Annotated in this window: 82 protein-coding genes (2 of these 82 cut by a window edge); 74 read left to right on the forward strand and 8 right to left on the reverse strand. The window is 71.0% G+C overall.

The genetic code is table 11. From position 1 onward, the window contains the following. Positions 1-1,166, reverse strand: the 5' end (the start) of a protein-coding gene (locus ACGF0D_RS10375; RefSeq protein WP_392874074.1) for a penicillin acylase family protein. The gene continues 1,552 nt to the left of window position 1, outside the view; the window shows 1,166 of its 2,718 coding nt (coding positions 1-1,166); the start codon lies at positions 1,164-1,166; its stop codon lies off the left edge, out of view. 240 nt (positions 1,167-1,406) lie between these two features. On the opposite strand from ACGF0D_RS10375, the gene ACGF0D_RS10380 reads away from it, so the two are divergent. From ACGF0D_RS10380 to mscL, 5 genes are all read left to right on the forward strand, one after another. Further along, positions 1,407-2,891 (forward strand): potassium/proton antiporter, encoded by a 1,485-nt coding sequence (locus ACGF0D_RS10380; RefSeq protein WP_392874077.1) that lies wholly within the window; start codon positions 1,407-1,409, stop codon positions 2,889-2,891. 344 nt (positions 2,892-3,235) lie between these two features. Further along, positions 3,236-4,651, forward strand: coding sequence for an MFS transporter (locus ACGF0D_RS10385; protein WP_392914628.1), 1,416 nt, complete (start codon positions 3,236-3,238; stop codon positions 4,649-4,651). Positions 4,652-4,777: 126 nt separating this feature from the next. Beyond that, a complete protein-coding gene (locus ACGF0D_RS10390; protein WP_392874083.1) occupies positions 4,778-5,089 on the forward strand; it encodes an FmdB family zinc ribbon protein in 312 nt (103 codons plus the stop codon). A 276-nt stretch (positions 5,090-5,365) separates the two neighbouring features. After that, on the forward strand, positions 5,366-5,638 hold the full coding sequence (locus ACGF0D_RS10395; protein ID WP_392914629.1) for a hypothetical protein: 273 nt from the start codon (positions 5,366-5,368) through the stop codon (positions 5,636-5,638). Between the two features lie 30 nt (positions 5,639-5,668). Next, entirely contained in the window at positions 5,669-6,088 is a 420-nt protein-coding gene (mscL, locus tag ACGF0D_RS10400) for a large conductance mechanosensitive channel protein MscL (RefSeq protein ID WP_392914630.1), read from the forward strand. A gap of 60 nt (positions 6,089-6,148) precedes the next feature. Here the strand turns inward: mscL and ACGF0D_RS10405 are convergent, their stop codons facing one another. Together ACGF0D_RS10405 and ACGF0D_RS10410 are read right to left on the reverse strand one after the other, a co-directional pair. Next, positions 6,149-6,382: a hypothetical protein gene (locus ACGF0D_RS10405; RefSeq protein ID WP_392914631.1), complete on the reverse strand. Its 234-nt coding sequence runs from the start codon at positions 6,380-6,382 to the stop codon at positions 6,149-6,151. A 129-nt stretch (positions 6,383-6,511) separates the two neighbouring features. Further along, positions 6,512-7,483: a sigma-70 family RNA polymerase sigma factor gene (locus ACGF0D_RS10410; RefSeq protein WP_392874095.1), complete on the reverse strand. Its 972-nt coding sequence runs from the start codon at positions 7,481-7,483 to the stop codon at positions 6,512-6,514. 424 nt (positions 7,484-7,907) lie between these two features. On the opposite strand from ACGF0D_RS10410, the gene ACGF0D_RS10415 reads away from it, so the two are divergent. Continuing rightward, positions 7,908-8,711, forward strand: coding sequence for a phosphatase PAP2 family protein (locus ACGF0D_RS10415; RefSeq protein ID WP_392914632.1), 804 nt, complete (start codon positions 7,908-7,910; stop codon positions 8,709-8,711). A gap of 114 nt (positions 8,712-8,825) precedes the next feature. Further along, positions 8,826-9,707, forward strand: coding sequence for a carbon-nitrogen hydrolase family protein (locus tag ACGF0D_RS10420; protein ID WP_392914633.1), 882 nt, complete (start codon positions 8,826-8,828; stop codon positions 9,705-9,707). Positions 9,708-9,764: 57 nt separating this feature from the next. On the opposite strand, the gene ACGF0D_RS10425 is transcribed toward ACGF0D_RS10420, so the two are convergent. From ACGF0D_RS10425 to ACGF0D_RS10440, 4 genes are all read right to left on the reverse strand, one after another. Then, entirely contained in the window at positions 9,765-12,230 is a 2,466-nt protein-coding gene (locus ACGF0D_RS10425) for an ABC transporter permease (protein WP_392914634.1), read from the reverse strand. Between the two features lie 397 nt (positions 12,231-12,627). Then, entirely contained in the window at positions 12,628-13,914 is a 1,287-nt protein-coding gene (locus tag ACGF0D_RS10430) for a hypothetical protein (protein WP_392914635.1), read from the reverse strand. A 70-nt stretch (positions 13,915-13,984) separates the two neighbouring features. Continuing rightward, on the reverse strand, positions 13,985-14,155 hold the full coding sequence (locus ACGF0D_RS10435; protein WP_392914636.1) for a hypothetical protein: 171 nt from the start codon (positions 14,153-14,155) through the stop codon (positions 13,985-13,987). A gap of 135 nt (positions 14,156-14,290) precedes the next feature. Further along, positions 14,291-14,812, reverse strand: coding sequence for a helix-turn-helix transcriptional regulator (locus tag ACGF0D_RS10440; RefSeq protein ID WP_392914637.1), 522 nt, complete (start codon positions 14,810-14,812; stop codon positions 14,291-14,293). A 190-nt stretch (positions 14,813-15,002) separates the two neighbouring features. Between ACGF0D_RS10440 and ACGF0D_RS10445 the strand changes: the two genes are divergently transcribed. The 34 genes from ACGF0D_RS10445 (at position 15,003) to ACGF0D_RS10610 (ending at position 29,535) form a co-directional block, all read left to right on the forward strand. Then, positions 15,003-15,209: a helix-turn-helix domain-containing protein gene (locus ACGF0D_RS10445; RefSeq protein WP_392914638.1), complete on the forward strand. Its 207-nt coding sequence runs from the start codon at positions 15,003-15,005 to the stop codon at positions 15,207-15,209. Beyond that, positions 15,206-15,457 (forward strand): hypothetical protein, encoded by a 252-nt coding sequence (locus ACGF0D_RS10450; RefSeq protein ID WP_392914639.1) that lies wholly within the window; start codon positions 15,206-15,208, stop codon positions 15,455-15,457. The genes ACGF0D_RS10445 and ACGF0D_RS10450 overlap by 4 nt, the downstream gene beginning before the upstream one ends. 101 nt (positions 15,458-15,558) lie before the next feature. Then, positions 15,559-16,113: a hypothetical protein gene (locus ACGF0D_RS10455; protein ID WP_392914640.1), complete on the forward strand. Its 555-nt coding sequence runs from the start codon at positions 15,559-15,561 to the stop codon at positions 16,111-16,113. Next, positions 16,110-16,475 (forward strand): hypothetical protein, encoded by a 366-nt coding sequence (locus ACGF0D_RS10460; RefSeq protein WP_392914641.1) that lies wholly within the window; start codon positions 16,110-16,112, stop codon positions 16,473-16,475. Before ACGF0D_RS10455 ends, ACGF0D_RS10460 begins: the two co-directional genes overlap by 4 nt. An 11-nt stretch (positions 16,476-16,486) precedes the next feature. Beyond that, positions 16,487-16,732: a hypothetical protein gene (locus ACGF0D_RS10465; RefSeq protein WP_392914642.1), complete on the forward strand. Its 246-nt coding sequence runs from the start codon at positions 16,487-16,489 to the stop codon at positions 16,730-16,732. Beyond that, positions 16,732-16,905, forward strand: a complete 174-nt coding sequence (locus tag ACGF0D_RS10470; protein ID WP_392914643.1) for a hypothetical protein — start codon at positions 16,732-16,734, stop codon at positions 16,903-16,905. The genes ACGF0D_RS10465 and ACGF0D_RS10470 overlap by 1 nt, the downstream gene beginning before the upstream one ends. Then, positions 16,902-17,063, forward strand: a complete 162-nt coding sequence (locus tag ACGF0D_RS10475; RefSeq protein ID WP_392914644.1) for a hypothetical protein — start codon at positions 16,902-16,904, stop codon at positions 17,061-17,063. Before ACGF0D_RS10470 ends, ACGF0D_RS10475 begins: the two co-directional genes overlap by 4 nt. Further along, a complete protein-coding gene (locus ACGF0D_RS10480) occupies positions 17,060-17,191 on the forward strand; it encodes a hypothetical protein (RefSeq protein ID WP_392914645.1) in 132 nt (43 codons plus the stop codon). Before ACGF0D_RS10475 ends, ACGF0D_RS10480 begins: the two co-directional genes overlap by 4 nt. 52 nt (positions 17,192-17,243) lie before the next feature. Beyond that, positions 17,244-18,200 carry a recombinase RecT gene (locus ACGF0D_RS10485; RefSeq protein WP_392914646.1) on the forward strand — a complete coding sequence of 319 codons (957 nt, stop codon included), beginning with the start codon at positions 17,244-17,246 and terminating at the stop codon, positions 18,198-18,200. Then, a complete protein-coding gene (locus ACGF0D_RS10490) occupies positions 18,197-18,724 on the forward strand; it encodes a hypothetical protein (protein ID WP_392914647.1) in 528 nt (175 codons plus the stop codon). The genes ACGF0D_RS10485 and ACGF0D_RS10490 overlap by 4 nt, the downstream gene beginning before the upstream one ends. Further along, positions 18,721-19,479 carry an exonuclease domain-containing protein gene (locus ACGF0D_RS10495; protein WP_392914648.1) on the forward strand — a complete coding sequence of 253 codons (759 nt, stop codon included), beginning with the start codon at positions 18,721-18,723 and terminating at the stop codon, positions 19,477-19,479. Before ACGF0D_RS10490 ends, ACGF0D_RS10495 begins: the two co-directional genes overlap by 4 nt. Next, positions 19,476-20,012, forward strand: coding sequence for a WhiB family transcriptional regulator (locus tag ACGF0D_RS10500; protein WP_392914649.1), 537 nt, complete (start codon positions 19,476-19,478; stop codon positions 20,010-20,012). Before ACGF0D_RS10495 ends, ACGF0D_RS10500 begins: the two co-directional genes overlap by 4 nt. 222 nt (positions 20,013-20,234) lie before the next feature. Further along, positions 20,235-20,489: a hypothetical protein gene (locus ACGF0D_RS10505; protein WP_392914650.1), complete on the forward strand. Its 255-nt coding sequence runs from the start codon at positions 20,235-20,237 to the stop codon at positions 20,487-20,489. Positions 20,490-20,572: 83 nt separating this feature from the next. Continuing rightward, a complete protein-coding gene (locus ACGF0D_RS10510; RefSeq protein ID WP_392914651.1) occupies positions 20,573-21,448 on the forward strand; it encodes a hypothetical protein in 876 nt (291 codons plus the stop codon). Positions 21,449-21,452: 4 nt separating this feature from the next. Continuing rightward, complete coding sequence (locus ACGF0D_RS10515) at positions 21,453-22,202, forward strand: ATP-binding protein (protein ID WP_392914652.1); 750 nt, start codon at positions 21,453-21,455, stop codon at positions 22,200-22,202. An 11-nt stretch (positions 22,203-22,213) separates the two neighbouring features. Beyond that, positions 22,214-22,399 (forward strand): hypothetical protein, encoded by a 186-nt coding sequence (locus ACGF0D_RS10520; RefSeq protein WP_392914653.1) that lies wholly within the window; start codon positions 22,214-22,216, stop codon positions 22,397-22,399. Positions 22,400-22,409: 10 nt separating this feature from the next. Next, the gene (locus tag ACGF0D_RS10525; RefSeq protein ID WP_392914654.1) at positions 22,410-22,580 is read left to right on the forward strand and encodes a hypothetical protein; all 171 of its coding nucleotides are present in this window, start codon (positions 22,410-22,412) and stop codon (positions 22,578-22,580) included. A gap of 10 nt (positions 22,581-22,590) precedes the next feature. Next, entirely contained in the window at positions 22,591-22,773 is a 183-nt protein-coding gene (locus ACGF0D_RS10530) for a hypothetical protein (RefSeq protein WP_392914655.1), read from the forward strand. Positions 22,774-22,783: 10 nt separating this feature from the next. Then, entirely contained in the window at positions 22,784-22,951 is a 168-nt protein-coding gene (locus ACGF0D_RS10535) for a hypothetical protein (RefSeq protein ID WP_392914656.1), read from the forward strand. After that, on the forward strand, positions 22,948-23,127 hold the full coding sequence (locus tag ACGF0D_RS10540; protein WP_392914657.1) for a hypothetical protein: 180 nt from the start codon (positions 22,948-22,950) through the stop codon (positions 23,125-23,127). Before ACGF0D_RS10535 ends, ACGF0D_RS10540 begins: the two co-directional genes overlap by 4 nt. Beyond that, complete coding sequence (locus ACGF0D_RS10545) at positions 23,124-23,837, forward strand: hypothetical protein (RefSeq protein ID WP_392914658.1); 714 nt, start codon at positions 23,124-23,126, stop codon at positions 23,835-23,837. The genes ACGF0D_RS10540 and ACGF0D_RS10545 overlap by 4 nt, the downstream gene beginning before the upstream one ends. A 109-nt stretch (positions 23,838-23,946) precedes the next feature. After that, a complete protein-coding gene (locus ACGF0D_RS10550; protein WP_392914659.1) occupies positions 23,947-25,251 on the forward strand; it encodes a DNA cytosine methyltransferase in 1,305 nt (434 codons plus the stop codon). Between the two features lie 58 nt (positions 25,252-25,309). Continuing rightward, positions 25,310-25,552 (forward strand): hypothetical protein, encoded by a 243-nt coding sequence (locus ACGF0D_RS10555; protein WP_392914660.1) that lies wholly within the window; start codon positions 25,310-25,312, stop codon positions 25,550-25,552. Further along, entirely contained in the window at positions 25,549-25,881 is a 333-nt protein-coding gene (locus tag ACGF0D_RS10560; protein ID WP_392914661.1) for a hypothetical protein, read from the forward strand. The genes ACGF0D_RS10555 and ACGF0D_RS10560 overlap by 4 nt, the downstream gene beginning before the upstream one ends. A 10-nt stretch (positions 25,882-25,891) precedes the next feature. After that, positions 25,892-26,152 carry a hypothetical protein gene (locus ACGF0D_RS10565; RefSeq protein WP_392914662.1) on the forward strand — a complete coding sequence of 87 codons (261 nt, stop codon included), beginning with the start codon at positions 25,892-25,894 and terminating at the stop codon, positions 26,150-26,152. Positions 26,153-26,213: 61 nt separating this feature from the next. Further along, a complete protein-coding gene (locus ACGF0D_RS10570) occupies positions 26,214-26,546 on the forward strand; it encodes a hypothetical protein (protein WP_392914663.1) in 333 nt (110 codons plus the stop codon). 63 nt (positions 26,547-26,609) lie between these two features. Next, the gene (locus ACGF0D_RS10575) at positions 26,610-26,969 is read left to right on the forward strand and encodes a hypothetical protein (protein ID WP_392914664.1); all 360 of its coding nucleotides are present in this window, start codon (positions 26,610-26,612) and stop codon (positions 26,967-26,969) included. Further along, positions 26,966-27,169, forward strand: coding sequence for a hypothetical protein (locus ACGF0D_RS10580; RefSeq protein WP_392914665.1), 204 nt, complete (start codon positions 26,966-26,968; stop codon positions 27,167-27,169). The genes ACGF0D_RS10575 and ACGF0D_RS10580 overlap by 4 nt, the downstream gene beginning before the upstream one ends. Beyond that, positions 27,166-27,561, forward strand: coding sequence for a hypothetical protein (locus ACGF0D_RS10585; protein WP_392914667.1), 396 nt, complete (start codon positions 27,166-27,168; stop codon positions 27,559-27,561). The genes ACGF0D_RS10580 and ACGF0D_RS10585 overlap by 4 nt, the downstream gene beginning before the upstream one ends. Next, positions 27,558-27,728 (forward strand): hypothetical protein, encoded by a 171-nt coding sequence (locus ACGF0D_RS10590; RefSeq protein WP_392914669.1) that lies wholly within the window; start codon positions 27,558-27,560, stop codon positions 27,726-27,728. The genes ACGF0D_RS10585 and ACGF0D_RS10590 overlap by 4 nt, the downstream gene beginning before the upstream one ends. Next, positions 27,725-27,898 (forward strand): hypothetical protein, encoded by a 174-nt coding sequence (locus tag ACGF0D_RS10595; protein WP_392914671.1) that lies wholly within the window; start codon positions 27,725-27,727, stop codon positions 27,896-27,898. The genes ACGF0D_RS10590 and ACGF0D_RS10595 overlap by 4 nt, the downstream gene beginning before the upstream one ends. Further along, complete coding sequence (locus ACGF0D_RS10600; RefSeq protein WP_392914673.1) at positions 27,895-28,275, forward strand: response regulator transcription factor; 381 nt, start codon at positions 27,895-27,897, stop codon at positions 28,273-28,275. The genes ACGF0D_RS10595 and ACGF0D_RS10600 overlap by 4 nt, the downstream gene beginning before the upstream one ends. Then, positions 28,272-28,709 (forward strand): hypothetical protein, encoded by a 438-nt coding sequence (locus ACGF0D_RS10605; protein ID WP_392914675.1) that lies wholly within the window; start codon positions 28,272-28,274, stop codon positions 28,707-28,709. The genes ACGF0D_RS10600 and ACGF0D_RS10605 overlap by 4 nt, the downstream gene beginning before the upstream one ends. 49 nt (positions 28,710-28,758) lie before the next feature. Further along, the gene (locus ACGF0D_RS10610) at positions 28,759-29,535 is read left to right on the forward strand and encodes a hypothetical protein (RefSeq protein ID WP_392914677.1); all 777 of its coding nucleotides are present in this window, start codon (positions 28,759-28,761) and stop codon (positions 29,533-29,535) included. A 105-nt stretch (positions 29,536-29,640) separates the two neighbouring features. Here ACGF0D_RS10610 and ACGF0D_RS10615 read toward each other — a convergent pair whose 3' ends face one another. Continuing rightward, positions 29,641-29,886 carry a hypothetical protein gene (locus tag ACGF0D_RS10615; RefSeq protein WP_392914678.1) on the reverse strand — a complete coding sequence of 82 codons (246 nt, stop codon included), beginning with the start codon at positions 29,884-29,886 and terminating at the stop codon, positions 29,641-29,643. A 144-nt stretch (positions 29,887-30,030) separates the two neighbouring features. Between ACGF0D_RS10615 and ACGF0D_RS10620 the strand changes: the two genes are divergently transcribed. The 33 genes from ACGF0D_RS10620 to ACGF0D_RS10780 form a co-directional block, all read left to right on the forward strand. Then, complete coding sequence (locus tag ACGF0D_RS10620) at positions 30,031-30,411, forward strand: hypothetical protein (RefSeq protein WP_392914680.1); 381 nt, start codon at positions 30,031-30,033, stop codon at positions 30,409-30,411. A 177-nt stretch (positions 30,412-30,588) separates the two neighbouring features. Beyond that, positions 30,589-31,047 (forward strand): hypothetical protein, encoded by a 459-nt coding sequence (locus ACGF0D_RS10625; protein ID WP_392914682.1) that lies wholly within the window; start codon positions 30,589-30,591, stop codon positions 31,045-31,047. 67 nt (positions 31,048-31,114) lie between these two features. After that, a complete protein-coding gene (locus ACGF0D_RS10630) occupies positions 31,115-31,354 on the forward strand; it encodes a hypothetical protein (protein ID WP_392914684.1) in 240 nt (79 codons plus the stop codon). Positions 31,355-31,378: 24 nt separating this feature from the next. After that, positions 31,379-32,461: a hypothetical protein gene (locus ACGF0D_RS10635; protein WP_392914686.1), complete on the forward strand. Its 1,083-nt coding sequence runs from the start codon at positions 31,379-31,381 to the stop codon at positions 32,459-32,461. Then, positions 32,458-32,607, forward strand: a complete 150-nt coding sequence (locus tag ACGF0D_RS10640; protein WP_392914687.1) for a hypothetical protein — start codon at positions 32,458-32,460, stop codon at positions 32,605-32,607. Before ACGF0D_RS10635 ends, ACGF0D_RS10640 begins: the two co-directional genes overlap by 4 nt. 2 nt (positions 32,608-32,609) lie before the next feature. Continuing rightward, the gene (locus ACGF0D_RS10645; RefSeq protein ID WP_392914688.1) at positions 32,610-32,774 is read left to right on the forward strand and encodes a hypothetical protein; all 165 of its coding nucleotides are present in this window, start codon (positions 32,610-32,612) and stop codon (positions 32,772-32,774) included. Between the two features lie 2 nt (positions 32,775-32,776). Further along, positions 32,777-33,811, forward strand: a complete 1,035-nt coding sequence (locus ACGF0D_RS10650) for a hypothetical protein (RefSeq protein WP_392914690.1) — start codon at positions 32,777-32,779, stop codon at positions 33,809-33,811. A 12-nt stretch (positions 33,812-33,823) separates the two neighbouring features. Then, positions 33,824-34,231: a hypothetical protein gene (locus ACGF0D_RS10655; protein ID WP_392914692.1), complete on the forward strand. Its 408-nt coding sequence runs from the start codon at positions 33,824-33,826 to the stop codon at positions 34,229-34,231. Positions 34,232-34,239: 8 nt separating this feature from the next. Then, the gene (locus ACGF0D_RS10660) at positions 34,240-35,271 is read left to right on the forward strand and encodes a hypothetical protein (RefSeq protein WP_392914693.1); all 1,032 of its coding nucleotides are present in this window, start codon (positions 34,240-34,242) and stop codon (positions 35,269-35,271) included. Positions 35,272-35,304: 33 nt separating this feature from the next. Beyond that, complete coding sequence (locus ACGF0D_RS10665) at positions 35,305-35,547, forward strand: hypothetical protein (RefSeq protein ID WP_392914695.1); 243 nt, start codon at positions 35,305-35,307, stop codon at positions 35,545-35,547. Positions 35,548-35,574: 27 nt separating this feature from the next. Beyond that, the gene (locus ACGF0D_RS10670) at positions 35,575-35,865 is read left to right on the forward strand and encodes a hypothetical protein (RefSeq protein ID WP_392914696.1); all 291 of its coding nucleotides are present in this window, start codon (positions 35,575-35,577) and stop codon (positions 35,863-35,865) included. A 32-nt stretch (positions 35,866-35,897) separates the two neighbouring features. After that, complete coding sequence (locus ACGF0D_RS10675) at positions 35,898-36,065, forward strand: hypothetical protein (protein WP_392914698.1); 168 nt, start codon at positions 35,898-35,900, stop codon at positions 36,063-36,065. A 28-nt stretch (positions 36,066-36,093) separates the two neighbouring features. Further along, on the forward strand, positions 36,094-36,297 hold the full coding sequence (locus tag ACGF0D_RS10680; RefSeq protein WP_392914699.1) for a hypothetical protein: 204 nt from the start codon (positions 36,094-36,096) through the stop codon (positions 36,295-36,297). Positions 36,298-36,566: 269 nt separating this feature from the next. Continuing rightward, positions 36,567-36,851, forward strand: coding sequence for a hypothetical protein (locus ACGF0D_RS10685; protein WP_392914700.1), 285 nt, complete (start codon positions 36,567-36,569; stop codon positions 36,849-36,851). Continuing rightward, a complete protein-coding gene (locus ACGF0D_RS10690; RefSeq protein ID WP_392914701.1) occupies positions 36,848-37,285 on the forward strand; it encodes a DUF6221 family protein in 438 nt (145 codons plus the stop codon). Before ACGF0D_RS10685 ends, ACGF0D_RS10690 begins: the two co-directional genes overlap by 4 nt. A gap of 71 nt (positions 37,286-37,356) precedes the next feature. Next, entirely contained in the window at positions 37,357-37,590 is a 234-nt protein-coding gene (locus ACGF0D_RS10695) for a hypothetical protein (protein WP_392914703.1), read from the forward strand. Positions 37,591-37,941: 351 nt separating this feature from the next. After that, positions 37,942-38,475: a helix-turn-helix domain-containing protein gene (locus ACGF0D_RS10700; protein ID WP_392914705.1), complete on the forward strand. Its 534-nt coding sequence runs from the start codon at positions 37,942-37,944 to the stop codon at positions 38,473-38,475. Then, the gene (locus tag ACGF0D_RS10705; protein WP_392914707.1) at positions 38,472-39,860 is read left to right on the forward strand and encodes a phage terminase large subunit; all 1,389 of its coding nucleotides are present in this window, start codon (positions 38,472-38,474) and stop codon (positions 39,858-39,860) included. The genes ACGF0D_RS10700 and ACGF0D_RS10705 overlap by 4 nt, the downstream gene beginning before the upstream one ends. A 207-nt stretch (positions 39,861-40,067) precedes the next feature. After that, positions 40,068-41,291 (forward strand): phage portal protein, encoded by a 1,224-nt coding sequence (locus ACGF0D_RS10710; protein WP_392914708.1) that lies wholly within the window; start codon positions 40,068-40,070, stop codon positions 41,289-41,291. A 62-nt stretch (positions 41,292-41,353) separates the two neighbouring features. Beyond that, entirely contained in the window at positions 41,354-42,280 is a 927-nt protein-coding gene (locus ACGF0D_RS10715) for a head maturation protease, ClpP-related (protein WP_392914710.1), read from the forward strand. Next, positions 42,277-43,644, forward strand: a complete 1,368-nt coding sequence (locus ACGF0D_RS10720; RefSeq protein WP_392914712.1) for a phage major capsid protein — start codon at positions 42,277-42,279, stop codon at positions 43,642-43,644. The genes ACGF0D_RS10715 and ACGF0D_RS10720 overlap by 4 nt, the downstream gene beginning before the upstream one ends. Before the next feature lie 100 nt (positions 43,645-43,744). After that, positions 43,745-44,182, forward strand: coding sequence for a hypothetical protein (locus ACGF0D_RS10725; protein ID WP_392914713.1), 438 nt, complete (start codon positions 43,745-43,747; stop codon positions 44,180-44,182). A gap of 2 nt (positions 44,183-44,184) precedes the next feature. Continuing rightward, entirely contained in the window at positions 44,185-44,652 is a 468-nt protein-coding gene (locus ACGF0D_RS10730; RefSeq protein WP_392914715.1) for a hypothetical protein, read from the forward strand. Position 44,653: 1 nt separating this feature from the next. Further along, a complete protein-coding gene (locus ACGF0D_RS10735; RefSeq protein ID WP_392914717.1) occupies positions 44,654-44,959 on the forward strand; it encodes a hypothetical protein in 306 nt (101 codons plus the stop codon). Positions 44,960-45,072: 113 nt separating this feature from the next. Further along, positions 45,073-46,149 carry a hypothetical protein gene (locus ACGF0D_RS10740; protein ID WP_392914718.1) on the forward strand — a complete coding sequence of 359 codons (1,077 nt, stop codon included), beginning with the start codon at positions 45,073-45,075 and terminating at the stop codon, positions 46,147-46,149. Continuing rightward, the gene (locus tag ACGF0D_RS10745) at positions 46,146-46,586 is read left to right on the forward strand and encodes a hypothetical protein (RefSeq protein WP_392914720.1); all 441 of its coding nucleotides are present in this window, start codon (positions 46,146-46,148) and stop codon (positions 46,584-46,586) included. Before ACGF0D_RS10740 ends, ACGF0D_RS10745 begins: the two co-directional genes overlap by 4 nt. Further along, positions 46,586-46,963, forward strand: coding sequence for a hypothetical protein (locus ACGF0D_RS10750; RefSeq protein ID WP_392914722.1), 378 nt, complete (start codon positions 46,586-46,588; stop codon positions 46,961-46,963). The genes ACGF0D_RS10745 and ACGF0D_RS10750 overlap by 1 nt, the downstream gene beginning before the upstream one ends. After that, a complete protein-coding gene (locus tag ACGF0D_RS10755) occupies positions 46,963-47,418 on the forward strand; it encodes a hypothetical protein (RefSeq protein WP_392914723.1) in 456 nt (151 codons plus the stop codon). Before ACGF0D_RS10750 ends, ACGF0D_RS10755 begins: the two co-directional genes overlap by 1 nt. Continuing rightward, positions 47,419-48,165 (forward strand): hypothetical protein, encoded by a 747-nt coding sequence (locus ACGF0D_RS10760; RefSeq protein ID WP_392914725.1) that lies wholly within the window; start codon positions 47,419-47,421, stop codon positions 48,163-48,165. Positions 48,166-48,167: 2 nt separating this feature from the next. Then, the gene (locus ACGF0D_RS10765) at positions 48,168-48,605 is read left to right on the forward strand and encodes a hypothetical protein (protein ID WP_392914726.1); all 438 of its coding nucleotides are present in this window, start codon (positions 48,168-48,170) and stop codon (positions 48,603-48,605) included. Positions 48,606-48,607: 2 nt separating this feature from the next. Continuing rightward, positions 48,608-49,015 carry a hypothetical protein gene (locus tag ACGF0D_RS10770; protein ID WP_392914728.1) on the forward strand — a complete coding sequence of 136 codons (408 nt, stop codon included), beginning with the start codon at positions 48,608-48,610 and terminating at the stop codon, positions 49,013-49,015. Between the two features lie 28 nt (positions 49,016-49,043). Then, complete coding sequence (locus ACGF0D_RS10775) at positions 49,044-49,463, forward strand: hypothetical protein (protein ID WP_392914730.1); 420 nt, start codon at positions 49,044-49,046, stop codon at positions 49,461-49,463. A 130-nt stretch (positions 49,464-49,593) separates the two neighbouring features. Then, positions 49,594-52,295, forward strand: the 5' portion of a protein-coding gene (locus ACGF0D_RS10780; protein ID WP_392914732.1) for a phage tail tape measure protein. 106 nt of this gene lie beyond the right edge of the window; the window shows 2,702 of its 2,808 coding nt (coding positions 1-2,702); the start codon lies at positions 49,594-49,596; the stop codon falls past the right edge of the window.

Raw genomic sequence — 52,295 nt, forward strand, 5'->3', positions numbered from 1 at the left:
GTCTCCGGGCCGGTGACCTTCTCCAGGTAGAGGTCGGTGACGTCGGCGCCGAGGTTGGTGAAGCCCCAGGCGATGTCCTTGTTGTGGCCGATCACCACGCCGGGCATGCCCGCGAAGGTGAAGCCGGAGACGTCGAACTGGCAGGCCGGGGAGCTGGTCCGGCAGTGCAGGCCCATCTGGTACCAGACCGAGGGCAGGCCGGGGCCGAGGTGCGGGTCGTTGGCCAGCAGCGGCTTGCCGGTGGTGGTGTGCGAGCCGGCGACCACCCAGGAGTTGGAGCCGATGCCCTGGCCGGGGCGGCCGAGCAGCTGCGGCATCGCGTCGATCCGGTCGGTCAGGCCCTGCAGCAGCGCCTTGGTGGTGGCCGCGCCCTGGGCGGTGGCGGTGCCGGGGGCCGCGCCGGACTGCGGGGAGCCGTCGGCGGGGCGGTAGTTGTCGCCGTTCACCGTGCCGGTCTTCACGATCGTGCCGTTGCGGGCGTACGGGTAGTCCGGGTACAGCTCGGCGATCTTGTCCGGGCCGAAGTCCTGGGCCAGCAGCGAGCGGTCGATCTCCTCCTGGAGGTTCCCGGAGAGGTTCCAGGCCATCGCCTTGAGCCAGGCCACCGAGTCGACCGGGGACCACTGCTCGGGCTGGTAGCCGCTGTTGACGACGCCGAGCAGGCCGTACTCCAGCGAGGCCTTCGCGCCGCCGGGGTGCTCCGCGAGCCAGGCGTTCACGCCGTCCGAGTAGGCCTGGAGGTACTTCTTGGTCTCCGGCGACAGCTTGGTGTCGAACTCCTTCTGCGCCACCTGCCGCCAGCCCATGGTGCGGATGAAGGTGTCGGTCTCGACCTGGCCGTCCCCGAACATCTCGGAGAGCCGGCCGGCGGTGATGTGCCGGCGGACGTCCATCTCCCAGAAACGGTCCTGCGCCTGGACGTAGCCCTGGGCGCGGAACAGGTCCTCGTTGGTGTCGGCGTACAGCTGCGGGATGCCGTTGGCGTCCCGCTTGACGTCGACGGGCGCGCTCAGGCCGGCCACCTTGACGCTGCCGTCGACCTCCGGGAAGGAGGCGCGGACCGCGGAGACCCCGCGGTAGCCGCCGTAGCCGGCGCCGGCCACCAGCAGCACGACCAGCACGATCACGATCAGACGGGCGCGCCGGAACTTCTTCGAGCGGGGCATCTGGGTCCTTGCGGTCCTGACTTCGGGGCGGGCGGGCGTGTCCAGGGCCTGCGGCCGTGACAGGGCACCACATTAGGCCGAGAGGGCCAAGCACCGTGAACGGGGGACCAAGCTAAAGATATGGCAAAATGTTAGACTGCGTAACGATCCACAAGGGGAGTATTGACGACTTCTTAACGCGTCGACCCCACAGCACCGCCAGACACCCCGTCCGCCCCTGCCTGCCCGAGGTGCCCCTGCGTGAACGTCTCCCACCTGAACCAGCTCCTGCTTGAGTCCTCCGTGATCCTGCTGTTCGCGGTGGGCGCCGTACGCCTCTCGACCCGATCAGGGCTGCCCAGCCTGCTGATCTACCTGGGGATCGGTGTGGCGCTGGGCCAGAACGGGATCGGTGTCACCTTCAACAACGCCGAGCTCACCCAGGTGCTCGGCTACGCGGCACTCGTGGTGATCCTCGCCGAGGGCGGCCTCAAGACCAGCTGGCACGAGATCAAGCCGGTGATGCCGGCCGCGACCGTGCTCGCCACCGTCGGCGTCGGCGTCAGCGTCTTCGCCACCGCGGCGGGCGCCCACTGGCTGGTCGGCCTGGACTGGCGGACCTCGCTGCTGCTGGGCGCCATCGTCTCCTCGACCGACGCGGCCGCCGTCTTCTCGGTGCTGCGGATGGTCCCGCTGCCGCACCGGCTCACCGGCCTGCTGGAGGCCGAGTCCGGCTTCAACGACGCGCCCGTGGTCATCCTGGTCGTCGCCTTCGCCACCACCGGGGAGCTGGACTCCTGGTACGTCCTGATCGGCACGATCATCGCCGAGCTGGCGATCGGCGCCGCGATAGGCCTCGCCGTCGGCAAGATAGGCGCCTACGGGCTCAAGCACGTCGCGCTGCCCTCCTCGGGCCTCTACCCGATCGCCGTGATGGCGCTCACCGTGCTCGCGTACGCCGGCGGCGCGCTGCTGCACGGCTCCGGTTTCCTCGCCGTCTACGTCAGCGCGGTGATACTCGGGAACTCCAAGCTGCCGCACGGCCCGGCCGTCCGGGGCTTCGCCGACGGGCTGGCCTGGATCGGGCAGATCGGCATGTTCGTGCTGCTCGGCCTGCTCGTCACGCCCGAGTCCATGGGCGACGCGGTGGTGCCCGCGCTGGTGATCGGCGCCGTGCTGGTCTTCCTGGCCCGGCCGCTGTCGGTGATGCTCTCGCTGACCCCCTTCAAGGTGCCGGCCCGCGAGCAGGCGCTGCTGAGCTGGGCCGGACTGCGCGGGGCGGTGCCCATCGTGCTCGCCACCATCCCGGTGGTGTCCGGCGCGCACCGGGCCGAGGACGTCTTCAACATCGTCTTCATCCTGGTCGTCGTCTTCACCCTGCTCCAGGGGCCGACCCTGCCGTGGGTGGCCAAGCGGCTGCGGATCGGCGACGGCGCCATGGGCCAGGACCTGGGCATCGAGTCCGCGCCGCTGGAGAAGCTGCACGGGCACCTGCTGTCGGTCGCGCTCTCCCCCGCCTCGAAGATGTCGGGCGTGGAGATCAGCGAGCTGCGGCTGCCCAAGGGGGCGGCGGTCACCCTGGTCGTGCGGGAGGGGAACTCCTTCGTGCCGGACAAGGCGACGGTGCTGCGCGGCGGGGACGAGCTGCTGGTGGTCACCACGGACGAGGTCGGCGCGGCGGCGGAGCGGCGGCTGCGGGCCGTGGACAAGGGCGGCAAGCTCGCGGGGTGGTTGAACGGGCGGTGAGCCTGGGCCGCCCCGGCTCCCGGGCCCCGGCTCCCCGACCCCCCGGCTCCCGGGCCTTCCGCCCAGGAGCCGGGGGGCGGGAGTCGGGGGGCGGGGGCGGCTGGCGGTGTCTACGCGCGTAACTGTATGCTGGCCCCACCAGCCGTATAACCATCGTTAGACCACCCCCAGCATCTGCCTGACGCAGAGTTGGCGCGACCGCTCGGCGGCCGCGGTCCGGTCCCCGGCCACCAGGCCGGCCCGACCCGGTATCTACCCCGGTCGACGCGCGAGAGGACGACTCTCGGCGCCGTCGGGGCTCCACCATGCCCTGCCGCGCTACCAGGCAGCAGGAAGGACCGACCGTGACGGCGCGCCGAACGGTCGACACCGCCGCGGACCACGCGGCCACCACCCCCGCAGCTCCGGCCCCCGCCCGTGTCGGGTACGGCGAGCTGCTGCGCACCCCCGGGGCCTGGACGTTCCTGTTCCCCGCCCTCGTCGCGCGGCTGCCGTACGCGATGCTCAGCATGGGCATCCTGCTGCTCGTCACCCAGACCCACGGTTCGTACGGCACCGCCGGTACGGTCACCGCGGTCGCCGCCGTCGCCCAGGCCCTGATCGGGCCGCAGACCGGGCGGCTCGCGGACCGCTACGGCCAGGCCGCGGTGCTCGTGCCGACCGTCCTGGTGCACGCGGTCTCGGTCGGCGTGCTGATCGCGCTGGCGCTCGGCCACGCGCCCGCCTGGAGCCTGTTCCTGGCCGCCGTCCCGGCCGGTGCGAGCGTGCCGCAGGTCGGCGCGATGGTCCGGGCCCGCTGGGTCGCCAGGTTCACCGCGGACGGCGCCTCCGAGACCTCCGCGGCCCGGGTGAGCACCGCGTTCGCGTTCGAGTCCGTGACGGACGAGTTCACCTTCGTGGTCGGCCCGATCCTGGCCTCCGGCATCGCCGCCCTCGCCAACCCGGCCACCGCCCTGGTCGCCGAGGCCGGGCTGACCCTCGTCGGCGGCCTGGCCTTCGCCGCCCAGCGGCGCACCGCCCCGGCCCGGATCGTGCCCCAGCCCGGCACCAAGCGCGCCTCGGCGCTCGCCTCCCCCGGCGTCCGGCTGCTGGCCGGGTCCATCCTCGGGGTCGGCGCGGTGTTCGGCGGCATGCAGGTGTCGGTGAACGCCTTCGCCGACTCGGTCGGACAGCACGACGCCGGCGGCACCGTGTACGGGATCTTCGCCGGCGGCTCGATGCTGGCCGGTGTGCTGTACGGCGTCGTCGCCTGGCGGCGACCGGTGCAGCAGCGGATGCTGATCAGCTACGCGCTGCTGGTGCTGGGCTGCTCGGTGCTGTGGGCGATGCCGAACCTGGTCGCACTGACCGTCGCCGGGCTGGTCTGCGGGCTGGCCATCGCACCGACCCTGATCAGCGGCTACACCCTGGTCGAGACGCTGGTCGCGGACGGGGCCAAGACGGAGGCCTTCACCTGGCTGACCGGCGCCATCGGGCTCGGCCTGGCCGTCGGCTCGATGGCGGCGGGCCGGCTGATCGACGGGCACGGGCCCTCGACCGGGTTCCTGGTGCCGGTGATCGGGGCGGGGCTGGGGCTGGTCGCGCTGTTCTCGCTGCGGCACCTGCTGGTGGCGCCGGGGGACGTTCCGGCCGACGGCTCGGGTGCCGGATCGGACTCCGGCTCGACCGGCGGTTCGGGCGCGGGCTCGGGCTCCGACTCGGGCTCCGGCTCGACGGAGCGCGGTGGTGTCGGGCGGTTGGTGGGCGCGGCCAAGGGCTGAGCGGGCGGCGGTCCGGCGGCCGGGCCCGGCCCATCTCACACCGGAGTCGCTGGACTGATCCCGCGGAATACCGCATCATTGACCATCGTTAGCACTCATCAGGCGAGAGTGCCAGGAGGAAGACAAGTGCCCACGTACCAGTACCAGTGCACCGAGTGCGGCAGCGGCCTGGAGGCGGTGCAGAAGTTCACCGACGAGGCGCTGACCACGTGCCCCGACTGCCAGGGACGGCTCCGCAAGGTCTTCTCGGCCGTGGGCGTCGTGTTCAAGGGCTCCGGCTTCTACCGGACCGACAGCCGCTCCTCCTCCAGCAGCTCGGTGGGCGCCGGGTCGTCGTCGACCTCTTCGACGTCGTCCAGCACGTCCACGACCTCGTCTTCGTCGTCGTCGGGCTCCGGTTCCTCGACCTCGTCCAGCCCGGCTCCGGCCGCGAGCTGACCTCGGCGCCGGCATCGGCCCGGACGGCCCGCAGTCCTCGGAAAGGCCCGTCGACCCCGCTTCCGCGCGGGGCGGCGGGCCTTTCCGCATGCCTCCGCACGGGCATCCGGTCAAGCCGGACCGGCCCGCATCACTCTCGTGGGTGGACGAACTCGTCCACAGGGCCGAGTTGTCCACAGGCCTGGGGAAAGGACTTCCGGAGTTCGACGGAAACGCCCATCGTGTGGCTCGTCCGGTCCGCGAGGGGCCGGCCCGCCGACACCCGGAGGTGCGTCGATGACGACCGTGAGCTTCTCCCTTCCGCTGCCCGCCCCCGCCGTGCCGCCCCGGCAGGAGCTGCCGAGCTTCCCACCGATCCGGCGCGGGTGCGGCGGGTGGCACCGCTGGCGCAGCGCGGTGCGACGGCGGGCCGGGGTGCCCGCGCTGGCGCTGCTCGCAACGGCGGCGGCGCTGGCGCTGGGGCCCGCGCGGGCGGGTCTGCCGCCGCCGCACGGGGGCTCGCTGGTCCGGACGGGTTGTCAATCCGAGACTCTGGAAGATCACCCGTAACCGGAATGCGGCTTCGTCGTTCGAGGCGGCATGAAGGGCTTCAAGGAATTCCTGCTGCGTGGAAATGTCGTCGAACTCGCCGTGGCCGTGGTCATCGGCGCGGCTTTCACCGCCATCATCAACGCCTTCGTCAAAGGCGTGATCAATCCGATCGTCGGCGTCTTCGGAGCGAAGGACCTCGCGTCCTACAGTTCCTGCCTCAAGGGGCCCTGCGAGGTGAGCCCGACCGGCGAGGTCACGTCCGGGGTCCTCATCCTGTGGGGATCCGTGCTCAGCGCCGCGCTCCAGTTCCTGATCACCGCGGCGGTCGTCTACTTCGTTCTGATCCTGCCCATGAACAAGCTGGCGGCCCACCGCAAGTCCGCCGCCGAGAAGGCGGCGGAGGCCGAGCTCAAGGAGGTCCAGCTACTGACCGAGATCCGCGACGCGCTGGTCACGCCACTGCGCTGACCGGTGGGCGCGCGTCGCCCACGGCCCCGCTCCCCCGTCCCCGATCCTCAGTCCCGCTCCTCAGCCCCCGTGGTGCGGCGGGCGCTGGCTCAGGTACCAGTCCAGCCCCCGCCCACCACTCTCCCCGGCCCCGGGGCGGTCGCCCCAGCCCGTGTCGGTGTCGTCCCTGGACTGCTGGTCGAACGGGTCCCGGAAGACCAGCCGGGCCTTGGCGGCCGAGGCCTTCCGAGGCTCCCGCGCCTGGTCCTGGCCCTGGTCCTGGCCCGTTTCCTGTCCCTGTCCCTGCTCGCTCACGCCGTCCACTCCGTCCACTCGTCCCTCCCCTCCAGACTAAGAGCCCCGTGGCACGCCTCGGGCCCCGGTGCGGAGCGCTCCGCGCCAGGGCCCGGGTGAGGGGCTCGGCCCGTGGGGCCGGCTGGACCGTCAGGCGGCTTCGAAGCCCGCGTGGTCCGCGATCTTCTTCAGCTCGGCCAGGGCGTGCTTCTCGATCTGGCGGATCCGCTCACGGGTGAGGCCGTGCTGCTTGCCCACCTCGGTCAGGGTGCGCTCGCGGCCGTCCTCCATCCCGTAACGGGAGCGGATGATCGAGGCGGTGCGGTCGTCCAACCGCCCGATCAGGTCGTCCAGTTCCTCGCGGCGGAGCATGACCATCACGGCGTCCTCGGGGGACGTCGCCCCGGTGTCCTCGACGAGGTCGCCGAACTGGGTCTCACCCTCGTCGTCGACGGACATGTTGAGGCTGACCGGGTCGCGCGCCCAGTCCAGCACGTCCTTGATCCGGGCCTCGGTGGTGTCCAGCTCGGCCGCGATCTCGGCCGGCTCCGCCTCGCGGCCCAGTTCCTTGGACTTCTCCCGCTGGACGCGCCGGATCCGCCCCAGCTCCTCCACCAGGTGCACGGGCAGCCGGATGGTGCGGGACTGGTCGGCGATGGACCGGGTGATCGCCTGCCGGATCCACCACGTCGCGTACGTGGAGAACTTGAAGCCCTTGGCGTAGTCGAACTTCTCGACGGCGCGCACCAGGCCCGCGTTGCCCTCCTGGATGAGGTCCAGCAGCGGCAGGCCGCTGCGCGGGTAGCGACGGGCGACGGCGACCACGAGCCGGAGGTTGGAGCGGATGAAGACGTCCTTGGCCCGCTCGGCGTCGGCGGCTATCGCCTCCAACTCCTCACGCGTGACGCCGTCGGGGAGTCCGCCCTCCTCCAGCAGGTGCTGGGCGTACACACCGGCCTCGATCCGCAGCGAGAGCTCGACCTCCTCGGCGGCATCGAGCAGGGGTGTCCTGGCGATCTCGTCGAGGTACATGCCGACCAGGTCGCGGTCGGCCTCGAGGTTGGTCGGGCGGGCCGCGCGACTCCGGTCGGCCCTGTCGCGAACGACGGCACGGGTGGCCATGCTTGCTCCCTTTGCTGGTGTTGCCGAGGTCTGCCTGCCTGCCTCGTGAGGGCAAGATGTGCGGCCCCTTGGGGCTCACACGTAACGATCCAACGAACAGATTCCGGACAACATTCCCAAGTCACTCAGATTCTTCCCGGCGATGCAGTATCCTGCCGGTTTTCACCCCGGCTCCGAACCCTGGGTGACCAGTCGGGCACTTCCCGTACCATCGGACGACCGTCGCGGGATCGGTTTCTTCACCCGACCCACACCCCGTCGCCGCCTACCCGTGTGAACCCGCGAGGAGCCGCCGACGTTCCCCCTGCGCCCCCCTTTCCGCCCGCGCCCGCACTCCCGCGCACGCAGGTCCTCCTCACAAACGATGCCGAATCGCTATCACTCCGGCTCTTGCTCGGCACAGGACACTGGGAAGGTGTCAGCCATGCACCTGACCAACAGCACGACCCTCCTCACCGCGCGTAACCGCAGTCTCCTTCGGGACGCCGCGCTCGCGCTGGGCTGTGCCGCGCTGTTCGGCCTGCTGGCGGTCCTGGTCACCGGCCAGTGGCGCCCACTGGTCCGCTTCGACCAGGAGTGGATCGGCGAACTGCACACCTACGCACGGGAACACCGGATCTGGACCGCCTCGGTGCAGACCCTCTCGGACATCGGCGGGACCGTCACGATGCGTACGCTGCTCGGGATCGCCGCCGGGTGGCTCTGGTTGATCGGCGCCCGGGTGCTGGCCGGCTGGGTGGCCGCCCAGACCCTGGTCGGCTGGGGCGCCCTGTGGGCCCTGAAGCTGGCCTTCGGCCGTAGCCGACCCACCTTCACCGACCCGGTCTCGCACGCCGGCGGCCCGGGCTTCCCCTCCGGACACGCCATGGCCTCGGCGATCACCTGCGCCGTCCTGGTCGGCCTGCTCTGGTACCGGGTCCACCGTCGCGGCCGGACCGCCGCCTGCGTGGTGGCGGCCACGACGGTGCTGACCATCGGCTGGACCAGGGTCGCGCTCGGGGTGCACTGGCCCAGCGACGTGCTGGCCGGCTGGCTGGCCGCCGGGATCGTGCTGGGCGCCGTGACCGCGGTGATCCAGGTCTGGCGCCCCGGCGCACTGGCCCGGGACGTACGCCGGGTCAACTGGCGCACCAGGCCCCGGGTCCAGCGGGTCACGGTGTCCGCCGGGCGGCCTTCGCACACCGCCGCCGCACCGGACGAGGACGGGCCCCACGACCCGCGGGCGTAGGCCACGGGCGTAGGCCACGGGCGTAGGCCACGGGCGGACCGGACGGGCAGGACCGAGCGCTGACCCACCGTCAACCCGCCGCCCGCTGCGGGCCGCCGCGCTAGCGTGACGGCCATGTCCGACACCTCCGCTCCCGCTTCCCCCACCGCGCCCACCGGCTACCCCGAGCAGCCGCTGCGGATCGCCACCGTCCAGGCCCAGGCCGTGGCCGGCGACATACCCGCCAACGTCGCCCAGGCCGCCGACCTGATCCGCGAGGCCGCCCGGGCCGGTGCCCGGCTGGTGCTGTTCGCGGAGAAGTTCCTCTCCGGGTACGAGCCCGAGCTGATCCGCACCGACCCCGGCAAGTACGCGGTCCAACCCGGCGATCCGCGTCTCGCGCCGATCGCCGAGGCCTGCCGCGAGACCGGGACCGCCGCGATCGTCGGAGCCGCCGTACAGGACGGCGCCGACCTGCGCATCTCCGCCCTCGTCCTCGGGCCGGACGGTGGCTTCGTCACCCGCTACGACAAGCAGCACCTGTTCAAGAGCGAACGCGAGCACTACCGCCCGGGGACGGCCGGCTGCACCGTGGAACTGGACGGCTGGCGGCTCGGCCTCGGCATCTGCTACGACTCCGGCTTCCCGGAGCACGCCCGGGCCGCCGCGCTCGACGGCTGCCACGCCTACCTGGTCGGCGCGCTGTTCAGCATGGGCCACGGCCACCACGAGTCCCGCACCTGGTTCCCGGCCCGCGCGCTCGACAACACCGTCTACACGGTGCTCGCCAACCACATCGGCCACACCGGCGGCTGGCACACCTGCGGCGCCAGCGCGGTCTGGGGCCCCGACGGCCGACTGGTCGCCGAGGCGAGCGAGGACCGGCGTGAACTCGTCGTCGCCGACCTCGACCCGGCCGTCCTGCGCACCACCCGCGAGACCGAGACCCTCCTCGCCGACCTCGCCCTCGACACCGGCCGGCCGTCCGCGCCCCGGACCCGGGTCACCCTGGCCTGAGGCTCCCGACTCCCGACTCCTGGCGCCCGACTCCCGGCACACCGGCCGCGACCGCGGTCAGGAGGCCCGCATGGCGGCCACCGCGCTCATGCGGCCGACGCGGCGGGCCGGGAGCACGGCGGCGGCCAGACCGACCAGCACGGTCAGGGCCAGGGCGGCCAGCACCGGCAGGACGGGCGGGGTGCCGACCGTGCCCACGGTCGAGGTGACCGAGCGCGCGGCAGCCCACCCGTAGCCGACGCCCAGCGCGGTCCCGACCAGGGCGCCGGCCAGGGAGAGGAGCAGGGCCTCCAGGGTGAGCATCCGGCGCAGCTGCTCGCGGGACATGCCGATCGCCCTCAGCATGCCGATCTCGCGGGAGCGTTCGCTGATGCTGAGCATCAGGGTGGCCGCGACGCCGAGGCCGGCGATGGCGACGGAGAAGGAGAGCAGGGCCATGCTGACGGTCTTCAGCCGGTCCAGCAGGGAGCGCAGGGTGTCGGCCTGGGCGGCCGTGTCGGCGACGGTCACCTGTGGGTGGTCGGCGAGGGCGCGGTCCAGGGCGCGGCGGGCGGTCGGCCGGTCGTCGCCCGTGGCCGGGCTGATCCAGGCCGTGGTGACGGGCGCGCCGGGGGCGAGGCGGTCCAGGGTCGCGGGCGTCACCAGCAGGGTGGCGCCGCTCTGCAGGGTGAACGGCAGGCTGCTGCGGCCGGGTCGCAGGCGCAGCTCGACGTCGCCGACCCGACGCGTCCCGGTCTCGCCGAGCCCGCTCAGCGCGTCGCCCCCGGTGAGCCCGCGGGCCCGGTCCACGTCGTCCGTCGAGGAGTTGAGCCGGGTGGCGTCGACGGCGGCGACCACGGTGGGCCGGCCGTCGAGGTCGACGGTGGCCGAGCGGACCGGGGTGACGGTCAGCCCGTGCTCGGCGCCGAGCGCGCCGAGTGCCCCGGCGGGCAGGGCGCCGCCGGTGGCCGTCGCCGAGAAGACCCCGGGCTGGCGCGCCGACACCACGGGCACCAGCGACTGCGAGGTGATGTCCAGCGCGGTGACGGCGCCGACCATCACGGTCACGCCGAGCAGCAGTGCCGAGCCGGTGGCCCCGGTGCGGCCCGGGTTGAGCCGCAGCTGCTGGGTGGCGAGCCGCCCGGCCGTACCGCCGAGCCTGCGGGCGGGCCGGCCCAGTACGGCGACGACCGCGGGCAGCACCCGGTGGGAGAGCCGCAGCACCCCGAAGAAGCTGGCGATGGCGCCGACGGTGACGGCGAGCAGCGACAGCGGCGGCGGGGTCATCGCCCCGACCGCCAGCAGCGCCGTGCCCCCGATCAGCAGCCCGGAGGTCCACACCGTGGCCCGCATCCTGGCCGCCCCGCCGGTCGGCGCGGGGGTGCCGCCGAGCGCGGCGATCGGCGGCACGGCCGCGGCGGCCTTCGCCGGGCCGCGGACGGCCAGCAGGGTCAGCAGTATGCCGAACAGCCCGGCCAGCAGGCAGGTCAGCGGGGAGGGCATCAGCGACAGGTGCACCGGCCCGAGGTCGAGCCCGCCGACCACGGCGGTGCCGAGCGCGCCGAGGGCGATCCCCAGCAGCACGCCCACCGCCGAGGCGCCCAGCCCGAGCAGCAGGCCCTGGCGGCGGATCAGTCGGCGCAGCTGCTGCCGGTCGGCGCCCACGCAGCGCAGCAGGGCGAGCTGGCGGGTCCGCTGGGCGAGCACCACCGTGAAGGTGTTGCCGACCACCATCCGCGCCACCGCGAGCGCGATCAGGACGAAGGAGAGCGCGGCTACCAGCACCACGCCGTACATCGTGCTGCTCTGCCGGGTCGCCTCGGTGACCGAGGCCTCGTGGGTGTGCACCTCGACGCCGGTGCCGAGGGCGGTGCGCAGGGCTTCGACGGTCGTGGTCCGGGAGGCGTCGGGGGTGACCCTGACGTCGAGCCGGTCGGTGGTGACGCCGGTCGCGTAGCCGGCGACCGCGTTCGCCGGGACGCCGATGATCGGCACTCCGGCGAGGCTCGGTGCGCCCCGCTCGTCCAGGGTGCCCACCAGCCGGGCGGTGGTGGCGGTGCCGTCGGCCCGGGTCAGGTGGACCTCGGCGCCCACGGCGGCGTCCAGCCGGTGCGCGGTCCCGGTGTCGAGCAGCACCTCGCCGGGGCCGACGGGCCAGCGGCCGTCCTTGAGCAGCTGCCAGCGCAGCGCCGGGTCCTCGGCGACGGCGCTGACCGCGGCGGTGTGGTCGAGCGGCCGCCCATCGGCGGCCAGCACGCCGCCCTTGCCGGTCAGCCGGGGGGCCACCGCCGCCACCCCGGCGGTCTGCCGCACCCGCTCCGCGGTGGCCGCGTCCAGTCCGCCCGTCCTGACGGCCCGGGTCACCTGGATGTCGCCGGGCCCGACCTCGGCGGCCGCGGTCTGGCTGTAGGAGTCCACCAGTGCCCCGCTGCCGGCGACGGAGGCGATCAGGAAGGCCACCCCCAGCGCGATCGCGGCGCCGCTCAGGATCAGTTGGCGCAGTTGGCCGCGCAGCTCGGCCACGGTGTATCGGTACGTCGTCATGGTTCCCCGGCTCGTCCGCCCTGACCGGGAACGGTGCTCCGGCAGGGGTCTCGACGAGCCTAGGAACGCGGCGGCCGCACATCGTCAGCACGAGGTCTGCTTCATGATCACTCCGTGGGCGGACGGCCGCCCACCACCGCCTCCTCCTGGAGGGGTACGCCGCCCCCGAGACGGTCACCCGGAAATGGCAACGAGGGCCCGGGAACGCCGCAGGCCCTCCTGCCCGGTGTGGGCAGGAGGGCCTGCGACCTGCGTGTTCGCTGTGCCCCAGGCAGGATTCGAACCTGCGACACCGGCTTTAGGAGGACCGGGCTACCCGCCACTCCGCCTGCCGCTGACCAGCCATGATGTGGAGCCTAATCGCCAAACGAAGATCATTTGGGGGAAATTTCGGTGATCACTTCTGTGGGAGCTCCAAATTCACCGACCGACCCCACAAGGTCGTCTTCCCCAACCCCAGCATCGCGCGGACGAACACCTCCTGCAAGCCGTCCAGACGGTGACGGCGCATCCGCACCGTCGGGTGCTGATACACCCCCTTGATCCCGGACGGCTTGTGGCCGGCCTGCTCATACGCCAGGGATGTCGCCACCATGATCTGCTCCTGCAGCGTGTCATGCGTGTGCCGAGCCCCGCGCATCGTCAGCCCGGGCGCGAGCGGGTCCCACGCATCCCGCGCGGACACTCCCTGCCGCCGCTCACGGGCCGGCCGTCCATCCGCAGCAGGCCGAAGAGTCTTGCCCCAGTTCCCCCGACGCCACCACGATCCGCTCTCGGTGGACAGCAGGTGCTCGTGGGGCCACACCTTGGCCCGGTGGTACCACAGCTCCGCAAGGAACGGCGGCAGGTCGACGTCTCGGATCCGGTGCTCATTCTTCAGAGGCTCGAGGGCCAGCACTGTGCCGAGCTTCTCGCCACCGGGACCCCGCTGCTCGTACTCGGCCACCTCCTGAACGACCCGCAGTATCGGACACGACCACACCGTGCCGTCGTCGTCGAGCTGGCGCCTCTCCAGGATGTGCGCCCGCTCCAGGCCCTGACCCTCACCCCAGTTGACGCCGGTGAAGGCCGCGGATAGCAGTTGGAAGCCGTCGGCGAACCCGAGCCGCTCCGCCGTTTTGATTACCGCGGCTGGCGGATGCCACTTCGCCTCGTCAACGCGCTTTGGGACGGCGCCAAGTACCATGACCGGCTTGGTCCGTCGGCGGCCCATCAATGGGTTGACCAGGAGGTGCCGCGCATCGACCGCGGCGGTGAGGATCGTTGACATCAGCGACACAACATGCCCTTTGGTGACGTCATCGACCTGAAGATCATTAAGTTGCCAGGAGTCGACGGCGAACCAGTTGATGTCGCGCAACGGAACGTACTGCCACCGCGGGAAGATGTGCCCGGTCAACTGCTTCCACCGCGTGTCGACGGTCTGGCCGCGCTTGGGCCGCGCCTTCATGAACTCCATCGCGAAGATCCCGAAGTGCTTGCTGCTCAGCTTCGGATCGACCCACCGGCCGGCACGGATCGCGGCTTCCTGTTCCTGCCCGTACTCCTTGGCGGTCTTCTCCGTGGCGAACCCGGATGCGCTGCCATAGTTGATTCCGTCAGGCAGCAGAAACTTCGATCGCCAGGTGTACTGCTTCGTCTTCTTGCCGTTCTTGACCTTGAACACTTTCTCGGCGTACGCCAAGGGGCACCCCTTGTTGTCCTGGCAGGCGGGGCCTGCCGTCCGCGAGACCCCGCCGTGCCAAGGTGTGCCACTACACGTCGGCGTCGCAGATTGTCCGCAGGAGAGCCGGGTCCTTGCGGAGTCGGCGGTCGAACTCGAGCGCCTGGGCCTCGGTGATGAGGCGGGCGTTGAGTTGGACTACCGGCGTGCCGGCCTGCCGTCGGACGACCACTAGGCCGTCGTGGGGGACGATGTCCGTCACGCGCTCGATCCGCATCCGCATTGGGGCGGTCCCCCCTACCTGTGTTGGGCTGACCCCCCTCACTCAGGTAGCGGAATCTTTGCACACGTTTGGCATATGCGCAGGGGTTTCGCGGTGTTTCGTGTGATTGTCGACTTACTGCGTGTCGCCCTCGGAGAAAATCTCGTGAGCGGCCCGCTGGAGCCGGCTCCACTTCTTCTCCAACTCGCGCCGCTCTTCGGGCGTGAGGTCCCGCGCCTCGCCCTCCTTCCAGATGATCACCACGTCGCCCTCGTCGGCTGTGTCGAGTGCGATGGCCGTTGCGTCGGCGACCTTCCCACCGAGCAGGGCTGCCCGCACCCGCCCGGTCAGATCGTCGAGGAGCTCATCAACTTCACTGTCTTCGATGTCAGCCTTCGGCGCGGCGTCGCCGTGCTGGCCGCGGACAGTCGGAGCGCCGCCCGCCAGTACGGCCTCAACACTGTCTTCCGTCCAGCCGAACCGTCGAGCTGCTGCCCGGTGTAGCGGCGTGACCTTCGAGTATTGGTGGCCACTCTCTAGCTTCTGGACTGCTGACCGTCCAACGCCCAGCTCCTTCGCGAGCTGGGGCTGTGTCAGCTCAAGGTCGTCGCGGGCGGCGGCGATCGCGCTTGAAAGGCGAGCCCAGTCTCTGTCCATGCGCACATCATGCCGCATCCACGTGCAACCGCAGAGCCCGGATCCGGCCGTTTGACCTGCATTTAAGGCTGGGCTGGGTTGCATGGCGGGCCGAGCGCCCCCAGGGGAGCACTCCTTGCATGCATGAGACTGCGTCGAAAGTGTGCCGAGACTGCTTGCAAAGCAAGCGCAAGCGTGGTTGTCTTCTCTCGTGACGCCGAACGGAACCGCAATCCGAACGATCCGGGCTGCTTGCAATGTAAGCCTCCGGGAGCTTGCTTTGCGGACTGGGCGTGACCGCAGCTTTCTGTCCCGAGTGGAACGCGGGCTAGCTGGGGCGAGTGAAGAGACGATCCGAGCGATCGCCGCCGCCTTGGCCGTGCCTGTGGCTGCTCTCAACCGAGAGGAACAACCGTGACCACGCAGAAGGTCGCGAACTCCGAGTTCACCGCCGAGGAGCGACTCCGGCTCTACACGGTCGAGCAGGTCATCGAGATGGGGCTCCTGCCTTACACCGTCCGGACGCTCAAGATCGCCGCAAATCAGAAGCGCATCCCGCATGTCGCGGCGAACCGCAAGATCCGGTTCCGGCTGGCCGACATCAAGGCCATCCAGGATGCCTCGGCCGTCGACCCGGCCACTCGCGGCCGGCGCCGCGCCGCCTGATCTTCCTCCGACATGGGTCGGGCCCTCGCCGGGATGCCGCCCGTACGAGAGCCCTTACGGCCCACCCGTGCATCAACCAACACGAAAGTTGAGGTGGACCTGTGTCCATCATCATCCCCTACACGCCCCCGGAGACCGCAACCCCGGTCCGGGACAACAACGACATGGCCGCCGTGGCGGGCCTCGTCGCCGGTGTGCTCCTCACCGCCGCTCCGATCGCCCCGTCCGTGGTGCGGGAGGCCCACCTGGTGGTGGACCCGGACGCCCCGGCGTGGACGGACGCGAAGACCAGCGTCCTGCTGGTCGAGATCGCCGAGTGTGACCGCCTGCTCTGCAAGGTGGGGTGGGACGCCGTGGTGGACTGCGGCGACGAGCTGGAGCTCGCCCGGACGGTCCGTGCGCGGCTGGAGGACCGGCTGCTCGCGGTGTACGGCGTCGCGCCCTCGCCCGCGGGTCCGGATGCCGCGCTCAACGCTCTGCTCAACGACGTGATCGCGCGGCTGGCGCTGCCGGGCCGTCTGGTCTTCGACGTCGACGACGGCTTCGGCGACTGGTTCGACGACTGGTGCTGGCCGCAGCCGGAGTTGCCGGCGTGGTCGCCCGCCACGGAGGCCCTGGTCGCCGAGTACACGGCGCGGTCGGGCGGTGCCCGATGAGCGACAAGGGTTTGAGCGAGAAGTACCTCGAGGAACTCCGATCGGCCTGCACGACGGGGGAGTTCACCGACACTGCGGTCATCGTCGAGTTGCTCGACGAGGTCGATGCGCTGGACGACGCGTTGCACGCCTCGGAGGACGAGGTAGAGCGGCTGCGGGCCACGGTCAGGCGCCTGCGGGCGCGGGTTGAGCCGCGGGCGGTGTCCGGTTCGGTCCGCAAGCTGCCGTCTGGCAGGTGGCAGGCGCGGTGGCGTGACACGGACGGCATGCAGTACGCGCGGTCGTTCGACCTCAAGGCCGATGCCAGGTGCTTCCTCGCGGAGGCGGAGGCGGCGGCGCGCCGGTCGGGCGGTGTCCTGTGAGTGCGCGGGTGATGTCGCTGCAGGAGGCGTCTGATGCCGGCCTGCTGAAGGGCTCGCTGGTCGTGGCGGCTCAGCAGGTGGTGGACCGGGCGAAGGCGCTGCAGGCCCGTCCGGGGGCGTTCATGGACTCGGTGGAGGCTGCGCGGCTGTTCGGGTCGATGCAGGCGACGATCGAGGGCCTGATGCACGAGCTGTACGTGGCCAAGCTGCAGGTGCAGGGTCTGGAGCGGTTGCTGGCACCGGGGGTGGCGGCGTGATGGCCGACGAGCTGCCGGTGCGCCGGGAGATGGCCGCCGAGGTCCCGCTGATGGAGCGGTACATGGACGCCTACGGGGACGACCCGTGGGAGTGGCCGGCGGCTGTGGTGCACCAGCACGCGGCCGAGGTGGCCCGTCTGCGGGAGCGGTGGCTGCGGGGTGAGGTGCAGTGATCCTCCCCGCCCTGATCGCCCTGTCCGTGGCCGTGTTCGCCGCGTTGCTGTGGCTGGACTGGCGGGCTCGCCGTCGGGTCCGTCCGGTGCGGGCCGCGGAGGTGACACCGGAGCAGATCCGCTACGTCGCCCGCCGCAGCGAGAAGGGCGACCGATGATCCGTCGCCTCCGCAACCTCGCCGCCCTGCGCGTCCGCTACTGCACCTGGCCGTACCCGGCCCTCGAGCTCACCCGGCCCGACGGCCGCGGCTGGCTGATCTGCCGGCTTCCGAACCCCAAGAACTGATCAACCCCGGCCGGGGCCGCGACGCCCCGGCCACTCTCCAACGGAGAAGACGTTGAGCACTGAGATCGTGCGGGCGACGCCCGTCACCTCGAACGCCCTGTCGCTGGGCGCGATGTCCGCCCGCGATGCGTGGCTGTTCTGCGAGAGCCTCGCGAAGGCGAACATCCTGCCGCCGGAGTACCGCGGCAACCCGGGATCCGTGCTGTGGGCCCTGGAGTACGGCCGAGCCCTCGGCCTGGACGTGGTCACCACCATCACCACCATCCACGTGATCAAGGGCAAGCCGACCCAGTCCGCTGACCTGATGCTGTCCCGGGCCCGGGCCGCTGGCCACAAGGTCCGTGTGCGGCCGGAGAACGAGCGGTGCGTCGTCAGCATCTGGCGCTCGGACGACCCGGACTTCGAGAACCGGACCGAGTGGACGCTGGACGACGCCAGGAAGGCCCAGCTCTACCCGGGCAAGCCGGACTCGAACTGGGCGAAGTACACCCGTTCCATGCTGCGGGCCCGGGCTATCTCGGAGTGCGTGCGCTCGGCATGCCCGGAGGTGTTGCACGGGGCGATCTACACGCCGGAGGAGCTGGGTGCGTATGTCGACCAGGAAGGCAATCCGGTCGACGCCCCGGTGCAACCGCTGCGGGCGGTCCCGGCGGAGCCGGTGCGGGACTGGCTGTCGGAGGCCGAAGCCGCTGAGGACACCGCCGCCCTGCGCGCCCTGTGGGTCGAGGCCAGGAACTCCGGCGTGGTGAAGGACGTGCTGAACCAGATTGCCCAGATCGGCCGAGAGAAGGCCCCAACTCCGGTTGCCGCCGCGGAGCCGGTGGACGCCGAGGTGATCGAGGACGACGAGCGGACGGCGGCGGTGGACGCCCTGCGCGGTGCCGCGCTGGCCGCGGGGGTCGCGTCGAGCATCGAGCAGGACTTCGCGCAGTCGTACGGCGTTCCGATCGCCGACGCCTCCGTCGAGCAGCTCACCCAGATGACCGAGCTGCTGGCGGGTGCGGCATGAGCCTCAAGGAGACCGCAGGCCGGGCCGCCGTACTGCAGGCCCTGTACGACGCCATCGGCGATGAGCTGAAGGCTGCAAAGGCTGAGCAGGCCGCTGGGATGAAGGCGGCCAAGCAGGAGACCGGGACGCGGCAGATCAGCGCTGAACTGCCTGGCGGACAGGCCGTTGCGCGGGTGACGTTGGTCAGCCCGGGGCCGGCCGCCACGGTGGTCGACGAGGGCGCGTTCACCGCCTGGGTGCGCGACCACCGAGGCGACCAGATCAAGCGCGAGGTCGTCACCCGGGTCCGGGAGGCGTTCGTGAAGTCGCTCCTTGCGGAGCTGACGGCTGCCGGGGTGCCGCAGTGGTGTGACCAGGAGACCGGCGAGGTACACACGGTGCCGGGTGTGGTGATGCAGCCGCGGGCGGCGTACGTGCGGACGACGTGGGAGAAGTCGGGCCGGGACGAGGTTGCCCGCGCCTGGCAGGCGGGGGAGCTGGCGTCGCTGGTGCTGCCGCAGCTGGCTGCGGGGGGTGCCGAGTGAGCAGGCCCTGGCACTACTGGCCGTTGGTCGGCTTCGACCTCGAGAGTACGGGCGTCAACCCGTTGGAGGATCGGATCGTGACCGCCGCGGTTCTGCGGGTGGGCCCGCAGCGGTGGAGGTCCCGCGAGGACAACGCCTCGCGGTGGCTGGCTGTGGACCGGTTCGGCTGGATCGCGGACCCGGGGGTGGAGATCCCCGAGGGTGCCGCCGCGGTGCACGGCATCACGACGGAGCGGGCCCGCACGCTGGGCCGGCCTGCGGCCCGGGTGGTGCGGGAGCTCGGCATCGCGCTGGCCGAGCACGTCGCCGAGGGCACTCCGATCGTGGCCATGAACGCCCCGTACGACTTCACGATGCTGGACCGGGAGTTGGAGCGGCACGGGTACAGGCCGCTCACGGTGCAGGCCGGCCGGGAGCCGATCGTGGTGGACCCGCTGGTCCTGGACCGGCAGGTCAACCGGTACCGGCGGGGAAGCCGCAACCTGACCGCCCTCTCCGAGCACTACGGGGTCCGGCTGGACGGTGCGCACGAGGCAGCAGCCGACGCGCTCGCCGCGGTCCGGGTGGCGTACGAGATCGCCGAGCGGCACCCCGCGATCGGTGGGGCGTCACTGGCGGACCTCCACGCGGCCCAGGTCGTTTGGGCGGGCGAGCAGGCGGACGGCCTGCGGCAGTACCTGGTTCGGCAGGGCCGCGACGCGTCCGGTGTCCACGGGCACTGGCCGCTGGTCCCCAGGCAGGGGGTGGCGTCGTGATTCAGGACCTCGGTCAGGCTGTGCCCTGCGCATCGGAGCCGGAGCTGTTCTTCCCGCCGGACGGGGAACGCAACGGCTCGCCCGAGCAGATGAGCCGCGTGTGGGACGCCCAACAACTGTGCGCGCAGTGCCCGATCACCGAGTGGTGCCGTGAACAGCCGCGGCCGGCCGAGTTCGGTGTGTGGGGTGGCCTCGACGAGCGTGCCCGGTCCAAGGCTGCGGGGGTTCGGTTCCGCCACGACCGCCCGATCAAGATCCGGACCCCAACTCCGTGCGGGACGACGGCCGGGGCCGCCAAGCACCGCCGGCTGAAGCAGAAGGTGTGCGAGGCCTGTCTCGAGGCCAACCGCATCGACACGGCAAACCGGCGGGCCAAGCGCGCTGGTACCCGGGAGATCCCCGCCTGTGGTACCCGCGGTGGCTACCAGCGGCACCGGAAACTCGGCGAGACCGCGTGCGACCCGTGCCGCAAGGCCAACGCCGACGCCGACCGCCGCTTGCGCAACACCGGCACCACGAGGGCCGCGGCGTGACTGTGGTTGGCCATCGGGCCCGGGACGCCGCCGACGAGCAGCTGCTGCTGGCCGCGCTCGGCCTCGACCAGCCGCCGTCGTGACGTGCCAGCAGTGGCTGCCCGCGGTGCGCGAGTACTGCGGGCAGCCCGCCCGGCCGTACATCCAGGGGCCGCGCTGCCCCACCCACACCCCGGCCGCACAGGCCGGACGCCCCGAACCACCAGACCCGAAGGACTTGCGATGAGCGAAAAGCCCGTCGAGGACACCTGCCAGCTCTGCAGCCAGACCCGAGTCCTGTTCACGTACGAGGACCAGGAGGTCTTCGACTGGGGCTTCGGCGACACCACCACCTACCAGTTCTGCGCCCGGTGCTGGGAGAAGGCCGACGCGGCGGAGGACGAGAACAACCCCCTCGACCTGTCGTACCTGACCGCCATGGCGAAGAGGTACGCGGCTGCGATGGCCGCCCGCCGGGCCGCCCCCGCGGCCGCCTGACCCGCTGACCGCCTGGGGCGGGGCGGCTCTGTCCCCCGCCCCAGGCCACCAACCCCGACCGTACTACCGGAAGAAGGATCCACGTGGGCTACGAGCTGCGACGCCAGTTGCGGGAGGCCTTGGGCCCGCAGGTGACTGGGCTTCAGCGCGCCGTGGCCTTGGAGATCGCGGACGACGCGAACGAGGAGACCCGCAAGTCCTGGGCCGCGCTGGAGGATCTCGCCCGGTGGACTGGGGCGAAGGACACCAGCGTGGTGCGGAACGCCCTGAAGCGGCTCGCTGTGGCCGGCTGGGAGTTCCGGATCCCGATTGGCCAGGGCAAGGACGGCCGGGCGCTGTACGCGGTGCCCGGGGTGCGGATGACGTTCCTCGTTCCCCCCTTCGAAGGGGGAGCGGTGGCTCTCCCTTCCATTGGCAAGGGGGAGCAGGGGCTCTCCCTAGGGGGAGCCGTGGCTACCCCTTCGGGCCCGCAAGGGGGAGCAGGGGCTCACTCAGAAGGAGCCACGGCTCACTCAGAAGGAGCCGGGGCTCCCCCCTTCTCCTCATACCCCTCAGACCCCTCAACAGATAAAGACTCTTCCCGCGGCGAAGGCCGAGCCCCAGCTACCCCTTCTCCGGCCAAGCCCAAGCGCGACTACCACCTCGAAGCCTTCGGCGCCTTCTGGCTCGTCTATCCGAAGAAGAAGGCCCGCGAGGGAGCCCAGCGCGCCTGGTGCCAGGCGATCGAGCGCGGCGCCGACCCCGAGCGCATCGTCGCCGCCGCCACCGCCTACGCCCGCGAACGCGCCAGCGAGGACCCGAAGTACACCAAGTACCCGGCGACCTGGCTCAACAACGGCTGCTACGACGACGAACCCGATCCCGCCTCCGGGCAGCGACCGCCGCTCCGTGCCGTCTCCGGCAGCGACTGGCAGCCCTACAGCAACCCCGACCCCTCCGTGTACAAGAACGGCTGGTAGCACGATGCCCGAGCCCCGCAGCATGAACCCGGCCGCCGCCATGGCCGCCCTCCTGGCCCGCCTCGACGCCCGCGGCCTCGACCTCCCTGACCGCGGCACCGTCGACGACATGCCCAGCCCCGACCAGCCCGGCCACCCCGAGTACCACCGCCGCGCCCGCGCCGAGTTTGCCCTCGCCCGCTGGAGCAACGCCGTCCCCACCCGCTACGAAAACGCCCGCATCGTCACCGACCCCACCGTCGCCGCCTGGGCCGAGCAGGTCGCCGTCCAGCCGACCGACGCCCGGTCCCTGCTCATCACCGGCACCACCGGCACCGGTAAAACCCACCAGGCATGGGCCTCGTTGCGGATGATTGCCGAAGCCGGCCCCGCCCGGTACGAGCTCATCGCCACCACCGCCGCCGACATGTACGGCCGGCTCCGCCCCGGCGGCTCCGAAGCTGGCACCGAGACCGGCCTCGACCGCCTCACCCGCATCCCGCTGCTGCTGATCGACGACCTCGGCTCCGCCAAGGCCTCCGAGTGGGTTGAGGAGATCACCTACCGGCTGATCAACGGCCGCTACAACGCCTGCCGTCCGACGATCTTTACGTCGAACTACCCCACCGAGGCACCCCGCGACCGGGAGACCGGCGCGGTCCTCGGCCCCGGTCTCGACGTCGTCCTCGGCGACCGCATCGTCTCCCGGCTCACCGAGATGACCGACGTGGTCGTCATGGCCGGCCAGGACCGGCGCCGCCGGCGGGCCGCGTGATGGGCGCCCCGATGCCCCCGGGCCTCCGCCGCCGCAGCGACCGCCCGCCCGAATGGGCGATCCCCTGCCCCCTCGACCACTGCCGGGCCAAGGTCAACACCCCGTGCATAGGCCGCACCACCGGCCGCCCCGTTGCCGAGGGCGTCCACCCCAGCCGAGCCAACGCCTGGCGCCTCGCCAACCAACCCGCCGCCTGAGGAGACCATCGTGCCGCAGACGCCCGAACGCCGCATGTACCTCGCTTGGAAGGCCGCAAAGGCCCGCCACGACTACCGCAACGGCGAGCGCCACAACCCGCTGATGAGGGTCGCCCAGCGTTTCGGCGTCCCGATCCGGACCGTCCGCGACGCCATCGCCGCCCACCGCCCCGCCGCCTGAGGAGATCCCGATGCGCACCGTCTTCGCCGATGCCCAGCCGCCCGCCGACATGCCGGTCTGGGCCCGCCTCCGCCTCATCGCCCGCAGCCTGCCGTTCACCGACGTCGTCGAATGGCACTACGAGCGAGCCGGCCTCATCTCGATCTTCACCATCGACGGTGGCTGGACCGTCGTCACCCGCCCCGCCGCCTGAGGAGACCACCGTGATCGCCTGCCCGCACCCCACCTGCACGCTCGACCTCGGCGACACCTTCGAGGTCATCACCCTGTACGGCACGACCGGGGCCTGCATGTACGTCGAGTGCCCGGACGGTCACCGCTTCGAGGTCGACGTCATCCCCCTGACCACCGCCGAGGAGACCACCCGATGAACCTGACCGCCGAGCAGTGGAACGAGCGTGAGCGGCGCCTCGACGCCGACATCGAGGACGCCCGCAAGGCCCTCAACCTTGCTCGCGACCACTTCGACCGCCTGTGCGAGGAGCGCCGGGAGATGCGCTACCAGCGCCGCCAGCAGCTAGCCACCACCGAGGAGACCACCCGATGAGCACCCAGCACCGCCACCTCGCCGACACCGCAAACCCGGACGCCATCCTCATCCCCGACACCACCACCCCCGACTGGCAGACCATCACCCACGCCGAACAGCTCCTCGCCGTCCAGGACCCGGACACCGTCGTCGCCGTCCAGGACCTGTGGACCCAGAACGCTGCCCGGGGCCGCGAGATCGAGCGCGCCGCCGCCCGGATCCGGGACCTGGAGGCCGAACGCGACCGCTACCGCACCACCTGGACGTCCGCCCGCCGCCGCGCCAGCCTCCTCCGCGACGAGAACAGGACGTGGCTCCGCACCGTCACCGCCACCGAACAGGCCCGAGACCGCGTCTTCGAGCACGCCCGCACCCAGGACGAGCGGATCTGGGCGCTGGAGGCCGAGCTCGCCACCGAGTGCGCGGTCACCAGCCACCTCGCCGAGAAGCTCAAGGCCACCCTCGACGCCTCCGACAAGTGGACGGACGAACGGGCCGAGCTCCTCACCGAGAACCTCAGGCTCGCGGACGCGCTGAGGCGCACCCAGGAACTGGCCGCGATCGACCCGCCCACCTGTGAGGGCTGCGGCCACCTCGAATCGGCCCACGACCCGGCCGGCGAGCGCGACTGCAACGCCTCCGCCGCCCGTGTCCGCGGCTGCACCTGCGAGCACTACGTCGCCTGCTACCCGGAGCCCGCCCCCAGCGGCCCCACGCGGCCCGCCTGACGGCCGCACAGCCCCGCACCGGACCACGGACACCACGGGGGCGCGCCCAGCCCGCGACGCGCCCCCACAGCCCCGCCACACAAGCACGCCGACAAATACCCCAGGGAGTATGCCAGTGACCCCGCCCGACACCCTCGACCTGTTCGCCGGCCCTGGCGGCTGGAGCGAAGGCCTCCGCCGCTGGCACGGCATCCGCGACATCGGCATTGAGTGGGACGCCGCCGCCTGCTCCACCCGTGCCGCCTCCGGACACATCACCGCCCGTGCCGACGCCGCCCAGATCGCCACCCAGCCCATGCGCGGCCGCATCCGGCGCCTCATCGCCTCCCCGCCCTGCCAGGCCTGGTCCCGTGCCGGCAAGCAACTCGGCCTCCAGGACCAGCCGCTCGTCCACCAGGCCCTCCACGACCTCGCCCACGGCCGAGACACCCGCGCGCAGATTCTCACCGCCTGCAAGGACCCGCGCTCCCTCCTGGCCGCCGAGCCCATGCGCTACCTGCACGACCTGCGGCCCGAGGACATCGTCAAGGAGGAAGTCCCCGACGTGCTGCCGCTGTTCCGGCACTACGCCGAGATCCTCCGCGGCTGGGGCTACAGCGTGTGGACGGGCGTCCTCAATGCCGCCGACTATGGCGTCCCCCAGACCCGCCGGCGCGCCATCCTCATCGCCTCCCGCGTCCGGGCCGTCACCGCGCCCGAGCCCACCCACGCCCAAGGCGGCACCGAACCCGACCTGTTCGGGAACGCCCGCGCTCCCTGGACGACCATGGCCGAGGCTCTCGGCTGGGGCGCCACCGACCGCACCGCCCCCACCGTTACTGCCGGCGGCGGAAAGACCGGCGGCGCCGAACCCTTCCCCAGCCAGGCCCGCGCAGCCCTCGAAGCCGCCCGCGACAGCGGCAACTGGATCCTCCACACCCGGCGCGGCCACGTTCGCGCGGACGGCGACCGGCAGTTGGTGAACCCCCAGGGCCAGCCCGCGCCGACCGTCACCACCATGACGGGCGAGCAATGGGTGCTGCGGTCCGGCCAGTCCGTCGCCGGCGAGGGCCGCGCAACCCGCAACCTCGGTGAACCCGCGGTCACCATCACCGGCCGGGCCGACCTGTGCACCTGGACCACCGAGCGCCCGGCTACCACGGTGTGCGCCACGAACCGCATTGCCCCGCCAGGACACCGCGACCGCTCCTCGGGCGGCGAGTCCCAGTTCGCGAGCCCCGACACCGTCCGCATCACCGTCGCCGAGGCCGCTGTCCTCCAGTCGTTCCCCGCTGACTACCCCTGGCAGGGCACCAAAACGAAGCAGTTCGAGCAGGTCGGCAACGCCGTCCCGCCCCTGCTCGCCGCGCACGTCACCGCCGCCGCGTTCGGCCTGCCCCAGCCCCGACCCGCCGCCGTCCCTGCGGCCGCCTGACCCACCCCCTGGCGGCCGGCACCCACCGGCCGCCACACACACCCACCACGGAGACCCGATGACCAAGCGCACCGCCCGCCAGGAGATCGAGCGCGCCTTCCACGTCAGCTTCAAGCTCCCCGAGCAGGCCGCCCAGCTCCTCGACGCCTACGCCGCCGAGGTCCGCGAGCAGGTCGCCGCCGAGATCGACGCCGCGTACATGCGCAACCGGGAGGAACACCCCGAGGAGCCGGCCATGTTCGCCCGCCGCCTCGGCCTCAGCCAGGCCGCCCGCATCGCGCGCACCGGTGGTGCCCGGTGACCGACACCCCGCCCAGCCTCCGCGACCGCATCGACGCGACCATCCGCCCCCGCATGCTCATCGGCCTTCAGGACGCCGAGCTGTACGACCAGCCCGGCCGCGAGCGCATCGGCGAGTGGGCCGACTCCATCACCGAGTGGGTGCTGGCCGTAGTACAGCCCGAGCTGGACGACGCCCGCGACCGCACGCTCACCGAGGCCGCCGAGCTGATCATGCGCGACGCCGAGGAGCAGTACCAGCGCTCGTACAGCGACAACAAGATCTTCCGGTTCAACGGCGCCAAGCGTTCCGCCGACCTCCTGCTCGCCGCCCGCACCACGACCACCTGAGGACCCACCAGTGACCGCCACCCCGCCGCCCACTGACGCCGACCTCGACGCCCGCGCTGCCGCCCTGCTCGCCGACCTGGAGGCCGCCCGCGCCGACATCCGTCGCGCCGAGCGCCGCGCCGACCGGGCCCTCCGGCGCGGCGACGACCCCGAGACCGCCCGCGCCAACCAGCGCGAGGCCCAACAGCGCGCCGACCAGCTCGCCAACGAGCTGGAGGGCATCCGCTACGAGCGCCAGGACCGGGCCGCCGCCCGCACCACGACCAGCTGACGCCCGAGCCGCCCGTCACCGCCGCCCGCAACCCGCGGGCGGCCCAACCGAGGAGACCACCGTGGGAATGCAGACCAGCGCCCGCCTGATGTACGGCATCGCACTCCCCGAGGAGATCGAGGACACCGAGGTCGACGACGTCATCAACGCCAACCCGGGCCTCGCCGAACTCAGCCACGCCTGGGCCGGCACCTGGTCCGGCGGCACCCGCTACCTGGTCGCGTACTACGCGTGCGCCGACCTCGGCAGGCCGGAGACCATCCCGGCGGACGAGCTGCACCCGGTCCAGATCGTCCACTGGGACGCCCGCCTCCGAGTCGCCTGGGAGGCACTTGGGTTCGTCGCCGAGGACATGCGCACGCCGGTCTGGATCCTCGCCGCCAACTGCACCTGACCACTGTCCGCCCCGGCCTGCCGCACCCCGCGGCAGGCCCCACCACCCGACCGAGGAGCACCCGTGACCGACCAGCCCGCCGACCTGCTCGCCGCCGCAGCCACCGTCCTCCGCGAAGCCGCCAACGCCGCCATCCACGACGGCCGCACCACCTGGCAAATCGGCAGCACCTGCGGCAGCAAGAGCCCCGTGGTCGTCGACAACCCGGGCGTGCCCACCGTCCTCATCGAGACCTGGGCGCCGCGCCTCGAAGCCGTCAACGCGTACCTGGCGCTGGTCGGACCCGCCACCGGCCTTGCCATCGCGGCGTGGCTGGAGGACGAGGCTGGCTTCCAGCGGCACGCCGCTGCCGGCCCCGAGGACAGCGAGCACGCCCTGGCCGTGGCCCGCGCGGTGCTCGGCCAGGACGGAGACCAGAAGTGACCCGGCCCCTCACCCCGTTCGAGGCAGACGTCCTCCGCTACCGCGCCAACGACTACAAGGACCACGAGATCGCCCGTGCCCTCGGGCTCCCCGAGCGGGACGTCCGCAACGCCTGCCTCCGTGCCATCCGCGCACTCGGCGCCCGCACCCTCGACCAGGCCATCCAGCTCCACAACCAGCCCACCCAGGAAACCCAGTGACCAACCAGACCCCCGCCCAGGCCGCCTACCACGCCTACGGCACCGCCACCGGCGGCCTCACCCACGACGGCCGCCCCATGCCCACCTGGGACCAGCTCGGCGACCGCATCCAGCACGCCTGGACCGCCGCCGTTGCCGCCGTCACCCCGAACACCATCCCCGACGGCCTCGACAGCAACCCCAACGCCGTCCACGGCTACACCGACGGCTGCCCGCACTGCCCCGACGGCCACCGCCCATCGGCGTCCGGCACCTGGCACGCCCGCGTCGCCGACGACCGCGACGGCGACGGCCAGCCCACCGTGATCCGCGTTGAACGCCCCAACGGAGCCCACATCTCCGCCGCCGACGCCGAGTGGGTCGAACACCGGCTGAACGGCCCCACTGCGTGACCGTCAGCCCTTGGCTGGTCCTGGCCGGCGCCCTCCTCGGCGCCGGCCTCGGGGCCATCCTCCTCGGCCACCTCGACACCCGACAACACCACGCCGAGGACGAACAGGCCCAGCTCGACGACCAGTTCGCCCAGCTCATCGCACACATCGAGGAACCCCAGCCATGACCGAACCGGACACCTGCCCCTGCGGCCACCCCATGGGCGGCAACTACTTGTGCGTCGCCGGCCTCATCTACGGCCCCTGCCCCGACCCGAACTGCGGCGGCACCTGCGAAGCCACTGCCGACTGCACCTCACCCGACTGCGCCTGCAACACCGAGGAGGACCAGCCGTGACTGCCTCATGGCAACCCACCCCCGGCGCCGCCCTCACCGACCGCGAGCTGCAGTACCTCCGCCTCATGGCCGACGGCCACACCCGCGACAGCGCCGCCCGCGCCATGAGCATCACCGAAGGCGGAGCCAACCACCACGCCCGCCACGTACTGATCAAACTCCGCGCCGCATCCATGGCCCAGGCCGTGTGGAAGGCCCGCCGACTCCTCGCCCTCCAGCCACCGGACGACATCTCCGCGGTCTGCCCGACCGGATGCGCCGGCGACCGCGGCGCCTACCGCCGGCACCTGCGCCGCGGAGAGAAGGCATGCGCTGCCAGCCGCCGCGCCAACGCCGCCCACACCCAGCAGTACCGCCAGACAAGGAGCGCCGCATGACCAGTGCCTACCAACAGCAGCTCGCCCAGCAGCTCCGGGCGGCGGAGGACGAACTCGGCACGCTCCGCCGCCGCGTCGCCGAGCTCACCGAGCAGCGCGACACCACCCGCGCCGGCGGCCAGGAACGGGCGGCCCTGCTGGAGCACGCCCGCGACCCCCTCGAACCGTGGGGCGGACACGGCGACGCCTGGCCCGACATCGCACCCGCCATCAACACGCTGATCGCCCGCGCCGAGCAGGCCGAGGCCCGCATCGCCGCCGTCCGGGCACTTCATCAGCCCGCCACCGGCTACACCGGCTGGGGCCCCGACGACGATGACACCCCCGGCGCCTACGGACCCATCAGCCAGGCATGCAGTGCATGCGGCTCAGAAGACAACGCGGTCCGCTACCCCTGCGGCACCATCCGCGCCCTCGACACGCACACCGTCTGAGCCCGCCCCGACGCCTGACCACACCGACGAGCCACCCCAGGGACAGCACATGAGCACCACCCTCACCCCGCGCATCACCGCAGGTCAGCTCAAGGCCGCCCGCATCCGACGTGCCGCCGGCATCCGCGCCACGGTGCCCCCGCACCGGGCCGCAGCCCACATCGCAGCCCTCCGCCAGGCAGGCATGATCGACACCGAGATCCGCGGCGCCGCCCACATCGGACTCGGCACGTACTACCGTGCCGCCAGGCAGCAGGGGCCGATCACCCGCCGCACTGAGGCACGGCTCCTCGCTGTCCGCCCCGCGTCCTCGAGGCCCCCCCGGTCCACCGCCTCGGTGCCGCCGCACGGTACCCGCCGTCGCATCCAAGGGCTGGTTGCTGCCGGCTGGCCGCCCGCTGTCCTGGCCCGCACCCTGGGCATGCACCTGCAGCAGTTGCACGAGCTCGCGAACCGGCACGAGCAGTGCGTCGCCGTGGCCACTGCGGAACGGGTGCGGCTCGCAACCCGGGACCTGTGGGGCCGGCAGCCCGAGACCTGCGGCGCCACCCATGCCTCCACGGCCCGGGCCCGACAGCTCGCCGCCCGGCACGGCTGGCACCCCCTCGCCGTGTGGGATGACATTGACGACCCCGACGAGCAGCCCCGGTACGGCGAGCACGAGTCCCGCCTTACCGCGGTGGTCGAGGACACGGCCGAGCTGATAGCGGAGGGGCTCTCGAGGGAGGGCATCGCGGCGCGGCTGGGAATCCAGTGGGATGCGGTGCGGCAGGCTCACCGCCGGTCGGGAGTGTCGACGCCGGAGCCGCGGTGGTGGCAGGAGTGATGCGGCCTGATGCGCCGGTGATGCGCGGCTGATACGCCGCAGGTCAGAGACGTGCAACGGCCCCGCTCGGATACTCCGGGCGGGGCCGTGATGCGTGGTGATGCGTCAGGACTGCGGAGGTTCGAGGGCGGCTGCCTTCGCTGCGGCAGTGGCACGTTCCTCGTCGATCCGGTCGGCGATCTTGCGAGCCCACTCCCGGCTGAATGGGGTCTGCTTCGCGATGGCGACCAGCGGCACGCCGGCGGTACGCGCGTCGGCGATTGCCTCGTCGAGTGCGGTCCGGGCCTTCTCGTAGGCCGCCGTGGCCTTGGCGACCCGCTTGAGGGCGGTCTCGTGGCTGGTGCTGGTCATGGGAGACATGGTCGCATGCTGCGGCGGGTGGGGACTAGCAGGTGGTCGCGGCAGATTTCCCTGCCAACTTTGTTGCACTCGATAGTCGGATCTGCCAGACTCAGGAGTGCCAACAAAGTTGGCACTCGCAAGGAGGGGAGTCCGATGCGCGCCACCATCAAGATCCGCGTCCGCAACACCCGGCAGGCCCGCCAGGCCAGCCGCCACATCCAGTACGCCACCCTCAACGGTTGGTTCCAGGCCGCCCTCGACCGCGGCCAGATCATCCGCACCGGCGACATGCTCGACCGCCTCGGCATCCAGCTCCCCGACGGCCAGCAGTCCTGGTACGGCCGGCACGTTGCCAAGGCCCACCGCGCCAGCACCGGCCACGACGCGCCCCGCGCCTGGGTCCAGCACCGCACCACCGGCCGCTGGATCGCCGTGTACGTCTACACCCCCGACGCACCCGCACTCACCGCCGGCCTCTGGTCCTACAAGGCCACCCGCCCCGCCGCCGAGCGCCTCTACACGGAGGCCGCCTAGACCACGCAGGCCGTCAGCCTCCTCGACCTGATCGTCGCCGACATGCTGGCCGACTGCCCGCACGACGAGCACAGCGAGACCGAGTGCAGCGCGTGCCAGCAGCAGGCCGTTGAAGACGCCGCCGAGTACCGCGCCTACGCCTACCACTAACCACCTGGCCAACTCCGGGAGTTAACCGTGCTCAACGACTTCCTGCCCGCCGACTTCACCGCCTTCCAGACCGGCGACCGCATCCGCTTCCGCACGAACGACACCGGCTTCGGTGGCCTCGGCCGCTACTGGCGCACCGGCACCGTCACCCGGACCACCAACAAGACCATCACCGTCGACTGCGACACGAACGACCTCGGCGCCCGCGCCATCATCCGCCGCGACCACGCCCACCACCGCGAGCTGAAGCGCGCCGCCACCTACCGCGTCGAGGTCGCCCGCTCCATCCTGCGGCGTGACGGCACCGACCTGCGCGACAGGATCCGGGTCATCCGCAATCCCGGCGGCACGGTCCACCAAAAGGTGCTGCCCCCCAACTCCAGCGGCTTCGCGGACGTGATCCAGAACATGGGCTGGGACCTGCTCGGCCCCCTGGCGGAGGACACCGACACCAGCCTCCTGCTCGGCCCCGTCCGCCCCAGCTGAGCCCACCCTGACACCCCGGGCGGCCGTGACCACACCGGCCGCCCCGCAACCCCGGAGCACACCCACCATGACCACCACGCAGATCCTCGCCACCGGCATCGCCTACATCTGCACCCCCGGCCCGACAGGCAGCTGGGACCACGACATCCAGACCCTCCTCGACAAGCGCGACGAGCTGGTCCGCGCCGAGCAGGCCGCCGAGTTCGGCAGCCACGACTGGCACTGGACCCGGCACGACCGCTTCCGGCTGGAGTCCTGCATCGGCACGGCCCTCGGCATCCACGACTACCGCCGCAGCTTGGTCTGACACCGCCCCCAGGAGCGCACCACCATGACCACCACCCCGCCCGACTGGGCCCAGCGCACCGCCGCTGCCGCTAGCCGACACGCCGTCATGGCCCTCGTCCGCACCGCCGCCGCACTCATGGCCGGCTGGTCCCTCTACGTCGTCGCCAGACACTACGGCGTCCCGAAGGGGCTGGCCCTCGCCGCCGGACTCGTCTTCGACGGCGTCGCCTACCTGTGCCTCAGGGCCTCCAGCGACGCCATCCGCGCCGGCCGTTCCGCCGCCCCCAGCATCCTCGCCACCCTCGGCATGGGCGCCGTCTCGATCTACCTCAACCTCGTTCACGCCCGCTTCACCGGCGGCGGCCGACCAGCTGAGGTGCTGTACGCCGCACCCGCCGTCGGCCTCCTCGTGGTCTCCGCCATCGCCTGGAACGCCGCACGCGATGAGGCCCGAGCAGCCCGCGGCGAGGCCCCGTTCCGCCTCCCGAGCTTCGGCTTCTGGGGCTGGGCACTCGCCCACGGCGAGGCAACCACTGCCGTCCGCGACCAGGCCGTCGCCCACGTGACCAGCGGCGCATCACCCACGCATCAGCCCGCATCAGCCCTCCCGGCCCGCACCGCCGAGGACGTCATCGCCGCCGAGTTCGCCGAGATCGGCCCCGCCGCCGCCGTCCAGCGCGTTGCCGCCGCCAACCCGGCCGCCACCGACAGCGAGATCGCCGACACCCTCGCCACCTACCAGGTCACCGTCACCCCGACCCAGGTCGCCCTGCTTCTCGACCGCGCCGCGGTCCCCACGATCCGGCTCGACCGCTTGGCCAAGCAGCCGACCGCCGACGAACACCCCGCCCTCAACCCGGCACACGCGATGCGCGGTGATGCGCCCCAGGTCAGCGGCATGACCAAGGCCGATGCCATCACCACCATTGCCCGTCACCTCGGCGGCCTCAACGTCGAACCCGCAGCGGTTGTCCAGCTCCTGGCCGTTCAGGGCATGTCCACGGACAACGCCTACGTTCGGACTGCGTTGGGCCGCGCCCGCCAGGCCGAGGCGAAGGCTGCTGTCGAAGCCGCCGCACAGACCAAGCAGGCCGAGCGCTCCTCCGGCACCGGGTTCTACCCGTGACTGCCGTGCTCTGGTGGGCGGTCTCCGCCGCCGCGGCCTACGCCGGCCTCTACCTCACCGCCGGCACCGACCGACGCGCCACCCTCCGCCTGTACGGCGCCTGCGCACTCAGCGCCCTCACCATCGCCATCCTCCTCTGGAGCTGACCATGGGCCTCTGGTCCACGCTCATCGGCGGCAAGACCGCCAACCCCCCGACCGCCAGCCGCACTCCGCGTGAGCGGGCCCGCCGCGCCGCCGAGATCCGCAAGATCGACACCGGCACCGCCGCCTGGCTCCGCGCCGGCGGCCGCGGCCCCCGGAAGGACCACTGACCGTGGCCACCATCCCGCCGCCCCCGGACCAGCCGCCCACCGCCGGCACGCCCCACCCCGACTCCGAGCCCGTGGCCGAGTGGTGGCGCAAGGGTGGCCCCCGCATCCCGGCCCCGTCCCCGGGCCTGCCGGACACCGTCTACACCCCCGTGCCGGTCGGCGCCGGCGCGGGCGGACCCGTCTCAATGGAGGCCGCCGCCGAGGCGTTCTGGGCCCCCGCCGGACGGCTCTTCGCCGAGCAGGCCACCACCATCGCCTCCCAGGTCGGCCAGCAGGTTGGGGAGCAGGTCACCCAGCTCCTCACCGAGACCCAGGCTCAGCGCGAGGCCCGCCAGCAGGTCGAGTACGAGACCCGGCTCGCCAGCGAGCGCACCCGGATGGACGCCGCCTTCGAGAAGGTTGGGGAGACCCAGGCCGAACAGGCCCGGCGCCACGGCATCGAGGACATCCTCGTCCCCGGCCCCCCGCAGCACACCGACCTCCTCAGCCTGATCGACCGGCTCGCCGACCGGATCACCGAGACCCCAGAGGAGAAGGCCGCCCGCCTGGAGACCGAGCACGAGCTGCACAAGCAGCGCGCCCGGATCCGGGAAGACCACGTCCGCGCCGCGGCCGGGGAGACCCCCAAACAGCGCGACCTGCGCCACCGCCAGCAACACCTGGCCGACCAGCGCGAGGCCAAGCAGCGGGCCCGCCGCCAGCGCCGCCGGGCCGCCCGCGCCCAGCTCAGCGCCTCCACCCGGTACCGCCGCTTCCGCCGCTGGTGCACGCTCACCGCGATCAGCGCCGTCGGCGGCTACAGCATCGGCCTGGTGACCGTGATTACCCCCGGCGGCCCCTGGGTCGGCGCGATCCTGGCCACCTTCGGCCACGCCTTCGACCTCTACCTGCGCGACCGCGGCCGCCTGCGCGTGACCGAGGTCCGCGGCGCCGGACGCCTCGCGCTGCTGACCGTCGTACGCATCCCCGTCGCCTCCGGCCTGGTCGTCGCCACCGGCCTTGGCGGCCTCCTCCCCGCCCTCCACCTCTACCGTTAGGACACGCCCATCATGAGCAGCACCATCATGGCCCTCGGCTCCGGCGGCGCCGCCACCGTCACCACGTTCGTCCTCTTCGTCGGCGTCCGCGGCAAGAACAAGATCCAGATCGACAATGAGCACGTGCCCTACTGGGCCTTCGGTATCGGGCTGCTCAGCGCCAACGCGGGCGAGGCCTTCCAGAAGATCGGCGTCGTCGGCGACAACCTCGCCCGGTTCGAGGGGAGCCCCGCCCTGGGCGGCTGGCAGGTCGGCGCCACGGCCGCCCTCGCCACGCTCGCGATCTTCGGCCTCAAGGCCCGCCCGTGGAAGGACGCCATCCTGGGCGCCGTCGCGCCGAGCCTCTACGCCGCCGCCGGCGGACTCTGGGCCATCCCCGCGTCCATCTTCACCGCCCTGATCAGCATCGTGGCGTCCTGATGATCGGCATGGACGAGAAGCTCATCCCCACCGCTCGCGCCGTCCCCGGCCACCGCCTCCGGATCGTCGCCACCATCCTCTACCCGGTGACCGGGCTGATCACCGGCACGCCCATCCTGATCCGCAAGCTGACGGCCCCCCAGCGTGAGCGCTGGGCCGAGGCCGCCGAGCTCCGCGAGCGCCAGGCCAAGCTCGACGCCCAGGCCTCGGCCGACGCCGAGGCCGCCTTCGCCAAGAAGCTGGCCGAGGCCGAGCCCGCCAAGCGGCCCGGGATGATCCAGGCCCGGGAGGCCTCTGCCGTGGCGGCCCGCCAGGTCGAGATGGAGCTCGCCAAGGCGGCCCGCAAAGCATCATGGTCCAAGATCGGCGACGTCGCCGGGGCAGGCATCCTGCTCCTGGCCGTCGGCGGACCGATCGCCTACTACGTGGTCGGCCCCCTCATCCCGTACGCCGCCGGCCTTGGCATCGGGACCTGGTGGATCGCCGCCCTCATCCACGCCCCCAAGGCAACCAAGCAGAAGGCCGCCGACGACCGCGACCAGGCCCCCGCCAGCGACGACCAGGAACAGCCCACGAAGGCCTCCGAGCTCATTGAGGAGGAGCCCGCCGAGGAGGCCGTCGAGAAGGCCCCCTCGGCGACCGTCCCGACGCCCGCCGACGCCCGCCACGCGGTGGCCCTCCTGGGGGCCGCCGGCACCCACGTTGCCCTCACCGCCGTGACCACCCACCTGGCCGCCGCACACCCCTCCTGGGAGCGCTCCGGAAAGGCCACGAAGGGGCTCCTCCAGGGGGCCGGAATCCGCTACCGGGCCGGGGTCAAGGTCGACGGCATCAGCGTGCCCGGCATCCACCGCGACGACGTCCCCCCGCTCCCCTCCTCCACGACCACGCCCCCTGGCGCCGGAGTTGTTGCAGGTCAGAGCAACAACAACAACCACAACAACGCCCAGCAGTGGTCCACCCGAGAGGGGTTCGTCATGCGGGCCGACCCCGACAACCCGGCCCGGACGATCGTCGTCAGCCCCGTTCCCGCCGCGTGATCCACCCACCCCGCCTACCGCCTGGAGACCACCATGCAGGACACCACTCAGACCGTCATCGCCCGATACCTCACCGTCGCCGGCGCCATCGTCAACCTCACGCCCGAACCCCGCGGCATCCGCGCCACGTGCACCGGCTGCCCCATCCCCGGCTGGCTTGCGGATTACGACCCCACGCTCTCCGGCACCAAGAACACCGACTGGGCCACCCGTCAGGCCGCCGCCTGGGCTCAGCGCCACGCCGAGACCTGCCGTGCCATGCCCGCCGACGACTGACCACCCACACCCACCTAGGAGATCGCCATGCAACACAGCAAGCCCGTACTCGCCCGCTACCTGACCGTCGCTGGCAGTGGCATCGCAAACCCCGAGCTGACCGTCGACATCACCGACGAGAGCGACCCCTGGAGGCTCAACGCCTTCCTCCTCGCTACCTGCCGAGGCTGCCCTTGGACGCACCAGGTCCGGATCGGCAGCTACTCCGACGACACCGCAGAGGACCGGGCTACCCACACTGCGGCGGCCCTCCAAGAGGCCCGCCCGGTTGCCCAGCAGCACGCCGAAATCTGCCGCGCTATGCCGGCCAACACCTGACCCAATCGACACCCACACCGAGGAGTACCGCCATGACCATCGCCCAGCAGCTCTCCGCCGCCGAGGCCCGACTCACCGAGCTCCAGCAGCAGTTCGTCGAGTACGCCTTCGACGTGGACGAGCGCGGCCGTATCTACGCCAAGATCCGTTCGACCCGCCGCGAGATCGACCGCCTCAACAGCCTCCAGCCGACCGCCTGACCCCACTAGCCACCCCAGGAGATCCAGCATGAGCATGACCCGCGCGCAGATGATCGCCACCCTGCAGCAGTCGATCGGCCTCAGCGCCGAAACCGCCGCCCACATCGCCGACATCGGCCTCACCACCGACACCTGGCAGGGGCTCGCCGAAGCCATCAATGCCGGCGTTGCCAGCGGTGAGGCCTGGGCCCTGGAGGCCCGCTGGCCCGACGTCGCGAAGATCGGCCGCTGACCGCGCCCCGGGGCGGCCGCCACAGCCTGCCAGCACGCCGGCCGCCCCGGGCCCTCCACCACCCAACACAGAGCAGGGAGACCCACATCATGGCCTACGCCAACGGCAACGAGCCGCTTCCCGAGCCGATCATCCTCGAGCGCGGCAGCGGGAAGAGCACCATCTGGCCCACGCCCGCACCCCAGCCGCAGCCCGAGAGCTGACCGACACCAGCCGTCCCGCCCGCCCCGGTACTACCCGGGGCGGGCGTACGCGCGAGAGGATGAACCATGAGCAACGACATGCATGGCTTTCCTGTTGTGACCCTGCAGACGACTGCCGAGATCAACGGGCGCCGGGTCATGGCACAGGCCACCGCCAACCTCGAAGCGTGGCAGCATGACGAGCGCTACCAGGAGGCCCTGAAGGCCGGGCTGCGGCGGTCCCTCGGCGACGCGATCGTGGCCGAGTTGAACCCCGAGATCACGGTCACCATGCCCCAGCCCGCCTTGCACGAGGCGCTCACCGAAGAGCTCCGCCCGTTCGACCACCCGAACGAGGAACTGGGCCTGTGACCTCCGACCTGGTGGCGTTCCTCCGTGCCCGCCTCGACGAGGATGAGCAGACCGCGCGCGCCGCCGTCGGCACAATCGGCAAAGCCCTGGGCTGGGCCGAGATTCACACCGCGGAGATGCGGCGGGAACAGGCCCACGTCGACCGCCACACACCTGAGCGGGTGCTGGCCGAGGTTGACACCAAGCGGCAGATCATGAACGCATCCAACGCTGCATGCGCGGCGGGATGCAGCACGGAGCACACCTTCAGCGGCTCATGCAGCCTCCGCTGGATGGGCCCCGTCCACAAGGACGCTACGGGTCGATGGCTCCACGACGACACCGGCGCCCGGTTCACGCCACCTCCAGTGATCACCGCCTGGACGCTCCGCCTGCTGGCCCTGCCATACGCCGGCCACCCTGACTACCAGCCCGAGTGGACACCCAGCACCTGACCGCGCCGCTACGCTGTGCACATCATCAGCCCTGGAGGGTTTCCACATTCGTACGAGCCAAGGAGCCCGCCATGCCCGCCATCTACCTCGTCTCCGCTGCCCCCGGTGACCACGTTCCCGGCTACGAGTTGGCAGACCCGGACTGCCCCGATCACCCCGGCCTACTGAAGCGGCCTGACGTGTCCGAGTGGCTCGCCGCTCACGACTACGACGACGACCACCCGGACGAGCTGGTCTACCTCGTGACCGGCGACGACGGAGGAGCGATCCCCGCCGGGTTTGACGTCCTCACGGTCAAGCTCTGAAGCGGCGCCCGAAGCCTGACCAAACTCTCCCCACCCACGCTGCCCCTCCGGCAGGATGGCCGCCACCACCCAACAGAGGAGACCCCGTGGAGCCCTGGCACGTTGTCGTACTGACCATGCTCGTCCTGGCTGCGATGGTGACCGCAACGGTGCTGATCGTCCGATCCATCCGCCACAAGTAGCCTGTCCCACCCCTGCGCCACCCTGCCTCTGGGGTTGCGGTGGCCCGCCCCCTCCCCCCTGGACGGGCCGCCCACCCCGGCGTTGGGCGGGGCACCCACACAGCCCCCGGGTAAGCGACGGCCCGGGGGCTGACCCATGCAATCCCTAACCTGCCCGCAGGAGGGAACCATGGACGACGACCAGCACGACCGGCTCCGCGGCGGAAACGGCCGCTACACCCGCGACCCAGCCACCGCCGCGTTCGACGCCCGCGCCGCCGAACTCCGCGCCCAGGCCTACAGCTACCGACAGATCGCCACCGAACTCGGCTGCCACCCGTCGACCGCGCACGACGCCGTGCAGCGGGCGATGGCCGAGGTTGTCGCGGAGCCGGCCGCCGCCGCCGTGCAGTTCGAACTTGAGCGCCTCGACCGCGGGCTCCGTCGACTCGAGGAAGCCCGAGACCACGTTCAAGCGGTGCTCGCCCGCGAGCACGTCACCGTGTCGCAGGGGCGCGTCGTCTACATGGACAACGGTGAGGCCGTACCCGACGACGACTGGATTCTCAAAGCCGTGGACCGGCTGATCCGCATCGAGGACGCGATCCAGCGAAACGGGGAGTCTCGCCGCCGGCTTCTCGGCCTGGACAGCCCGACCAAGACGTCCGTCTCGGGCGGCCTCACCTACGAGATCGTGGGCGTGGACGCTGGCGATCTGGCATGACCAGCGCCGTCGTCCGGTACGAACCTCGCGGCGCGGCCCGCGAGCTCTTCCGCACCCGCACCGCCGAGGTCGTCATGGCTGGCGCGGCCGGCACCGGCAAGTCCCTCGCCTGCCTGTTTCGTGTCCACCTTGCGGCGCTGGGGACCCCCGGCATCCGCTGTCTCATCGCCCGCAAAACCGGTGTCAGCCTGGGCTCGACCACCCTCGTCACGTTCGAGAAGAAGGTTGCTGCCGAAGCGTTGCGTGCCGGCGTCGTCTCGTGGTTCGGCGGGAGTGCGCGTGAGGCTCCCGGTTACCGGTACAGCAACGGCTCCGTGATCAACGTCGGCGGCCTTGACAAGCCCGAGAAGGTGCTTTCCTCCGAATACGACCTGATCTTCTGCGATGAGGCAACTGAACTCACCATCACCGACTGGGAGACCCTCGGCACCCGTCTCCGAAACGGCGTTCTCTCCTGGCAGCAGCAGATCGCCGCCTGCAACCCCGTCCACCCCACCCACTGGATCAAGCAGCGCGGCGATGCCGGGGCCCTACGACTGCTCACCTCCCTCCACCGCGACAACCCGGCCTACGTCAACACGGACGGATCGCTCACCACCAAAGGCGTCGACTACATGGCCAAGCTGGATGCCCTCACTGGCGTCCGCCGCCTGCGCCTGCGAGACGGCAAGTGGGCCGCCGCCGAAGGCCTCATCTACGAGGGGTTCGACCCGGCCGTCCACGTTGTCCCCCGGTCCGTCATCCAACCCGGTTGGACCCGCCGCCTCGTTATCGACTTCGGGTTCACCAACCCGTTCTGCGCGCAATGGTGGGCCGAAGACCCCGACGGCCGGCTGTACATGTACCGGGAGATCTACAAGACGAAGACCCTGGTGGAGGACCATGCCCGGGACATTCTCTTGCAGGTCACCCAGATTGTCGGCGAGGTTCCGGAACGTACCGTGCTCACCGCCAAGGACATCAACGCGGACGTTGCCGCGGGCCTGCGGGCCTGGGTCGAGCCCCGACCGCAGGTTGTCATCTGTGACCACGATGCTGAGGACCGCGCCACCCTGGAACGGCACCTCGGCATGGGCACCCGTGCCGCGCACAAGACCGTCAAGGACGGCCTCGATGCCGTCCAGGCCCGCCTCAAGGCCGCCGGAGACGGCAAGCCCCGCATCTACCTGTGTGAGGACGCCCTCGTCGACCGCGATGCGGCACTTGCTGAAGCGAAGCGGCCAACCTGCACCGCCGAGGAGATCGTCGGGTACGTCTGGGACGCTCAGCCGGGCAAGACCCCGAAGGAGGCCCCGGTGAAACAGGACGACCACGGCATGGACACCATGCGCTATGCGGTTGCCGAACGCGACCTCGTCGCGCAGCCCCGCGTGAGGTGGCTGTGATCCCCTACCAGCGACTCGCTGCCTTCGCGCGGGCCGTCCTCCGCCCACTCCTGCCGATCGTCCTCATCGTTGCCGGCCTCGGTCTGCTGTCGTACGGCCTGTGGATGGCGTGGCCGCCCCTCGGGTTCCTCGGCGCCGGGGCGTCGTGCCTGTGCGTTGAGATGGCCATTTCGGACCGCCGACCGTCTAATCACTGAGGAGACCCTGATGGCGTCGTTCATCCGCACCCTCCTCAACAGGGCGGCGGTCGCCCCCGTGCCGCTCGCGCCGACCCGCAGCAGCGGCTTTCCCACGTCGTGGGGCCAACCGTCCGGGATGACCGCGCAGATGCGCGCGATGGGCAGCGTGGGCACCCTGTTCAGCATCGTCAACCGCACATCCACCTCGGCCGCGCAGGTCGAATGGAAGCTGTACCGCAAGCCCACCAAGCCCGGCGTCGAACGCACCGAGGTCACCTCACACGCCGCCCTCGACTTGTGGAACAAGCCCAACCCGTTCATGCCCCGCACCGAGTTCGTCGAGGTCGAGCAGCAGCACATCGACCTGACCGGCGAAGGGTGGTGGGTTATCGCCCGGGACCCGCGCTCGCCGATCCCGCTGGAGCTGTGGCCCGTCCGCCCGGACCGCATGGACCCGGTGCCGTCCCCCACGAACCACCTGGCCGGCTACATCTACACCGGCCCCGACGGTGAGAAGATCCCCCTCGGCCTCGACGAGGTCATCCAGCTCCGCATGCCCAACCCGCTGGACCCGTACCGCGGCATGGGGCCCGTCCAGTCCATCCTCACCGACCTCGATGCCACCCGGTACAGCGCCGAGTGGAACCGGAACTTCTTCCTCAACAGCGCCGAGCCCGGCGGCATCATCGAGGTCCCCAACATCCTCGGCGACGCCGAGTTCGACCAGCTGCGGATGCGCTGGAACGAGCAACACCGCGGCGTTGCCGCCGCGCACCGGGTGGCCATTCTCGAAGCCGGGAGGTGGGTCGACCGCAAGTTCACGCAACGCGACATGCAGTTCGCCGAGCTGCGGTCCGTCTCCCGGGATGTGATCCGTGAGGCGTACGGCATGCCGGCATTCGCCCTCGGCGAGGTCGCTGATGTGAACCGAGCCACCGCCGACGCATCCCGGGTGTGGTTCGCCGAGCAGATGACGGTGCCCCGGCTGGAGCGCTTCAGGTCCGCCCTGAACTTCGATCTACTGCCGCTCTTCGGGCCCACCGCCGTCGGGTTGGAGTTCGACTACTGCAGCCCGGTACCGGACGACGAGGAGGCGGAGAACGCCGAGATGACCGCCAAGGTCAATGCAGTGGTTGCGCTGGTCGGCGCTGGCTTCGATCCGGCCGCCGCCTGCGCTGCCATTGGCCTGCCCGACATCGCCTTCCGCGGCGCCAGTCCGGCGGCCAACGGGCCACTGAAGCTCGGTGCGTAGCCGCTGGCAGTAGCAGCCGGGCGGTTTCATCCCTTGTGACGCGACCGTGACGAGGAGGCTGGATGCCCGGCAGGCTACGGACCACTCGGCCCCGCGCCCAACTTCGTGAGGGCCGCACCGACTGGTACCGCATCACCAACAGCATCGGCGGCGGCACCGCCACCGTGCACATCTACGACGAGATCGGCGGCTACTGGGGCGTGACCGCCTCGGACTTCGTGCGTGAGCTGTCGGCCGTGAACGCGTCGCAGATCGACGTGCACATCAACTCCCCGGGCGGGGAGATCTTCGAGGGCATTGCCATCGCCAACGCCCTGCGCGCGCACGCGGCCACGGTCGTGACCTACGTGGACTCGCTCGCCGCGAGCATCGCGTCCGTCATCGCGCTCGCCGGTGACCGCGTCGTCATGGCGCCGAACTCCCAGCTCATGATCCACGACGGGTCGGGCATCTGCTTCGGCAACGCCGCGGACATGCGGGAGATGGCCGACCTCCTTGACCGCCAGTCCGACAACATCGCCGACGTCTACGCGACGAAGGCCGGCGGCACCGTCGAAGAGTGGCGGGCCCTCATGATGGCCGAGACCTGGTACACGGCAGCCGAGGCGGTCGCCGCGGGCCTCGCCGATGAGGTCATCGCCCCATCAACCCAAACTTCAACGGATGACAACTCGTCCCCCACGACTGTGCCGACGGCGCAGTGGGACCTGTCGGTCTTCCGCTACGCCGGCCGGGACGCCGCACCCGAACCCGTCCTCACCGCGCGCGCCGGCACCGGAGCACCCGCCGCCGCGGTCGAACCCGCGGACATCGAGCCCGCGATCGAGACGCCCAGCAACGAGGCGGCCGACCCCGCCCCGGAGCCCGACGCCACCAACACCCCGGAGCCGGCCCCCGCGGCCGACGACTGGGCCAGCACCATCGCGCACCTCACCACCACGCCGTCCGCTGAGGACGCGTTCCGACGCCTCAGGGAGGCACTGCTGTGACCACCGCCATCCCCGTCCCGAAGAACTCCGACGAGCTCGCCGAAATGCTCGCCGACCCGGGGCGCCTCGCCCCGGTCCTCGCCAACAAGGAGGCCCTCGGCGAGTTCATCAACGCCTACGCCCAGCGGCAGCAGGGTGACGGCACGGACCTCAACCGCCTGGTGGCGGAGGAGACCCAGCGCCAGCTGGCCAACATGCTCCGCGAGAACGGCCAGGACGGCAGCCGGGACGGCATCAAGCGGCTCAACCTCGACCCGCAGACCCGCCCCGCCAACATGCTCACCAGCCACAAGCAGGCGACCGCCTACAACCCGAAGGCCCCCGGCTCCCGCATCGACAACGAGTTCGCCACCGCAGGCGAGTTCATCCACGCCGCGTGGCACCTCAACAACAACGCCGAGCTGCAGGCCAAGATGGCCTCCCTCCGCAACTCCTACAGCTCGGTCGTGCCGGCCGACGGCGGGTTCCTCGTGCCGGAGACCCTGCGCTCGCAGCTGCTGCAGATTGCCCTGGAGATGGCGGTCGTGCGGTCCCGGGCGACGGTCGTTCCGATGGAGTCGGCCCGAGTCCCGTTCCCGATGATCGACTCCACCACCAACGCCGGCTCCGTCTACGGCGGGATGATCGCCTACTGGGGCGAGGAGGGCGCGGCCCTCACCGACGCGTCCCCAAAATTCGGCCGGGCGGAGCTCGACGCGAAGAAGCTCACCGGCCTCAGCGTCGTGCCGAACGAGCTGCTGCAGGACTCCCTCATCAGCTTCGCCGCACTGGTGGAGACCCTGTGGCCGCAGGCCCTCGCGTTCTTCGAGGACGCGGCGTTCATGGCCGGGTCCGGCGTCGGCGAGCCCCTCGGCTTCCTCGGCGCGGGCAACAGCGCCGCCATCGCCGTCACCAAGGAAGCAGGCCAGGCCAGCGGCACGATCCTGCTGGAGAACGTCATCAAGATGTACTCCCGGATGCTGCCGTCGAGCCTCTCGAAGGCGGTGTGGATCGCTTCCCCGGAGGCCATCCCGGAGCTGATGACCATGGCCCTGTCGGTCGGCACCGGCGGCAGCCCGGTCATGCTGGCCAACGTCGCCGGGCCCGCGCCCGTGACGATCTTCGGCCGGCCGCTGATCATCAGCGAGAAGGCTGGCCGCCTCGGCGCCCGCTCCGACCTCGCCTTCGTCGACCTCTCCTACTACCTCGTCGGCGACCGGCAGACCATGACGGCCAGCTCCTCGACCGACTGGAAGTTCGGCAACGACCAGACCGCGTTCCGGATCATCCAGCGAGTCGACGGCCGGCCGTGGCTCAAGTCCGCGGTCACCCCGCAGAACGGCGGCCCGACGCTGTCCCCGTTCGTGGAGATCGAGGCCCGTTAACTCACCTGGCCGGCGCTGGCAGTAACACCCCGGCGCCGGCTACCACCCGGGCCGGCAGCGTCGCCCCGGCAGGACACCCCAGACACGAGAGGCACAGCTCATGGCTCAGAAGGGACTCGGCGCGGTCTTCAACACGACGCCCGCCGCCGACGGCAAGTGGATCGCGCTCAAGGACGCCGGGTCGATCGCGTTCCTCTGCTACCTCACCGGCGCCGCCGGCGACACCTACACCCTGCAGGAGGCCAAGGACAGCGGCGGCACCGGCGCCCAGAACCTCGCCTGCATCACCGAGTACCACACCAACACCGGCGATGGCAGCGACGCCTGGACGCGCCGCACTCAGGCCGCCGCCGCCACCGTCGTCACCGCCGCGGCCGCGACCCAGAACGCCGCGGTGTTCGAGGTGCTGGGCACCAGCCTCTCCGACACCTACAAGTTCGTGCGGGTCACGTCCACGGGTGCGGGCACCGTCAACGCTGTTACCCACAACCTGGTGACCCAGCGGACCCCGGCCAACCTGCCCGCGATGGGAGTCTGACGATGAGCGTCATCATCCAGGGCGACCAGCTTCGTACCGTCCTCGTCGGCACCAAGGTGGACCGCGCGACCGCGGCGCTGCCGCAGACCGCGCAGGCCGCGATCTTCACCGTGGCCGGCGGCCGGGTGCTGATCACGGGCCTGGTCGGCGAGGTCACCACCGTCATGGGCGCCACCGCCACCACCCTCAAGGTCACCGCCAACCCCACCACGGGCACGGACGTCGACCTCACCTCGACCACCGCGGTGACCTCGAAGGAGGTCGGGAGCCTGATCACCCTGCCGGGCACGTCCGGCTCGGCCCTGGTGGTGAAGAACGGCGGAGGCGGCGGCCAGCTCCCGGCGCACAACCCGTACGTGGTGCCGATCGGCACGCTCGACCTGGTCACCGACGCCTCGGACACCGGCTCGGTGAAGTGGTCGCTGACCTACATCCCGCTGGACAACGGCGCCTCGGTGACGGCGGCCTGACGTGGCTCTGTGGATCTGTGCGGGGTGCTCCACCGCCTACTCGGTGGGCGCCCCGCGCTGCCCGCACTGCGCCAGCACCGACCACCACGAGGAAGACACCATGCCGAAGATCACCGCCCACGGCGGGCCCAGCAACGCCGTCGAGCCCACTCACGAGACCGACAACCTGGCCGCCGACACCGCCCCCGAGGAGGAGTCATCTCCTGGGAACAGCTCCGAGACATCCTCCGAGAAGCCGCGGACCTCGCCGAAGCGGAACGCCAGCGCGGACCGATCGCGTGCCCGAACGACGGAGAACCCCTCCTGACCGGCCCCGACGGGCAGCTGTACTGCCGCTGGGACGGCTGGCGCCCCGACGGCACCTACCTCAGCTGAACGCCGACCGACCAGACACCCACCACCGACCCCGAAGGCACGGGCATGGCACTCGACACACCGGTGTACTGCACGCGCGAGGACGTCAAGCAGGCCCTTGACCTCAAGGAGACCGCCCGCTCCAACGGAGCCGTCGATCGCGCGATTCAGGCTGCCACCGAGCCGATCGAGGCACTGTGTCACCGCGTCTTCCACCCGGTCGTTGCCACCCGGTACTTCGACTGGCCCGACCAGTACGCCCGGCCGTGGCGGCTGTGGCTGGACGACTCCGAGCTGATCAACCTGACGAGCATCTCCTCCGGAGGGGTACCAATCCCAACGGACCGGATCAACCTGGAGCCCAACCGCAACGGGCCGCCGTACAACCGCGTCGAGATCCAGCTCGACACCAACTCGGCGTTCGGCGGCGGCTCCACCCCGCAGAGGGACATCACCATCACCGGCCTGTGGGCGGGGTGCCCCAACCGCGAGTCCCCGGCCGGCACGGTCACCGCCGCGGTGAACGACACGGCGACCGTACTGATCGTCAGCTCCGCCGCGGCGATCGGCGTTGGGCATGTTCTCCGCATCGGCACCGAGCGTCTCCTCGTCACCGACCGGGCCATGACCTCCACCGGCCAGACCCTGCAGGCACCCCTCACCGCGGCGAAGAACGCCGAGACCCTCACGGTGCCGGACGGCAGCGCGTTCGCCGTCGACGAGGTGCTCCTCCTCGACGCCGAGCGCATGCGGATCACCGACATCGCCGGGAACACCCTCGTCGTGGACCGGGCATGGGACGGTACGACTCTCGCCGCCCACACCGCCCCCGTGATCTACGCCTCCCGGGCCCTGACAGTGGCCCGTGGTGCCCTCGGCACCACAGCCGCGGCCATTGCCCAGGGCGCCCCCGTCCAGCGCTGGAACCCGCCTGCCGCGGTGCGCGCACTCGCCATCGCCGAAGCGGTCACCACCCTCTTGCAGGAGTCGTCCGGCTACGCGCGCACCACCGGCGTCGGCACCACCTCACGCCAGGTCGGCGGCGGCACCGTCGCCAAGACGACATACGGCACCGGCCTCGACGCCCTCCGAGAGCAGGTCTACGTCTCCCACGGCCGCAAAGCGAGGGTGAGGGCCGTATGAAGACCTGCAAGCATTGCGGCAAGGAGAAGGAGCTCCGGGACTTCCGCAAGGACGCCAAGGCGGCCAGTGGCCGTGGCGCGACGTGCAATCGGTGCACAGCCAATCGAGAGCAGCAGCGCTACCACCAGAACGGTGGCAGGGAGAAGCGGCGATCCAGAAGGAAGGAGCTCGCTTCTGAGCGGCGCGCTCAGATCGAGAAGCTGAAGGACGTCCCGTGCGCCGACTGCGGCCACCGCTTCCCCCCTGTCTGCATGGACTTCGATCACGTCTCTGGCGAGAAGCTCGATTCCGTCTCAGAGATGTTCCACAGGGCTCGCTCCTGGGAGGCGATCGAAATGGAGATCGCCAAGTGTGAGGTGGTCTGCTCGAACTGCCATCGCATCAGGACTGCCACAAGGGGCCAGTGGTACAGCTACCTGGATCGGGAGGCGGTCTGATGGAGGTCATCGTCCATGCGTCCGGCCCGCTGTTCAACGGCACCGCGTCGGCGCTTGTCAGCCGGTTCACACGGGAGGGCGGCGAGGAGGTTGCCCGCTGGGGCGAGGGGGAGGTTCAGCGGGTCCTGGAGCAGGTTCTGCGGCACCCGACGGGCTACTACCAGTCGCAGGTCACCGTGAACCGCGTCAGCTCTGACTCCTTCGCCATCACGGACGGCGGTGTCGTGTACGGGCCGTGGCTCGAAGGCACCAGCCGCCGCAACGCCGAGACCCGTTTCAAGGGCTACGGCACCTTCCGGCGCGTTGCCGAGCGGGTTGAGAAGCGTGCCGACCGCACCTTCGCTCGCGTCTTCGCCGAGATCCAGGGGAGGCTGTGATGGCAGTCGACATCGACGGTGTCCTCAACGCGATCGTCTCCCACGCCGCCGCGACCGGCTACCTGGATCAGATCAACCAGCACGAACCCAAGAACCGCCCCGGCCACGGCATCACTGCCGCGGTGTGGATCGACCACATCCGCCCGGTCCAGTCCTCAGGCTTGGACTCCACGTCGGTGGCGATGGTGTTCAACGTCCGGCTGTACACCAGCACCCTGCAGGAGCCGCAGGACGCCATCGACCCGGAGATGGTGCGCGTCATCGACGCACTCCTCGGCGCCTACATCGGTGACTTCACGCTCGGCGGCTTGGTGCGGGGGGTCGACGTGCGGGGCATCGAGGGGCAGCCGCTCGACGGGCAGGCCGGCTACCTGAAGCAGGACGAGGTGCTGTACCGGGTTTTCACGATCACGCTGCCCGTGGTCGTTAACGACGCATGGGACGAGGAGGCATAGATGGCCAAGTCCGGCGGGCTCGGCGACGCGTTGTACGTCGGCGGCTACAACCTGTCTGGGGACATCGGGTCCGTGGACAAGGTGCAGGGCGGCAACAAGCCCATCGAGGTGACCGGCATCGACAAGGCCGCCTTCGAGCGGATCGGCGGCCTCCGTGACGGCTCGATGTCGTGGAAGGCGTTCTTCAACACCGGCATCGGGCAGGCCCACCCGGTGCTCGCCGCCCTTCCGACGGCTGACGTGGTTGTCACGTACTGCCGCGGCACGGTGCTCGGCTCCCCGTGCGCGTCGCTCGTCGCCAAGCAGCTCAACTACGACGGCAATCGTTCGGCGAGTGGCGAGTTCGTGTTCTCGGTGGATGCCGAGGCCGACGGGGCGGGCCTGGAGTGGGGGGTACTGCTGACGCCGGGTCTACGCACGGACAACGCCGCGACGAACGGGGCCGCGGTGGACACAGCCGCCTCGGCCGCATTCGGCGCCCAGGCATACCTGCAGGTGACCTCGTTCACCGGCACAGACGTGACCGTCAAGATCCAGGACTCGGCGGACAACGTGACGTTCGCCGACATCGCCGGTCTCGCGTTCACGCAGGTCACGGCGGCGCCGTTCACGCAGCGCATCGCCACGGGCAACACGGCAACGATCCGCCGCTACGTCCGGGCCGTGACTGTCACCACCGGCGGTGTCACGAGCGTGACCTTTGCTGTGCAGGTCAGCAAGAACGAGGCAGCAGGGGTGGTGTTCTAGACGTGAACCGCATCGAGCCGACCATGCCGGTCACCGCCTACAAGACGTACCGCATCCTGTCGCCGCTCTCCACGCACTTCCGGCCTGCCACCTGCGCGCAGGCAGAGTGCGATGCCCACCTGAACGGCTGGCGGTCAACAATCGACGAGAGCACCGTACTGGGCCAGCAGCAGGCCCACTACATCCGCAGCCAGTCCGGCCGCCGCTTCGTCGAAGAGCGCTTCGAATCGGGCCTTACCCGCTTCGAGTTCGAGGCCGGCCAGGAGTGCTTCGCCGGCGGGCACCAGGTACGGCTGGACCGGCCGGAGCACTACCTCCTGGCGGACGGGGACTGGCGCGGCAACCCGACCAGGCGGAGCCGGGCTCTGCGCCCACAGGACTGGATCAACGACTTCGGCGAGCACCAGCAGCGTCTCGCCGACCAACTGGAAAGGGGCTGACCATGGCCAAGGCATCCGGCCTCGGATGGACCACCTGCTCGGTCGACGACTCGTCGGGCACCGCCAAGGCGATCAAGAACGACGTCACCGACTTGCAGTTCAGCACCCCCCGGGCAGTGCAGGACATCACCGGCATCGACAAGAGCGCGATGGAACGCCTGCTCCTGCTCGCCGACTTCTCGGTGACGCTCAAGGGCGTCTTCAACGCGGCGACCGGCCAGGCCCACGACGTCTTCAAGACCGTGCCGTCCACCTCGGCACAGCGGACCATCACGCTGGCCGTCAACGGCGTGAGCCTCACCAACGAGGTCCTACTGACGGACTACCAGCTGTCCCGCAACGGCTCCGGCGAGCTGACCTGGTCGGTACCCGGCGTCCTGTCCGACGGCACCGTCCCCACCTGGACCTGACCCCCGACCGCTCTGCAGGAGAGACCCCATGCCCCCGTTCGTTGTGCGGCCCAAGGCCTACCGACTCGTGTTCCAGGATGCCGACCTGGCCGGCCTGGAGGTGACCGCACGCTCGCTGAACACCGGCCAGTTCCTCGAGTTCCAGGCCGCCCGTCTCCGCCAGGCCAGCGGGGGCGCCGCGGCGGAGCCGGCCACGCAGACCATGCTGCAGATGCTTGCGGACGCGATCGTCTCCTGGAACGCGCAGGACGAGGACGGCCGGCCGATCCCGCCCACGATGGACGGCCTGTGCGGGCTGGAGCTGGACTTCAACATGGCCATCATCAGCGCCTGGATGGACGCGATCAACGGAGTGCCCGCCCCTTTGTCGGGGACCTCCGCCGGTGGGCAGCCGTCGGTGGAGGCATCGATTCCGATGGACGTCCCGTCCGCAAGCCCCGTGAGCTGATCCACGCCGAGACGATCATCAACCTGTGCGACCGCTGGCACAAGCTGCCCAGCGAGGTGTTGGCCGAGCCGGCCGAGATGCTTCGCCTGCTGGAGATCGCACACATAGGCCGTCGGGAGGAGGTGCCTGAGTGAACGTGGTCGAGATCCTGGTCACCGCGAAGAACCTCACCGGGCCTGTCTTCGCCGAGGCCAAGGCCGGCGCGTCGGCCATGGAATCGTCCATGGGCAAGTTCAACGCCGTGGCCAACGCGTCGGCTTTGGCCATCGCCGCGGTCGGGTTCGAGGCCGTCAAGATGGCCAGCAAGTTCGACGGCGAGATGGCGCTCCTGGTCACGCAGGCCGGTGTGGCCGAGGACCAGCTCGACGGCCTGAAGAAGGGTGTCTTGGGCATTGCGGCGAAGGTCGGCTCCGACCCCGACTCGCTTGCCGAGGCCCTGTTCCACGTCGAGTCGAACTTCGAGTCGATGGGCATCACCAGCCAGCAGGCCCTGAAGCTGACCGAGACCGCAGCGAAGGGTGCCGCGGTGGGCCACGCCGACCTGGTTGACGTCACCAACGCCCTGACCGCCGCCGTTGCGGCCGGCATCCCCGGTGTCGAGGACCTCGACCAGGCGATGGGTGTCCTCAACGCCACCGTCGGCGTTGGCGACATGAAGATGCAGGACCTCGCGTCCGCGTTCTCATCCGGCATGGTGGCGACGGTCAAGGGCTTCGGCCTGACGATCACCGATGTCGGAGCGGCGCTGGCGGTTTTTGGCGACAATAATATTCGCGGCGCCTTGGCAGGCAACCAGCTGCGGATGTCGGTGATGGCGCTCGGCAAGCCGGTCAGCACCAGCGAGGCGGCGCTCAAGACCCTCGGTCTGACCGCCACGACCCTCGCCGAGGACATGCAGCGCGGCGGCCTCAAGCTGGCCCTGGAAGACCTTGTCGGCCGCATGAACGCGGCCGGCATCACCGCCGACAAGCAGGGCCAGATCATCACCGATGCGTTCGGCCGCAAGGCCGGCGCGGGCCTCAACGTCCTTGTGGGGCAGATGGACCGCCTCGAGTCGAAGTACCCGGAGTTGGAGAAGGGGGCTGCGGGTTTCGGGAAGGCTTGGGAGCGGACCCAGCAGACGTTCGCGCAGCAGACGAAGGAGCTGGAGGGTTCCCTACAGGCGCTGATGATCACGCTCGGGGAGAAGCTGATCCCGCCGCTGCAGCGAGCCACCACGTGGATGCTCAACAACCGCGACACCATGCTGGAAATGGCGAAGGGCGTCGGCATCGTCGTTGCCGCGCTCGCCGGGTTCGCTGTTCTCAGCAAGGTGGTCGCCGGTATTCAGACGCTGGCCACGGCGTTCGAGGCGGCCAGCGGGGCGATGTCCGCCTACCGGGTCCGGGTGGTCGAGGCCCAGGTGGCATCTGTGGCTGCAACGGGCAGTGTGAACGGGCTGGGCTCGGCGTTCACGGCCCTGTCGACCAAGGCGAAGATCGCCGTCTCGGCGACCGCGCTCGGCCTGATCGTGGCGGTGGCCTACAAGCTCAGCGAGTCCAGCCAAAAAGCAGCACCGTCCGTCGACCGCATGACGACGTCACTGCTGGCATTGGCCCAGGCCGGCGCCCGGGGCGGCCAGCTCACCGAGACGTTCGGCGCGGATCTCGAGAAGCTTGCCTACGCCGTTGACCGAGTGGGCGGCAAGTCCGCCGGCATGGACAAGGTCAACGACGTCATGAACAAGATCACGACCCTGGGTATGGCGAAGTCGAACTCCCTCAAAGAGGCGACGTCGCAGATCAACTCGATCGACGAGGCCCTCGCCGGCATGGTACAGAGCGGCCACGCCGACCTGGCCGCCGGCGCCCTGAAGAAGCTGCAGGACCTGCTGGCGGCAAAGGGCGGCAACGCATCACAACTCGCAGCAGAGATGCACAAGTACCAGGACTCGCTTGCCGCGGCAGCCCAGACCGAGGAGATCGCTAAGGCCAGCATGGGCGATCTCGGCAAGCAGGCCATGGAGACGAGTAAGGCGCTTGACGAGCAGAGCATGACGGCGAAGGGCCTGAAGCAGGCGATCTCCGACCTCAACGACGTCAACAGGTCAGCGTTGGACAGCATGGCCGGGTTCGAGGCTGCGATCGACGCAGCAGCCAAGGCCGCCACCGAGAACCGGGGCGCGCTGAAGATGCACGGCGGCGAGCTGGACCTGACATCCGAGAAGGCCCGCACCGCCGAGGCGGCACTGACGGACCTGGCGTCGAAGACCGACGCCGCCGCCGTGGCCGCGCTGAACTCCGGCGAGTCCATGGATCGCGTCAACAAGATCTACGACAAGGGCCGCGACAAGCTGATGGCCGTCGCCATGCAGATGGGCCTCACCCGCGACGAAGCCCGGCAGCTGACGGACACCATCCTCTCGACACCGGATAAGACGGCGTACCTGCGGGGCGACGTCGAGGACTTGAAGGCCAAGCTTGCCGACGCCGAGGCGTCGATCCGCGGCACGACCGGCGAGAAGCGGGTACGACTCCAGGCGGAGATCGACGGGCTGAAGCGGGACCTCGCGGCGGCCCAGTCGCAGGTCGACGCCCTACACGGCAAGACGATCTACATCACCGAGTACTTCCAGATGGGCGGCGGGTCGTACTCGGGTTCCTCGGCCGGCCGGTTCGCCCACGGTGGCATCATCGGCGGCGCCGCGACAGGCGGCCCCCGCGGAGGCCTGACGTGGGTTGGCGAGCAAGGTCCGGAGCTGGTTCGACTGCCGGGCGGGTCGACGGTCATCCCGGCCGGCCAGAGCCGGGCCATGGCCGAGGGCGCCGTCGGAGGCGGGGCCGTGACGCTACA

Origin of the sequence: Kitasatospora sp. NPDC048298 (assembly GCF_043201465.1) — a bacterium.
Taxonomy (GTDB): Bacteria; Actinomycetota; Actinomycetes; order Streptomycetales; family Streptomycetaceae; genus Kitasatospora.

Bases quoted from the DNA above. Each gene is read 5' to 3' on its own strand.
- ACGF0D_RS10490 (WP_392914647.1), top strand. From the start codon at position 18,197: ATGAGCCTCAAGGAGACCGCAGGCCGGGCCGCCGTACTGCAGGCCCTG.
- ACGF0D_RS10505 (WP_392914650.1), top strand. From the start codon at position 20,235: ATGAGCGAAAAGCCCGTCGAGGACACCTGCCAGCTCTGCAGCCAGACC.
- ACGF0D_RS10615 (WP_392914678.1), bottom strand. From the start codon at position 29,886: ATGACCAGCACCAGCCACGAGACCGCCCTCAAGCGGGTCGCCAAGGCC.
- ACGF0D_RS10460 (WP_392914641.1), top strand. From the start codon at position 16,110: ATGAGCGACAAGGGTTTGAGCGAGAAGTACCTCGAGGAACTCCGATCG.
- ACGF0D_RS10465 (WP_392914642.1), top strand. From the start codon at position 16,487: ATGTCGCTGCAGGAGGCGTCTGATGCCGGCCTGCTGAAGGGCTCGCTG.
- ACGF0D_RS10700 (WP_392914705.1), top strand. From the start codon at position 37,942: ATGGACGACGACCAGCACGACCGGCTCCGCGGCGGAAACGGCCGCTAC.
- ACGF0D_RS10630 (WP_392914684.1), top strand. From the start codon at position 31,115: ATGACCACCACGCAGATCCTCGCCACCGGCATCGCCTACATCTGCACC.
- ACGF0D_RS10660 (WP_392914693.1), top strand. From the start codon at position 34,240: ATGGACGAGAAGCTCATCCCCACCGCTCGCGCCGTCCCCGGCCACCGC.
- ACGF0D_RS10670 (WP_392914696.1), top strand. From the start codon at position 35,575: ATGCAACACAGCAAGCCCGTACTCGCCCGCTACCTGACCGTCGCTGGC.
- ACGF0D_RS10410 (WP_392874095.1), bottom strand. From the start codon at position 7,483: ATGGCCACCCGTGCCGTCGTTCGCGACAGGGCCGACCGGAGTCGCGCG.
- ACGF0D_RS10750 (WP_392914722.1), top strand. From the start codon at position 46,586: ATGGAGGTCATCGTCCATGCGTCCGGCCCGCTGTTCAACGGCACCGCG.
- ACGF0D_RS10395 (WP_392914629.1), top strand. From the start codon at position 5,366: ATGACGACCGTGAGCTTCTCCCTTCCGCTGCCCGCCCCCGCCGTGCCG.
- ACGF0D_RS10610 (WP_392914677.1), top strand. From the start codon at position 28,759: ATGAGCACCACCCTCACCCCGCGCATCACCGCAGGTCAGCTCAAGGCC.
- ACGF0D_RS10420 (WP_392914633.1), top strand. From the start codon at position 8,826: ATGTCCGACACCTCCGCTCCCGCTTCCCCCACCGCGCCCACCGGCTAC.
- ACGF0D_RS10550 (WP_392914659.1), top strand. From the start codon at position 23,947: ATGCCAGTGACCCCGCCCGACACCCTCGACCTGTTCGCCGGCCCTGGC.
- ACGF0D_RS10520 (WP_392914653.1), top strand. From the start codon at position 22,214: ATGCCCCCGGGCCTCCGCCGCCGCAGCGACCGCCCGCCCGAATGGGCG.
- ACGF0D_RS10695 (WP_392914703.1), top strand. From the start codon at position 37,357: ATGCCCGCCATCTACCTCGTCTCCGCTGCCCCCGGTGACCACGTTCCC.
- ACGF0D_RS10425 (WP_392914634.1), bottom strand. From the start codon at position 12,230: ATGACGACGTACCGATACACCGTGGCCGAGCTGCGCGGCCAACTGCGC.
- ACGF0D_RS10685 (WP_392914700.1), top strand. From the start codon at position 36,567: ATGAGCAACGACATGCATGGCTTTCCTGTTGTGACCCTGCAGACGACT.
- ACGF0D_RS10760 (WP_392914725.1), top strand. From the start codon at position 47,419: ATGGCCAAGTCCGGCGGGCTCGGCGACGCGTTGTACGTCGGCGGCTAC.
- ACGF0D_RS10595 (WP_392914671.1), top strand. From the start codon at position 27,725: ATGACCGAACCGGACACCTGCCCCTGCGGCCACCCCATGGGCGGCAAC.
- ACGF0D_RS10415 (WP_392914632.1), top strand. From the start codon at position 7,908: ATGCACCTGACCAACAGCACGACCCTCCTCACCGCGCGTAACCGCAGT.
- ACGF0D_RS10540 (WP_392914657.1), top strand. From the start codon at position 22,948: ATGAACCTGACCGCCGAGCAGTGGAACGAGCGTGAGCGGCGCCTCGAC.
- ACGF0D_RS10745 (WP_392914720.1), top strand. From the start codon at position 46,146: ATGAAGACCTGCAAGCATTGCGGCAAGGAGAAGGAGCTCCGGGACTTC.
- ACGF0D_RS10740 (WP_392914718.1), top strand. From the start codon at position 45,073: ATGGCACTCGACACACCGGTGTACTGCACGCGCGAGGACGTCAAGCAG.
- ACGF0D_RS10715 (WP_392914710.1), top strand. From the start codon at position 41,354: ATGCCCGGCAGGCTACGGACCACTCGGCCCCGCGCCCAACTTCGTGAG.
- ACGF0D_RS10635 (WP_392914686.1), top strand. From the start codon at position 31,379: ATGACCACCACCCCGCCCGACTGGGCCCAGCGCACCGCCGCTGCCGCT.
- ACGF0D_RS10730 (WP_392914715.1), top strand. From the start codon at position 44,185: ATGAGCGTCATCATCCAGGGCGACCAGCTTCGTACCGTCCTCGTCGGC.
- ACGF0D_RS10545 (WP_392914658.1), top strand. From the start codon at position 23,124: ATGAGCACCCAGCACCGCCACCTCGCCGACACCGCAAACCCGGACGCC.
- ACGF0D_RS10755 (WP_392914723.1), top strand. From the start codon at position 46,963: ATGGCAGTCGACATCGACGGTGTCCTCAACGCGATCGTCTCCCACGCC.
- ACGF0D_RS10705 (WP_392914707.1), top strand. From the start codon at position 38,472: ATGACCAGCGCCGTCGTCCGGTACGAACCTCGCGGCGCGGCCCGCGAG.
- ACGF0D_RS10470 (WP_392914643.1), top strand. From the start codon at position 16,732: ATGGCCGACGAGCTGCCGGTGCGCCGGGAGATGGCCGCCGAGGTCCCG.
- ACGF0D_RS10530 (WP_392914655.1), top strand. From the start codon at position 22,591: ATGCGCACCGTCTTCGCCGATGCCCAGCCGCCCGCCGACATGCCGGTC.
- mscL (WP_392914630.1), top strand. From the start codon at position 5,669: ATGAAGGGCTTCAAGGAATTCCTGCTGCGTGGAAATGTCGTCGAACTC.
- ACGF0D_RS10680 (WP_392914699.1), top strand. From the start codon at position 36,094: ATGAGCATGACCCGCGCGCAGATGATCGCCACCCTGCAGCAGTCGATC.
- ACGF0D_RS10675 (WP_392914698.1), top strand. From the start codon at position 35,898: ATGACCATCGCCCAGCAGCTCTCCGCCGCCGAGGCCCGACTCACCGAG.
- ACGF0D_RS10665 (WP_392914695.1), top strand. From the start codon at position 35,305: ATGCAGGACACCACTCAGACCGTCATCGCCCGATACCTCACCGTCGCC.
- ACGF0D_RS10770 (WP_392914728.1), top strand. From the start codon at position 48,608: ATGGCCAAGGCATCCGGCCTCGGATGGACCACCTGCTCGGTCGACGAC.
- ACGF0D_RS10480 (WP_392914645.1), top strand. From the start codon at position 17,060: ATGATCCGTCGCCTCCGCAACCTCGCCGCCCTGCGCGTCCGCTACTGC.
- ACGF0D_RS10725 (WP_392914713.1), top strand. From the start codon at position 43,745: ATGGCTCAGAAGGGACTCGGCGCGGTCTTCAACACGACGCCCGCCGCC.
- ACGF0D_RS10555 (WP_392914660.1), top strand. From the start codon at position 25,310: ATGACCAAGCGCACCGCCCGCCAGGAGATCGAGCGCGCCTTCCACGTC.
- ACGF0D_RS10645 (WP_392914688.1), top strand. From the start codon at position 32,610: ATGGGCCTCTGGTCCACGCTCATCGGCGGCAAGACCGCCAACCCCCCG.
- ACGF0D_RS10440 (WP_392914637.1), bottom strand. From the start codon at position 14,812: ATGGACAGAGACTGGGCTCGCCTTTCAAGCGCGATCGCCGCCGCCCGC.
- ACGF0D_RS10710 (WP_392914708.1), top strand. From the start codon at position 40,068: ATGGCGTCGTTCATCCGCACCCTCCTCAACAGGGCGGCGGTCGCCCCC.
- ACGF0D_RS10515 (WP_392914652.1), top strand. From the start codon at position 21,453: ATGCCCGAGCCCCGCAGCATGAACCCGGCCGCCGCCATGGCCGCCCTC.
- ACGF0D_RS10775 (WP_392914730.1), top strand. From the start codon at position 49,044: ATGCCCCCGTTCGTTGTGCGGCCCAAGGCCTACCGACTCGTGTTCCAG.
- ACGF0D_RS10655 (WP_392914692.1), top strand. From the start codon at position 33,824: ATGAGCAGCACCATCATGGCCCTCGGCTCCGGCGGCGCCGCCACCGTC.
- ACGF0D_RS10620 (WP_392914680.1), top strand. From the start codon at position 30,031: ATGCGCGCCACCATCAAGATCCGCGTCCGCAACACCCGGCAGGCCCGC.
- ACGF0D_RS10605 (WP_392914675.1), top strand. From the start codon at position 28,272: ATGACCAGTGCCTACCAACAGCAGCTCGCCCAGCAGCTCCGGGCGGCG.